Below are 55728 nucleotides of genomic sequence, written 5' to 3' on the forward strand. Positions count from 1 at the left end.
GCTGCCTCAAGCGCTACATCGTCCGCGAGATCCACACCGCCCTCCTCGCCGACTTCACCACCCTCAACACCGCTTGACTTCTATAGGAGCATCCCTGGTGACGACCAATGACCCGTCGAGTTCCTCGATCACAAAATCAGGTGGGTGGTAGACACACCGAACGTAGTAAGTGATCAGCACTCCAACGGGCAGAAGCATCGCCAGGGTTGCGGGAGTCCACAGCGGTAGACGCAACGCCACCATCCACGCACTCCCGAGGCCGAACATCGTCACGAGGCCCGTACCGGCCAACACGACAAGCTGGAGCAGGTCGGAACTCTGGCGGGCCAGGCGAGCGGGTGTGCTGTCCAGCAGTCTTCTCAGAATCATCGGTCCTCCGGGTCCCACCTCATCGGTGGGAAAGCCACCAACGGTTCTCTGCAATCCACACAAGCGCAGGAACGATGGGTGAGCCAGCGGTCACGGACGTCACTCAGCACTCACTCCGCATACGGGGACAGCCCGCGCACGTCCCACCGGCGGAGTTACGAGGGCTAGGGTGCGGCGATGGACGAGCTGAGGCACCTGTTCCGGCGCGCCGCCGACCACGCGGCCGACTACCGGCTGTCGCTGCCGGAGCGGCCGGTCGGCGTACCCGTGGACCAGGCCGCGCTGAACGAGGCGTTCGCCGGCCCGCTGCCGGACGCGCCCACCCCGCCCGAGCGGGTCCTAGCGGAGCTGGTGACCGCCGCCGAACCGGGACTCGTGGCCACCGCCGGGCCGCGCTACTTCGGCTTCGTCGTCGGCGGCGCCTCCCCGGCCGCCACCGCCGCCGACATGCTGGCCGCCGGATGGGACCAGATCGCGTTCAACGCGATCACCTCCCCCGCCGCGGTGGCCGCCGAGACGGCCGCCGGCACCTGGCTCAAGGAGCTGCTCGGCATCCCGGCGACCGCGTCGGCCGGTTTCGTCACCGGCGGCCAGGCCGCCAACACCGCAGGGCTCGCCGCCGCCCGCCACCAGGTGCTCGCCGACGCCGGCTGGGACGTGGAACGACGCGGCCTGCCCGGCGCGCCGGCGGTCCGCGTGTTCGCCGGCGCCGAACGGCACGCCACCATCGACAGGTCGCTGCGCCTGCTCGGCCTCGGCACCGACGCGCTGCACCCGGTGTCCACCGGCCCTCAGGGCGCGATCGACCCGGACGCGCTGGCCGCGGCGCTGCGCGACGCCGGTCCCGGACCGACGATCGTCTGCCTTCAGGCTGGCAACGTGAACACCGGTGCGTGCGACGACCTGCGCCGCGCCTGCGACCTGGTCCACCGGCACGGCGGGTGGGCGCACGTGGACGGCGCGTTCGGGCTGTGGGCGGCCGCCAGCCCCGCCACCCGGCACCTGGTGGACGGGCTGGAGACGGCCGACTCGTGGGCCTGCGACGGCCACAAGTGGCTGAACCTGCCGTACGACACGGCGTTCGCGTTCTGCGCCCGGCCCGACGTGCACGCGGCGGCCATGTCGTACGCGGCCGCGTACCTCGTGGGTTCCGGCGGTGCGCCCGCGGGCGCGGACCTGACCGCGGAGTCCTCGCGCCGCGCCCGTGGGTTCGCGGTCTGGGCGGGCCTGCGGGAGCTGGGCCGCGACGGCGTCGCCGCGCTGGTCGAGCGGTGTTGTGCGCTGGCCCGGCGGTTCGCCGACGGCCTGAGCGCGGCCGGGTTCGAGGTGGTGAACGACGTGGTGCTCAACCAGGTGCTGGTCGGGTTCGGCGACGACGCGCGCACCGACCGGGTGGTGGCCGCGGTGCAGACCGACGGGACGTGCTGGGCAGGCGGGACGACGTGGCGGGGACGCCGGCTGATGCGGATCTCGGTGTCGAACGCGACCACCACGGAGGCGGACGTCGACCGGTCGGTGGCGGCGATCGCCCGGCTGGCTCACGGGATCGGCGGCGAGCTGGTTCACTGAGCACCGTGACGTGGCGGCGGGCGGCTTCGATGGTGGCGGTGCTGGTCCTGGCCGTGGCGGCCGTCGGCGGGTGGCGTTGGTGGCACCAGCACCCGCCGTACGGGCCGGAAGCGCTGCACCTCCGCTCGTCCCTGGAGTTCGTCGGCTACGAGGAGGCGCAGGCCGCTCTCGGGCCGGCGTACCAGGCGCCGGTGACGTCCGACGGTGACCAGCTGGTGCTGGGCCGCGTGTCGTGGCAGAAGCCGCCGGCACCGCTTGAGGGCGGGTACTTCGCGCTGTTCCTCATCGACAAGCGCACCGACCTCAAGCCGTCGGTGTTCGCGGTGAACGCGCCGCAGGAGAGCGTCGGCATGGGCAGCGCCGGTGTGGAGAACAGGATCCCCGACCGCTACCCGTGGTTGCGCGGCGCGGGCGACATCCGGATCAGCGAGCACGAGTGGCTCAGCGTCGGCAGCCGCCTGGGAATCGTCGACGCCGCCGCCTCACCCCTGACGTTCGTCGTCCGGTTTCCCCACCTGGAGAGACACGAGCGGGTACACCCGATCGCCACCGCACCCGTGACGTTGCCGGACCTGCTGCTGGCGCTCGTCTACATGGGACCGGACGGGCAGGTGTACTGGGCGCAGCGGTTGCAGGGCTGACGATCGAGCGTGTCAGCGCCGACGACGTCGAGGATCCTGACCGGACCGGAGGGCTTCACATGCGCGTCGTGGCCCGCCGGATCGGGCAACAGCCGACAGCAGGCGGCCCGCGCTAGCCCTCGTCACGCACGCCGCACTGCATCCAGACCCGCACGTTCTCGATCACCTCGGTCCTCCCGCCGAGGGCGTCGCGCACGTCGGCGGCGAACGTCGCCCGCTGCCGCGAGGACGGCAACCGTTCGGCCGACATGGCGGAGAAGACGCCGCCCACCATGTCGTCGACAGTGAGCGGCGCGTCGTACCGCACCGACGTCTCCTCGTACCGGTAACCGGCACCCACGAGCGCCTCCCGGTTGCGCCGACGCCCGGCCTCGTCGGTCTGGCATCGTCCGGTCACCGGGTGGCCGAGCATCCGTTCCAGGCAGCCGCGCAGTGCGGCCGACCATTCGGTGTCCTGCATCCACAGCGGTTCGCCGTTGGTGACGACGGCGATGCCACCTCCGGGGCGCAACAACGGCCGGGCCGCCGCGAACAGGGCGTCGCGGTCCATGAAGTGAATGGCGACGGCGACGGTCAGCGCACCGACCGTCCGCCCGCCCAGAAGCCGGGCCAACGCGGGCACGTCACCATCGCCGCCAAGCAGCCACGTGGCGTTTGCGGTCCCCCGGTCCAGGGCGGTTCGCCGGGCGATCGCCAGCATGTCCGGCTCGGGATCCATGCCGATGACCGTGCCCACCCGGTCGGCGAGCGGAATGCTCAACTGACCGGGGCCGCAGCCGAGATCGACCACCGTGTCGTCGGCACCGAGCTGGAAGGCTGCCGCCAGGGCGTCGAGCACCTCGGGCGGATAGCCGCGCCGATGCCGTGCGTAGTAGGTCGCCACCTCACCGCCGAAGCCCGTCGCCATGCCGGCAGCCTGCCCGCCGCGGTCGTCTCCGAGCCAGCATTTCTGCTGAGGGCAGGCCCTCGAAGCGCTTGTCCCCCGTGCGAGCTACCCGCAAGTGTCCACCGCACGGTGACGATTCCCGGCCTGCGAATCCATAGCGTTCCAGGTGAACCGCGGCGCTCCGGCCCCGGACCTCTCGAAGGAATCGTCATGCGTGTGGTGAAGCAGTTCCTGGCCGTCGTCGCGGTCAGTCTCGTCGGCAGCCGGGCGGTCGTCGCGGCACAGGACAACGCCTGGCTCAGCCTGATCCTCGGCGTCGCGACCGCCGCGGCCGCGATCATGGTGTACGGGTGGGTGGTGCGCCGCACCGAACGCCGCCAGGTCACCGAGCTGGCCCGGGACGGCGCGGCCGCAAGGCTCAGCCGCGGGGTGCTGATCGGGTTCGCCATGTTCGCGGCGGTCATCGTCAACATCGCCCTCATGGGCGGCTACCACGTACACGGCCTCGGCTCGGTGTCCGGCGCGGTGGGCATCTTCGGGTTCATGGCCGCCGCGGCGGTGACCGAGGAGCTGATGTTCCGCGGTCTGCTGTTCCGCCTGGTCGAGGAGCAGCTCGGTACGTGGCTCTCGCTGCTGCTGACCGGCGTACTGTTCGGCCTGATGCACCTGCTGAACCCGGACGCCAGCCTGTGGGGCGCGACCGCCATCGCCATCGAGGCGGGGTTCATGCTGGCGGCCTGCTACGCCGCGACCCGCAACCTGTGGGTGCCGATCGGCCTGCACTTCGGCTGGAACTTCGCCGCCGGCGGCGTCTTCAGCGTCGTCGTCTCCGGCAACGGCGACTCGGCGGGTCTGCTGGACGCCGGCACGTCGGGTTCGACGCTGCTCAGCGGCGGCGACTTCGGGCCGGAGGGCAGCCTCTACACGGTGGCGGCCGGGGCGGCGCTGACTGTGGTCTTCCTCTGGCTGGCCCACCGTCGCGGCCACATCGTGACGCGGCGCCGCCGCGCGGCCGAGGCCCCGGCGGAGAACGTTACGGTCTCCTGATGATCACCCGACGGATGCTCCCGGACTCGTGGCGGCACTGGCCCGTCACGGTCCGGGATCTCCCGCTCGCACTGGTGATCGCGCTCGCATCAGTGACCCCACCGCTGCGCGGCATCGGTACGCAGCTCGGCGATCTGCCCGCCCGGCCGTTCGACGCGCTCACAGTGGTGGTGATCGCGCTGGAGTGCCTTCCGCTGGCGCTGCGCCGCAGCCGTCCGGCGCTGTCCCTCGCCCTGGTGTCGCTCGGCTTCGCCATCGACCAGGTACGCGCGTATCACACCTTCGCGGGCACCGCGCTCGCCATCGCGCTGCTGAGCGCGGGCGCCCACCTGGACCGAGGCCGCCGTACCACGGTGCTCGCCGGCTCCCTCGCGTACGTCGGACTGGCCGTCATTCTGGCCCGGCAGGGGTCGACCGAAGGGGTGGTCGGCTTCACCACGTTCTACCTGCTGCTGGCGCTCGCCTGGGGCACCGGGTCGTGGCTGCGGCAGAACCGCGCTGCCGAGGCCGAGCGCCGCCGGCACGTCGCCGAGACCGCCCGCGCCGCCGAACGCTCGCGCATCGCCGGGGAGCTGCACGACGTGGTGACCCACCACGTGACGGCGATGGTGGTGCAGGCCGAGGCGGCCCGCTACCTGACCGCCGCACCCGACCGGCTCGACACCACACTGACCGCCGTCACCGACACCGGCCGCCGCGCCATCGGCGACCTGCGGGTGCTGCTCGACGTGCTCAACCCCGACCACGGTACGGAGCCGCGTACACCCTCGGCCGGCGAACTGCACGCCCTGGTGGAGCAGACCCGGCAGGCCGGGCAGCCGGTGGAGTTCACGCAGGAGGGCAGCCCGGCGGAGGTGACCGGCGGCGCGGAGGTGGCCGCGTACCGGGTGGTGCAGGAGGCGCTGACGAACGCCCTCAAACACGCACACGGCCGCCCCACCGCCGTGCACGTACACCATGGCGACAGGGAGATCACGGTGGAGATCAGCACGGAGGGCCCCGGCACGCGCGCCGCGGGTCCGGGCGGAAGCGGACGCGGTCTCGCCGGGCTGCGCGAGCGCGTCACGCTGCTCGGCGGCGAGTTCGACGCCGGGCGGCGGGCGGACGAGGGCTTCGTCGTCCGGGCGCGCATCCCCACCGGGAGCGCGTCGTGACCGCGCCGATCCGGGTGCTCGTCTGCGACGACCAGGCCCTGATCCGTACCGGATTCGCCACCATCATCGGCGCGCAGCCGGACATGGAGGCGGTGGGTGAGTGCGGCGACGGCCGCGCCGCTGTCGACCTCGCCGGCCGCCTGCGGCCCGACGTGGTGGTGATGGACGTACGCATGCCCGTGCTCGACGGCATCGAGGCGACCCGCCTGCTGGCCGGCGCGGGCGTCGCCCACCCGGTCAAGGTGCTGGTGGTGACGACGTTCAACCTCGACGAGTACGTCTACGAGGCGCTACGCGCCGGCGCGAGCGGGTTCCTGCTCAAGGACGCCCCACCGGCGCAGCTGCTGCACGGCATCCGCACCGTCGCCTCCGGCGCCGCGCTGCTCGCGCCCGAGGTGACGCGGCAGCTGGTCGGCCGGTACGCCGCGCGGATCCGCCCGGCCGGGGGCACGCCCGCTGATGTCGGGTTGACGCCGCGTGAGCTGGAGGTGCTGCGGCTGATCGCCGACGGGCTGTCGAACAGCGAGATCGCGGCGCGGCTGGTGATCAGCCAGGAGACGGTGAAGACGTACGTGTCGCGGATCCTGACGAAGCTGGACCTGCGGGACCGGGTGCAGGCGGTGGTGTACGCGTACCGCACCGGCCTGGTCACCTGATTCGCGGGCCGCGGACGCGGTCGGCCCAGCTCAGTAGCGATCGCGGCCGTGCCGCACAGTGCCGCTGGTCTAGCCGCCAGGAACCGACACACCGTCGTCGTCGAGAGGTGAGCCGTCCAGTGCGCGATCGGTCTCCGCTGCGGTCAGACGCACGATCACGTCGCCGTCGGACGTCGGAAAGCGGGTGAAACGCAACAGGACGAACCCCGAACGTTTGCTGCCCCGCACGCCGTTGCCGAGGGGCATCGTCTGCACACCCTCGACGAGCCACTGATAGAGCGGCTGTGCGTCCGCGTCACGCCAGCCCTTCAAGCCGGCGTGGTGAACCGCCAGGGTCAGCTTCTCGGCCAGGTACTCGGGGTCACAGACGCTGGTGATCGTCAGATCGAGTTCCGCGAACCGGTGTGCCGCCCCGAAGTGCCACAGTGCCCGCACCTCGCGACCACCTCCCCTGCTGAGCGCGTCAGCGATGGACGCGGCGGGAGCAGGGGCCGTCATGGTCGGCGCGGAGCAGGCACCGTCGGCCGCCGGGCATGAGCAGGTCGCAGAAGACCCGATGGCGTACGTTATGGTCGTCCTCGGCCGACACGGTGGTCTCCCCCGGGTCGGCCTGCGGCAGCACCCCGGTCCACCGTGCCACGACGCGGGCCAGGCGCTGCGCGGCGGGCAGGTCGGCAGCGGACACCGGCAGGTGGATGACCCAGCGCCCGGTCACCGGCGCTCGCCGTTCGCCAGCCGCGCCTGCTCGGACTGCCAGCGCCGCAGCGCCACCTTGATCCGCAGGGTCTCCTGGCGGTGCCTGGTGATCTCGGCGTGGAGCGAGGCCATGTCGCCGGCAACCCGGCCGAGGTAGGCGTACACCGCATCGGGGTCGAGGCCGCGGCGCCCGAACCGGGCGGGCGGGAAGCGGCGCTCGCGCACCTGCCACGGCAGCAGCGAGGGGTACGCGGTCGTCCCGCTGCCCCGCCCCGGTCGATCGTTACGGACGCTCATCAGCCTGTCCTCCTTGTCGTGGAAGGGGTGGGCCCGCCTGCCCGTCCCGCGCCGACGGGCCCACCCCGCCCTGACACCGCAGCTTCGTTCGGCGGTACGGCACCAGGGCTGCTCAACGGATCACCGATCGCACAGGCACAGCGGCCGGGCCGTAGAGATCGCCAGGCCGTCGTGCCGGTAGTCATCCTGTGACAGTGCGCAGTGAGCGCGCAACGTTCCAACCACGACTTTCCGGGTTGTGCATTGACTTATTTCGTGGAAACGAGTAGACGTTGCAGAGCTACGTCACTCGTTGTTGCCGGGTGGAACCAGGGAGTGCCCGAATGGCGGAAGACATCGGCTCGACCGTGCCGCGCCGACAGCTCGGCCGGTTGCTGCGCCAGTTCCGCAACGAGGCCGGCGTGACCCTCGACGCCGCCGCCGAGGCGCTGGAGTACAGCCGGCAGAAGATCTGGCGCATCGAGTGCGGCCTCGGATCGGTGCGGGTGCTCGACGTCAAGGCGATGTGCGAGCTGTACGGCGTGTCCGCGGAGATGACCGAGGCGATGCGAGGGCTCGCGGCCGAGACGAAGTCGAAGGGGTGGTGGCACGCGTACGGGGACGCGGTGCCGAGCTGGTTCGAGCTGTACGTCGGCCTGGAATCCGCGGCCGCCCGCCTGCGCGGCTATGACGAGTCCCTCATCCCCGGAATCCTCCAGACCAAGGAGTACGCGCAGGGGCTGTACCGCCTCGGAGGCACGCTGAGCGACGAGGAGCGCGAGCGCGCAGTTCAGGTGCGGCTACAGCGACAGGCACTGCTCATGCGACGGCTTCCGGCGGCACCTCGGCTGGAGTCCGTACTTTGCGAGAGCGTGCTCCGCCGCGTCGTCGGAGGCCCCCGGGTGATGACCGTTCAGCTCGATCACCTGCTGAAGCTCTCCGAGTTGCCGAACGTAGCCGTTCGAGTGCTGCCGCTCCAAGCAGGACCTCAGCCCGGCGCCGTCGCCGGCACGTTCATGATTCTCGACTTCCCGCCCACCAAGGGTGGACGCGCCGCCCCGGAGCCGTCCATCGTCTACAGCGAGTTGTTGACCGGCGCGCTCTACCTGGACAAGCCCGAGGAGCTGGCCGCCTACGAGCGAGTCTGGAGAGGGCTGGATGGACTTGCGCTCGACGAGGAAGAATCGAAGGACATGATCAAGCGGCTTGCTGGGGAGATGCGGCATGACTGATCTGACCGGCGCGGTGTGGCGCAAGAGCACCCGCAGCGGCGACAACGGCGGGGCGTGCGTCGAGGTCGCCACCAACCACCCTGGCATCGTCGCCGTACGCGACTCGAAGGATGCCAGCGGACCAGTTCTCACGTACGCGGCCAACGACTGGGCAACGTTTGTCGGAGCCATCAGATGTGGCCACCTCGACGGCAGGACTGATTGACTGTCGACGCTAGGCGTTTTCGCCCCCGCCGGTCACCGGGAGCGATGAGTAGATGTCATCGCTCATGGAGATCAACTCGAACCGAGAGGCGACACGGCTGCCCCACACCCGGCCATCCGGATGGTCTCGAAGCGCAGCCGGGCCAAGGGCTGGGCCCGACTCGCGGCCCGGCCCCTGGCTCTGACCGGGCTCAGGCAAGATAGCGGTTCAGGATGGTGTCGTCGTAGACGATCTCATGACCCATCTCCCGCAGCGCCGTCTCGATCGCGTCCCGGTCGTCGAGCGGCAACCAGGTAGCCCGCTCGTAGTCCATGCCGTATGCGCGGTCCTTCCGGCCGAATTCGGCGAGCAGGCCGGCCGGTGCCAGGTGCGCCGTACGCAGCCGGGGATCCGGCCGCCAGAAGAGGCCGAGATCGTCATACCAGTCGAACGGGACGTCGTCGCCCAGGTCGTCGAACGGGGTCTCGCCGTCCACGGCCGCCCGATCGTTGTACACGGCCTTGACCAGCGGAACCGCAAGCGGAGACCGACGCACCTCGCCCAAGGTCTTCGGCTCGACCACCGCCTTGATGAGCTCGACGTCGCGCAAAGCAACCTCATAGGGAAAGACCGCGAGCCAGTCCTGTGGATCTTCCTCAAAGTGTCGCTTCAACTCGGGGTGCTCTTCGAGCCACGAGTGGTCGGTCCGCCCGTAGGTGCCCACGAAGTACTGCACAGTCTCAGCCCTGCCGATCGATCTCGGTGATCTTGGCGCGCGGTCTTGGTCTTACTGCTCTTGCCGACCAGCGAGACCTCGTTCGATAGCTGGGACAGGAAAGCGCACATGAACCCCTCGGGCCATCAAGCCGTTGATAAGGCGGGTTATCATTATCATCCCCCGTCTGCCGTGGGACGCATGACTAAAGTGGAGCCCTTCGACCACGAGGAGGTGAAGAGCATGATGTCGGAGCTCATGTCGTCGGGCGAAATCGCCCGGTTGGCTCAGGTCGAGCGTCCGGTGGTGACGACTTGGCGGCGCCGGTACCCCGACTTCCCCGCCCCGGCGCCCAGCGCCGGCGGTCAGTTGCTCTTCCCCGCCGACGCGGTCCTCACCTGGCTGCTGGACCGCAAGCTGGGCAACGCTGCCCCGGATACCTTGCGCGCCGAGCGCGCTCTGCATACCCTCACCGCGTACGCCCGTGAGCACGGCGGTCGCCGCCTGGTGCTCTCCCTGGGCGCCGCCCTCTGCCTGCGCGAAATGTCCGGCCACGTCCTGACGGCTGATCCGATGAAGGCGGCCCGCCGGTTCGACCCAGAGGACGAATTCCTCCTCTCCGACCTGCAGGAAGCGCCCGACCTGGCCGATCTCCCGGGAATGGTCGAGCAGCTGATCGAGGGTGCCTACGAGGCAACCCGGGCGTACCAGTTCCTGCTCAGCAACTGCGCTCGCTTCGGCTGGCCCGAGCTGGGCGCCGATGCACTCATCCCCCACCTGGTCACCCTGATCCGCCTCGCCGCCGACCTGCCGAGCCGGCTACGCGGCCGCCGCCGGATCACGGTCGGTGACCCGTACGCGGGCTCGGGCGACCTTCTCGCCGCCCTGTTGGCCGACCAGGAGCCGGAGGCGCTCAGTTTCAACGCCGCTCAGCCGGATCCGGTCCTGGCCCGCCTGATCCGTCGCCGGCTGTTCCTGGCCGGCGTCCCTGAGTTCAACATCGAGGTGGTTCCGGACGAGCTGAACGACGAGTTCGCCGACGTCGACGTAGTCGTGACCCGGCTGCCCTACCAGCCGACCGAGCAGCGCGACCCGGCCGAGGACCTCGATAGGATCAGCGACATCGCCGACCGGCTCGGCTCCGGCTGCACCGCCGTCGTGGTCGGCCCCGCCGCAAGCCTGGTCGACGCCCTGCGCGACCCTGATGCGATCACCAAACGTGCCGACCTGCTCACCAATGGCCTCATCGAGGCGGTGGTACGACTGCCCGGCGGCGCGTTCCCGGCTCGCCCCGGCCACTCCACTGCGCTGTGGCTACTCACCCGCGACCCGGTTCCCGCCACCCAGGGCCGCCTGCTACTCGCCGACGTCAGCGGAGCCGCACTCGATCAGCGCGTCGCGGAGACCACAGCCGAGGACGTCCTGCTGTGGCGGGCCGAAGGCTACCGACGCGACGGCCACGACCCGCGGACCGGCTGGGTGATCCCGCTCGACGCCCTCGACCTGCGCCGCGGTGCGGCGCTGCGACCGCCGGGCCCGGCCTCGGTCACCATGCGCGCCCGACTGGCTACCGACCGCCCCGCGCTGATCGGGGAAATCGAGGGTCGCCTCACCGACGCGGAACACGAGGCCATCCGGTACGCGAAGGAACACGGAGCCCTCAGAACCGGGGCGGCGCAACGCGATGGAAGTCGCGCGAAGGAGATCTCCCTCGGCGCGCTACGCACCGCGCGGCGGGTCCGCACCCTTCCGGGGCACCGTCTGTCACCAGAGCATGTCGGGCCGCAGGGTCACCACCGAGTCATTGGCGCCGCGGAGGTCGTCGCGCAGTCGTCCAAGCGCTGGATGGACCGACTCACGCTAGCCGCTGAATACCCGCACGTCGGACTCACCGAACCCCGTGATCTCGTCGTCACCACGGTCCCCCATTTCGGTGTCTTTCTCGACGAGGACGGCTTTTCGGTGATCGAGTTCCCGGCCCGCGGCCTGCGCGTCTCCCCGGGCGACGCCCTCACCCCGCGAGTCCTGAAGGCACTGCTCGTCACCGCCCGAAACACCACACGTAGCCCCGGTGCGGTGCACGCGCCGAGGCTGCGCGACGTGACCATCCCCGACCTGCACCCGGACGAGGCGACCCGCCTGAACGAGGTGCTACGCCGCCTCGACGAACGCGAGCGCTTGTTGCAGCGGCAGGCCGGCTTGCTGGCCGAGCTGCGCGAACTCGCCGTGACCGGCTTCGCCGACGGCACCCTCACGACTCTGTACGGTACGAACTCCTGAACGAGAGAACGGAACACACAGTGCCCCCACGCAAACGTGCCAACGGACAGGCCGAGCTGCCCGGCATGTCCAGCACCAAGCAGATCCAGGACATCCTGTGGAAGGCCGCCGACAAGCTGCGCGGCTCCATGGACGCCGCGCAGTACAAGGAGTTCGTCCTCGGTCTGGTCTTCCTGAAGTACGTCTCCGACGCGTTCGCCGAGCGCCGCGACCAGATCGCGGACAGTCTCTCCGACATCCCGGAGAACCGCCGCGCCGAGTTCCTCGACGAACGCGACGAATACACCAGCGCCAACGTCTTCTGGGTGCCGGAGAACGCCCGCTGGGACTACCTGGTAGAAAACGCGCCCAGCGGCGTCGGCAAGCTGCTCGACGACGCCATGGACGCGATCATGCAGGAGAACCGGGCACTGACCGGCGTCCTCCCGAAGATCTTCAACCGGGACAACGTCGACCAGAAGCGGCTGAAGGAACTCGTCGACCTCATCAGCGACGCCCGCTTCACCGGCCACGGCGACCGGAAGGCTCAGGACGTCCTCGGCGAGACGTACGAGTACTTCCTGGAGCGCTTCGCCCGCGCCGAGGGCAAGCGGGCCGGCGAGTTCTACACCCCGTCGAGCGTGGTGCGGGTTCTGGTCGAGGTGCTGGAGCCCTACGAGGGCCGCGTCTACGACCCGTGCTGCGGATCCGGCGGCATGTTCGTGCAGTCCAAGAAGTTCGTCGAGGCTCGCGCCGGCCACGACCACACGCACGACATCGCCGTCTACGGCCAGGAAGCCAACGAGCGCACCTGGCGGCTGGCGAAGATGAACCTCGCCATCCACGGCATGGACCCGGTCGGCATCGGCGACCGGTGGGCCGACACGTTCGCCGACGACAAGCACGCGGACCGGCGGGCCGACTTCGTCATGGCGAACCCGCCGTTCAACATGAGCGACTGGGCCCGCCGTGAGACCGACCCGCGCTGGCGCTACGGTACGCCGCCGCAGAGCAACGCGAACTACGCCTGGCTCCAGCACATCCTCTTCAAGCTGGGCGACCGCGGCAGCGCCGGCGTCGTCCTCGCCAACGGCTCGATGTCCTCCAAGCAGTCCGGCGAGGGCGAAATCCGCCGAGCGATGGTCGAGGCGGACGTGGTGGCCTGCATGGTCGCCCTCCCGCCGAACCTGTTCCGCACCACCGCGATCCCCGCCTGCCTGTGGTTCCTGACCAAGGACAAGACCCCGCAGGGCGCCAAGGCGCTGACCGACCGGCGTGGCGAGATCCTCTTCATCGACGCCCGCGCCCTCGGCACCATGGTCGACCGCACCGAGCGCGTCCTCACCGACGACGACATCGCCAAGATCGCCGACACCTACCACGCATGGCGCGGCACCAAGTCCGCCAAGACCAAGGGCCAGACGTACGAGGACGTTCCCGGCTTCTGCTACTCCGCGAAGCTTGACGAGGTAGCCGCCCACGACCACGTCCTCACCCCCGGCCGGTACGTCGGCGCTGCCGAAGCCGAAGAGGACCCAGACGCCGAACCGCTCGCCGACCGCATTGAGCGCCTAACCAAGGAGCTGTACGCCCACTTCGACGAGTCCGCCCGCCTCGAATCAGTCGTGCGCGACCAGCTTGGGAGGCTAGATGTCTGAGTGGGAGGTCGTTCCGCTACCCGAGGTCCTCGACTTCCAGGAAGGCCCGGGAATCATGGCCAGGGACTTCCGTGACGGTGGAGTTCCGCTCATTAGACTCGCCGGCTTGAAGCAGGGGGCATCGCTTCTTGCCGGCTGCAACTATCTCGATCCGGAAATGGTGGCGAAGCGTTGGAGTCACTTCCGGCTCCAGCAAGGCGACGTTCTTCTGAGCACTTCAGCCTCATTAGGTGAGGTGGCGACGGTCAGCACAGACGGCGTTTCTGCGATCGCCTATACAGGCATAATCCGATTTCGGCCAATCGAAAACCGAATGATTGCCGGCTTTATTCCCATAGCGTTGCGGTCGCCGCAGTTCGCTGCGCAGATCGAAGCCATGGGCGTTGGTAGCGTAATGCGACACTTCGGCCCATCGCATCTCAAGAGAATGACCGTCCCACTGCCTCCGCCGGAGGTGCAGGAAGCAATCGCCGAACTGCTCGGGGCACTGGATGACAAGATTGCGGTCAACGACCGCATCGCCGCTACCGTCGACCAATACTGTGCCGCAGTCTTCGAAGAGGTAGTCGCAAAGGAAAGCAACGGCACCACTGAGCTTGGCAAGGTGGCTATCGTCAACGCGAAATCCGTCAAGCCAACCCCGGGTGGGAGCCTGCGATACGTAGACATCGCTAGTGTCAGTGATGGTAGGTTGACTTGGCCAGAATGCACCTCTTGGGACGATGCGCCCGGCCGGGCGCGACGTGAGATCGCTGCAGGGGACACGCTCTGGTCCACGGTTCGACCGAATCGCCGCTCTCGTTTCCTCGTGCTCGATGAGGACCCCCTACTCGTTGCCTCCACCGGGTTCGCAGTCATCACGCCTCGTGACGTTGGCCCCGCGTTCCTCTACGAAAGCGCCAGGAGAGAAGAGTTCGTCGCATACCTCGGGAGTGTGGCTGAGGGAAGCGCCTACCCGGCGGTGCGTGCTGAAAAATTCCTCACCGCACCGATTCCAAACGCTTCAGACGAACACCGCGACAGGTTTGAGGCACTGGCCTTTCCGGTCAGGCTTCGCGCGCATTCCGCAGCTCAGGAGAGCCGGTTGCTGGCGGAACTCCGCGATGCCCTTCTGCCTGAGCTGATGACGGGGCGGTTGCGAGTCAAGGAGGCCGAGAAGGTCGTCGAAGAAGCTGCTTAGGTAAGTAAAAGTTTCAGGGGGAGGGTTGGGATGGGTGCGGGCGGGTGGATGAACGAGGCGGACTGGGAGGCGCTGGCGCTGGATCATCTCGGTGAGCTCGGGTGGGAGCCGGGTGCCGGGAAGGATTTCGCGCCGGGGACGGGGCAGCGGCAGTCCTGGGCCGATCTGGTGCTCGTCGAGGACCTGCGGGCCGCGATCGAGCGGCTCAACCCCGACCTGCCGCCCTCGGCGCTCGCCGACGCGGTGCGGGCGGCCACCGACGTGGCCTCCCGGGAGGCGTTCGCCGAGAACCGTACGGCGCACGAGCGGCTGGTCCGCGGCATCCGCTCGATCACGTACACCGACGCGTTCGGCGCTGAGCACACCCCCACCGTGCGCCTGGCCGACCTGGACAACCCCGACCGCAACGTCTACCGGGCGATCAACCAGGTGACGATCGTCGACGGCGACTTCCGGCGCCGGTTCGACATCGTGCTGTACCTCAACGGTCTGCCGGTCGCGATCGTGGAGCTGAAGAACGCCGCCGACGAGAACGCCACCCTGACGGGCGCGCACGCCCAACTGCAGGCGTATCTCGCGGAGTTTCCGCTCGCCTTTCGGCACACCGTCCTGTGCCTGATCTCGGACGGGGTCACCGCGAAGTACGGCACCCCGTTCACCCCCTACGAGCACTTCGCGCCGTGGAACATCGACGAGGAGGGTGAACGTGTCGACACCACCTCGCCCGACTACGACGGCCCGGAGGCGCTGACCGTCGCCCTCTACGGGCTGTTCCACCAGCGGCGCTTCCTGGAGCTGACCGCCGGCTTCGTCAACTTCACCTCGAACAGCAAGCGGATCGCGAAGGCGCACCAGTACTTCGCGGTCGTCCGGGCCGTCGAGTGCATCGTGCGGGCGTCGCAGAGCGACGGGAAGGCGGGCGTCGTCTGGCACACCCAGGGCTCCGGCAAGTCCGAGGAGATGGTGTGCACGGCGGCGTCGACCGCCCGTCACCCCGCCCTGAAGAACCCGACCATCGTGGTGCTCACCGACCGCACCGATCTCGACGACCAGCTCTTCGACACGTTCCTCGACAGTCAGACCCTGCTGGGCCAGGAGCCGGAGCAGGCCGACACACGCGCCGAACTGCGGGACAAGCTGTCGAACCGCAACGCCGGCGGCATCATCTTCACCACCTTGCAGAAGTTCGGGCGTACGAAGGAGGAGCGCGACGCCGGGAGGCCGCATCCGCTTCTTTCCGACCGGCGCAACATCCTGGTGATCGTCGACGAGGCGCACCGTAGCCACTACGACAGTCTGGACGGCTACGCCCGGCACCTGCGCGACGCGCTGCCGCACGCCACGTTCATCGCCTTCACCGGCACCCCGATCGCCACCGCCGAGGTGAACACCCGCGCCGTCTTCGGCGACTACATCGACGTGTACGACCTCAAGCGTGCCGTCGACGACGAGGCGACAGTGCGGGTCTACCACGAGCCGCGGATCATTCCGGTGTCGCTGCCGCCGGACATCGACCCGGAGAGCATCGACGAGCAGGTGGAGCAGCTCACCGCAAGCCTGGACGATGCGGAGCGGCGCAGGGCCGAGGCGTATGCGGCCACCATGAACACCGTCTATGGCGCCCCCGACCGGGTCGAGACCCTCGCGAAGGACCTCGTCGAGCACTGGGAGAGTCGCCGCGAGCTGATGCGGCCGCAGCTCGGCGGGCCGGGCAAGGCGATGCTGGTCTGCGCGACGCGAGAGATCTGCGTCCGCGTCTTCGACGCTCTCAAGGAGCTGCGGCCCGAGTGGGCGGACCCGGCCGTCGACAAGGGCAAGATGAAGATTGTCTTCCATGGGGTGCCCAGCGACAAGGAGGTGCTACGCCCACACCACCTGCGTCCGTCGCAGCAGAAGACCGTCCAGGCCCGCGCCAAGGACCCGGACGACGAGCTGGAGCTGCTGATCGTGCACTCGATGCTGCTCACCGGCTACGACGCACCGCCGATCCACACGATCTACATGGACCGGCCGATGAAGGGCGCCAACCTCATGCAGGCGCTCGCCCGTGTCAACCGCAGGTTCCGGGAGAAGCAGGACGGCCTGCTGGTCGGCTACGCCCCGCTGACCGAGAACCTGCGCAAGGCACTCACCGAGTACACGCCCAGCGACCAGGAAGACCAGACCCTCGGCCGCGAGATCGAGCGTGCGATCAGTGAGGTGCACAACGAAATCGCCGTCCTCGAGGCCATGCTGACCCCGGTCGAGTGGCGGGAGGTCCTGGACGACGAGACCGACCCGACCCGCTGGCGCCGCGCGGTGAAGAAGGCCGCCAACTTCCTGCGCAACCCACGCACCCCGGGCAACGACGTCGAGCCCGGTACGAAGCCGCTGCACCGGCGGTTCCGTGACTCGGCCGGGCGGTTGGAACGGTTCTACACGCTCTGCGCGACCAGCCGCGACTTCATCGAGCGCGCCGGCGACATCCACCGGATGCGCCGCGACATCCACTACTTCCGCGACGTGCGGGTCTGGATCGTCAAGGAGGAGGCCGCCGACCGGGAGGCCAAGGGCCTGCCCAACACGGCCGAGGTGGAACGCTACCTGTCCCAGCTCGCCGCCGAGGTGGTCGACGCCGCCGACATCACCGACATCTACGAGGAGGCGGGCCTCGGCAAGCTCGACATCACCGAGCTCAACGGGGTGGCGTTGCAGCGCCTGCAGGACTCGGAGACCCCGCACCTGGCTGCCGCGGCGCTACGTCGGCTGATCGAGCGGAAGATGCGTGAGGTCACCAAGCACAACGTGGTTCGCCAGGAGCGCTTCTCCGCCCAGCTGGAAGACCTGATGAACCGCTACATGCGCCAGCAGTTGACAAGCGCACAGCTCATCGTCGAGCTGGTGGAGCTGGCCAAGCAGGTGGCGGCGGACGCCCGGCGCGGCCACCAGTTCGACCCTCCGCTCAACCACGCCGAACTCGCCTTCTACGACGCCGTCGCCCAGAACGGTGCCGCTACCGAGCTCATGGGCGTCGGCACCCTCGCGGAGATCGCACGGGAGCTGGTGAAGTCGATCCAGTCGTCGATCACGGTGGACTGGTTCTCCCGCGAGCCGGTACGCGCCAAGCTGCGCAGTCACATCCGCCGACTGCTGGCCCGCTACGACTACCCGCCGGACCAGGAGCGCGCCGCCGTCGACCTCGTCATCCGTCAGATGGAGACCTTCGCCAACGAGTGGTCACCCGGAGCGGCGACGAAGTAGCGACACCGGCTCGGACCAACGGAGGCCGTGGGCCGGCGTGGGAATCCTCTCGCCGCCCCACGGCCTCCTGCTTGCGGCAGGTCTGGATCTCCCCGGTCTCAGGATCACCGCTGTCGGTGCCGACCCTGCATCGCCCGTCGGCGGGCGTACCTTTTCTCGATAACCCTGGTTATCAGCTCTTTCAATCTTCTTTGCTGGACTCCAGGCATAGCTCCTGTTGTGATTCATAGGCGTCGACGAAGCGCCGATCCGGCGAGTCGACCAGCAAATCCCCCTTCTCTCACAGGAGCTTCAGCATGCGCAAGATCGCTACCCTCACCCTGCTCGCCACCGGCCTCATCGCGCTCGGCTGCGGTGCCGGCACCACCGAGGACACCACCGGCAAGGCGGAGTCCGGCACCGAGGCGGCCGCCGGTGACACCGACGGCGGCAAGGCGGACGCCGGCAAGAGCGACGACAAGCCGAAGACCGCGAAGATCGGCCAGCCGGCCCGCGACGGCAAGTTCGAGTTCACCGTCAAGTCCGCCAAGTGCGGCGTCAGCAAGGTCGGCTCGTCGGCGTTCGTCGCCAAGGCGCAGGGCCAGTTCTGCCTGGTCACGCTCAACGTGAAGAACATCGGCAAGGAGTCGCAGATGTTCGACGGCAGCAGCCAGAAGGCGTACGCCGCAAACGGCACCGAGTACTCCGCCGACGGTTCGGCCGCCATCTACGCCAACAAGAACGCCGAGACGTTCCTCAACGACATCAACCCCGGCAACCAGGTCACCGGTGTGGTCGTCTTCGACATCCCGAAGGGCGTCAAGCTCGCCCGCCTGGAGCTGCACGACTCGCCGTTCTCCGGCGGCGTGACCGTCTCGCTGAGCTGACCGGACACCGCGGCGGGACGGGGCTAATCCCGTCCCGCACCCCCAACCGAGAGGAACCGCAATGTCCGACCCGACCCAGCCCGCGCCGGCCGAGCAGACCGGCGACGCGACGACGCCGAACCCGCCCGCCGCAGCGAACCGCCCCGCAGGCGCGCGTCCCCTCGTCGCCGGCGGCGTCGTGCTGGCGCTCGCGATCAGCGGCGTCGTCCTGGCCGGCGCGCTCACCGAGGACGACGAGCCGCAGCCGGTCACCGCCGTCACGGCGGCTCAGCGCAGCACCGCCCCCACCTCGGCGTCCCCGTCCGCCGCGCCGACCACGGCGGCCCCGACCACCGCCGCGCCCACCTCTGCCGCGCCGGCCACCACCGAGGCGCCCGCGCCGTCGCCCACCCCGAAGCCGAAGGTCGTCAAGGGACGCGGCGACGACGTGGTGCGCATCCCCGACCTGACCGACCTCGCGGTCGTCAAGTTCACCTGCCGGTGCAGCAGCAACACCGTCCTCACCAGCGACGGCGACGGGTTGCTCGTCAACGAGATCGGCTCCTACACCGGCAAGCGGTGGATCAACCTGGAGGACGGCTCGCTGACCACGCAGTTCGAGATCGAGGCCAGCGGCTCGTGGACGCTGACCATCGGCACCGTCGCGCAGCTGGCCACCACGTCGGAGACCGGAAAGGCGTCCGGCAAGGGTGACGACGTGCTGTTGCTCGGCGGCGACGCCACCGCCGTGCGGATCACCCACCGGCGTGGGTCGTCCAACTTCGTCGTGCACGCGTACTCGCTGGACGACGGCGAGGGCGGCCTGCTCGTCAACGAGATCGGCGCCTACTCCGGCGTCCGCCCGCTCACCACGCCCGCGCTCGTGCAGATCACCGCCGACGGCAACTGGACCGTCGCACCGGCCTGACCATCCGCCCTCCCCCGCCCGTCAGGAGGCACCATGCGACCCGACGAGTTCCGCCACGCCCTGAGCCTGCTCCCCGCACCCCTGTACGACCGCGCGCTGCCGCTGCGCCGCTACGTCTTCCGTACCACCTGCCCGCAGTGCCAGCGCATCGGCGACGCGGTCACCCTCGCCCTGACCGCGGCGCACTACGACCAGCTCGCCTCGGCCGGGCAGCTCCTGGACAACGCCACCCGGCTCGCCGAGGAGCACGGCACCGACTGCCGGCCACAACCCGAGCCGGAACGGGGACGTGGGCAGGTCCAGCGGTGGGCGACGGCGTCCGCACCGGTCGTCGCCGCGACCGACGCGAGCTGGAAGGGCCGTGCCGGCGGCATCGGGTACGTGGTGAGCGACGGCCGGTACGGCCTGCGCAGCCGGGGCACGGGCCGCCTGGACCCGACCGGCGCGTCCCGTGTCCTGATCAACGAGTTGCGGGCGGTGGACTTCCTGCTCACCGCGTACGACGACCCGCCACCGGCGATGACGGTGCTGGTGGACAGCCTCTCCGCGCTGCGGTGGTTGCACCGCTGGCAGTCCGGCACGGTGGCGGACATGCCGGCCGGTTACAGCCTGCGCCGGCGCCGCTGGGCCGATCGGCCGACCCTGGTACGCCTCGCCGACCAGGTGAGCCGTCGACCGGACCTGTCCTTCCAGCACGTCAAGGCGCACAGTGGGCACGCGCTCAACGAGGCCGCCGACGGCCTGTCGCACATGGCCCGGCGCCGCGTCGGGGAGAGCTTCGACGTACGCCCTCGGGCGCGGGCGCTGGCCGAGGCGTTCCTGCGGGACTGGCACGCGAGCCTCGTCCGCTGATCTGTCGCCCCGGCCAGGTCACCAGTCGCGGGCCCACTCCGGCGGCGGCACGACGGCGAGCTGCGGCTCCCCACTGATCGCTTCGAGCGCGTGCACGATCCGCAGGTCCCCGTCGGCGGCGGCGTCGGAGTCGGTCAGCACCCGGCCGCTGCTGCCGTCGGCGCTCACCAGCACCCACCGGTCGGGGTGGATGCCGCCGTCGTCGACGAGCGCCCGTACGCCGAACGCGCGGGCGAGGGTGACCGCGAGATTGCGCTCGCCGTGGCCGGTGGCGGCGGCCAGCTCGGTGTCACCGGTGAGAATCCAGCCGAAGCCCTCGTCCCCGTCGGGCGGGGTGAGCATCGCCACCGGCCGTGGGCCATCGACGGCCCGGTCCTCGACCCGCCCGACGTACATGGTCTCCGGCGCGACGCCGTACTCCGTCAGCAGGAACGCGCGCAGGGCATCCGCCGGTAGCTCGGCGTCGAAGTGGATCCGATACCGCACCCCTACCCCTCTCCGAAGCCGAGCCCGATCCGCCACAGTCTCTTGCCTCAGCAGCCCGCCGGGGAGTTGGCTGTGGCGTATGGCCCGCATCGCGTACCACGACGCGGACGCCGACTCGTTCGCCGCGACCCGGCACCTCACCGACGACGGTCTCACGGCCTGGCGTGCCGCCGTCACCCGGCACCTCGTACCGCGTCCGGGCATGCGACTGCTCGACCTGGGCGCCGGGACCGGCAGCTGGGCGCGCGCGTTCACCGGCTGGTTCCCCGGCGTCGAGGTGGTCGCCGTCGAGCCGTCGGCGGCGATGCGCGCCCGCTGTGGGTTCGCGCCACTGGTCGCAGGCAACGCCGGACACATCCCGCTGGCCGACGGGAGCGTCGGCGGCGCGTGGCTGTCCACGGTCATCCACCACGTATCCGACCTGGCCGCGGCGGCGCGCGAGCTGCGCCGGGTACTGCGGCCGGGCGCCCCGGTGCTGATCCGGTCCGCATTCGCGGGACGGCACGAGGCGATCACGCTGTTCGACTACTTCCCCGAGGCGATCCGCGTGCTGGACACGTACCCGGGCATCGCCGACGTCGAGGCCGCCTTCGCCGCCGCCGGGTTCGCCGCCGCGGCGGTCGAGCAGGTTCCGCAGGTCACCGCGCCGTCGCTGCGGGAGGCGGCGGCCGGCCTGCGCCGGGAGGCGCACACGCCGCTTCAGCTCATCACCGATGCGGAGTACGCCGCCGGCGTCCAGCGGTTGCACGAAGCAGCACAGGCGGACAGCGGCCCGGTGATCGACGCACTGGACCTGCTGGTGCTGCGCTGATCCCGGCATCAGGCCCAAGCAAGGTTAGGGTGGGGCGATGGACCCTCGTCAGTGGACGGTTGTCGGAGCGCCGTCGAGCGCCGGTGCCCACACCCCGGGCATCGAGCGCGCACCCGCCGCCCTGCGCGCCGCGGGTCTGCTCGATCTGCTGGGCGCCGACGTCGAGGACGCCGGTGACGTGCCGGGCTTCCGGTGGCGGCCGGATCCGGCGTACCCCAGGGGTCAGAACGCGGGCGCGGTGGCCGCCGTCGCCTCGGCGGTGGCCGACCGGGTCGCGGCGGCGGTGCGCCGGGGGCGTGCGCCGCTGGTGCTCGGCGGCGACTGCACGGTGACTGTCGGCCTGGTCGCCGGTTGCGCGCGGGCCGGGCTGTCGCCCGCGCTGGTGTACGTGGACGGCGGGCCGGATCTCTACACGCCGGAGACCCGCGCCAACGGCAACCTGGACGCGATGGGGCTGGCGCACATGCTCGGCCTGCCGGGAACGCTGCCCGAGGTGGCGGGCGTCGGGCCGGAGGGGCCGCTGCTGCCGCCGGAGCGGGTGGTGGTGTACGGGGACTCGCTGCCCCGCGGTGACCACGAACGCGAGCTGGTGGCCGAGCTGGGGCTTGCGTACGTGCCGGCCGACGAGGTGCATGCCGACGCTCGGGCGGCGGCGCGCCGGGCCCGGTCGGTGGCCGAGGGTGCGGCCGAACGGTTCGTGGTGCACTTCGACGTGGACGTGCTGAGTTTCGTGGACGCGCCGCTGGCGGACGTGCCGGAGCCGTTCGGGCTCAGCCTCGGCGAGGCGGCGGCGACGCTGGCGGAGCTGGTGGCGAGCCCGCGGTTCGCCGGGTTGTCGGTCACCGAGATCAACCCGGATCATCTGCCCGACGACGAGCTGCTCCCCCGGTTCGCCGGGGTGCTGGCCGGGAGGCTGACCGGGCGCTAGGCGGTCTCCGCGAGGTGCAGCGGCAGCACCTTCGCGGCGCTCACCGCCAGGTCGCGGTCGAGCACCTCGTCGCGGGGCACGAAGACCATCGCCTGTCCCTCGCCGAGCACCACGTCCTCCTGCCGGGCGTCGGTGGCGCCGCGGAAGACGTAGACGGTGACGGTGTGCGGAAAGCCGTCCTCGTGCGGGCGGGGGCCGCTCCACAGCAGGTGCAGCTCACCGGCGGTCAGCCCGGTCTCCTCGCGTAGCTCGCGCCGAGCGGCCTGCTCCGGTGTCTCGCCGGGCTCGATGCTGCCGCCGGGCAGGCTCCACTGGTACGGAGACACCGGCGCGTTGCCGTCGCGGTGCTGCATGAGGATGGCGCCGGTCGGGTCGACGAGCAGGACGAGAGCGACGTCGTATGCGGCCACGCCCCGAGCCTGCCACGCGGCACCGGCGACGCACAGTCCCCGACTTTCCGCCACACCGATCGAAAGTCAGACTCGAAGCACCGAAAGCCATAGACATATCGACATGGCTTTTGTAGCGCCGGCGCACAGGCGATAAGGAGTACGACCATGTGCTACGGATTCGACGGACAGACGGCGCTACGGCAGTCGCTGGACCGGCGCGACCTGCTGCGCGGCTCCCTGGCGGCGCTCGCCGGGATCGGGCTCGCCACCGGGCTCGGCGCGACCGCGGCCCAGGCCGGCGGGCACCATCACGGCCGGCGCCCGGTGCCGAAGGAACTGATCAGCCTCCAGCTCTGGACGGTCCGCGACGCGCTCAACGGCTCGCCCGGCTACGACGCGACGCTGGCGCACCTGGCCCGCATCGGCTACCCGCGGGTCGAGCTGGCGCTCGGCTACTTCGGCCGTACCGCCCGGGAGCTGCGCCGCTTCCTGGACGGCATCGGCATCAAGGCCAGCTCCAGCCACGACGGCATCGCCGCCGACGCCGCCGCGCTGGAACAGAAGATTGCGAACGCCCGGACGCTGGGCCAGCGGTTCATGGTGGTGCCGTACCTGGACTCCGACCGCGAGGACGACTGGAAGCGCTGGGCGGAGCAGATGAACGTCGAGGCCGCCGCCGCGCGCAAGGCGGGCCTGCGGTACGGCTACCACAACCACGCGCACGAGTTCACCATCGACTTCGGCAACGGCAGGCGGCCGTGGGACGTGCTGACCGAGGAACTCGACCCGCGCCTGGTGCACCTGGAGATCGACATCTACTGGGCGGTCACCGGCGGCATCAACTCCGGCGAGGGCGTCGACGACCCGGAGGGCTTCACGCTCGACGTGATCCGCTCGGCGCCGCAGCGGGTGTTGCAGTACCACGTCAAGGACCGCGACCCGGCCACCGGCGACATGGCCGACCTCGGCACCGGAATGATCGACTTCGCGCGGATCTTCCGGGGGCACCAGGTGATGGAGTACATCGTGGAGAACGACACCCCCGACGTGACGCCGCAGCAGACCGCTGCCGTGGGCTACCGCTACCTGCGCCGCCTGCGGTTCTGACCCGCGACGGGGCACTGATCGCCGCCGGACGTGACACGCTCGGGGGTGGCCGCGCCGACCGAGGGGGTACGCGATGACCGACGAGCCGGACGACGTCCACTACGACCGCCTCTATCGCGACGCCGAGCGCCCGCCCTGGGAGATCGGCGGCCCGCAGCCGGCGCTCGCCGCGGTCCTCGACACCGGGGTACGCGGCCCGCGCGTGCTCGACGTCGGCTGCGGCACCGGTGAGCTGGCGCTCGCGCTGGCCCGCCGCGGCCACGACGTGACAGGAGTCGACATCTCACCGGTGGCGATCGACCAGGCCCGGGCCAAGGCCGCCGCGGCGGGCCTGCCGGTGCGCTTCGAGGTGTGCGACGCGACGGCGATCCCGGTGCCGCCGGTGCCGTACGACTCGGTGTTCGACTCCGGCCTGCTGCACTCGCTGGACCGGCGGGGCGCCGCCGTACGCGACTACCTGGCGCTGCTGCCGCGCCTGACCGCGCCCGGTGGTGCGGTGTTCGTCCTGGCGGTGTCGCCGGAGGCGGGCGAGGGCTGGGGCCTGGACGCGGACACGCTGCGCGCGGCCTTCCCCGACCCGCTCTGGACGCAGGTGACGGCCGAGCGGATCGACGTGCTCGCGAGGGTCGGCGGCGCGGACCTGCGCCTGGCTGGCAACCTGCTGCACGCCACCCGCTCCCCCGCCGGCCCGTAGCGCGCCTGGGTGGAACGCCGTCAGCGACGCCACTGCTGGCGTGGGGCGTAGCCCTCGCGGCGCAGCCAGTGCTCGGTGTAGACGATCCGGTCGGCCTCGATCACGACGAGCGGGTCCTCGGGCGGCTCGGACAGCGACCGGCCCCGCTCCGCGTGCTCGTTCTCCCAGCGGAACGCGGCCCAGTGGCGGGCCCGGTCGGGGTGGTCGGGGCCGAGCACCCGGGCGGTGCCGAACACCTGCGCGCCACGGCTGCTGGCCAGGCCGACCAGCGGCGCGAAGACGCCGACCGACACCCGCGGATCGGCGGCGATGTTGCGCATCTTCGGCGAGCGTGGCGCGGCGGTGAACATCAGCGTGAAGTCGAGTGGGTAGTAGCGCACCGGCGTAGCAAGCGGCCCGTCCGGCCCGACGGTGGCGAGCACGCACATGTTCTGCGACGACAGCAGGTTGAGGATGCGCTCCTCCAGGCGGTCCCGGTCCAGCTTCCTCGTCGGCGTCGCACCGGTCAGCCAGGGGTTCGTCAGCGGCACGGTGCGTCCTCGATCATGACGGCACCCTACCGGCCGGGATCAGGCGACCGGCGCGGTGCTGGCCCGCATCACGACCTCGCCGGGCAGGCGCACGATCCGGCGGCGGCGACCGGCGTTCTCGGTCAGGGCCAGCTTCATCGCCTCCTCGCCGAGCCGGTGCAGCGGCAGCGCCACTGTGGTCAGCGGCGGGGTGAGGTCACGCACGACAGGGATGTCGTCGAAACCGGCGACCGAGACGTCGCCGGGCACCGACAGCCCGCGGTCGCGCAACGCCGCGTACGCGCCGACGGCCATCACGTCGGTGCACGCGAAGACGCAGGTGGCGTCGAGCCCGCGGTCGAGCAGCTCGGTCATCGCCCGGTAGCCGCCGTCGCGGGTGAACGCCGCCTCGGCCACCGCGCCCGGGTCGAGCGTGACACCGGCGGCGGCCAGCTCGTCGCGGAACCCGCCGAGCCGGTCGGCGACTGTGGTCAGCTCGGGCGGGCCGGAGAGCACCGCGAAGCGGCGGTGCCCCAGGCCGAGCAGCGCGCGGGCGAGCTCGGCGGCGCCGGCCCGGTTCTCCGGCAGGACACTGTCGACCTTCAGGGTGCGGTGCCGGCTGACCACCGCGACCCGGCCGCCGCCGTCGAGGTAGGGCGCCAGCTCGGCGGCCATGGCCCGCTCCCAGCGGGGGTCCTCGAAGCCGGAGCCGATGAGCAGGATCGCCGGGGCGCGTTCGGCGCGCAGCATCGACACGTACGCGATCTCCCGTTCCGGGTCGCGGAACGTGCTGGCCAGCATGACCAGCAGGTCGTTGTCGGCGGCGACGCGCATGACGCCGCCGGCGACGGCGGCGAAGTAGGGGTCGGTGACGTCGTGGCAGACCACGCCGACGCTGCGCCGGGACGCGCCGGCGAGCGCGCGGGCGTGGGCGTTCGGGGTGTACGCGAGCCGTGCGGCGGCGGCCAGGACGCGGTCGTGCAGGTGCGGGGTGACGCGCCTGCCGTTGAGGGCCCGGGAGGCGGTGGCCAGTGAGACGTCGGCCGCCCTGGCCACGTCTTCCAGCGTCACGTGCGACATCGATGCGTCTCCCTGCGGAACGTCTTGACCCGGTGTTCCGGCGTGGCTACGGTAGCACCCTGAAAGCGCTTACTGAAAGCGCATTCACCGCCGGGAGGCACAGTGGAACGCACGTCCGTCGGCATCATCCTCAACGGCGTCACCGGCCGGATGGGCTACCGGCAGCACCTCGTCCGGTCCCTGCTCGCCATCCGCGAACAGGGCGGCGTGCCGGCCCGCGACGGCAGCCGGATCTGGCCCGAGCTGACACTCGTGGGCCGCGACGAGAACCGGCTCGCCGAGATCGCCGGGCGGCACGGGCTGTCGGCGTACACGACCGACCTGGACGCGGCCCTCGCCGACGACGCCCACCAGATCTACTTCGACGCGCAGGTGACCACCCAGCGGGAGAAGGCGATCCGGGCGGCGATCGAGGCCGGCAAGCACGTCTACACCGAGAAGCCGCTCGCCGAGGGGTTCCTCGCCTCGCTGGAGCTGGCCCGGCTCGCCGCCGCCAAGGGCGTCCGCAACGGCGTCGTGCAGGACAAGCTGTTCCTGCCCGGCCTGCGCAAACTCAAGCGACTCGTGGACGGCGGCTTCTTCGGCCGGATCCTGTCCGTGCGCGGCGAGTTCGGCTACTGGGTCTTCGAGGGCGACTGGCAGGCCGCGCAGCGTCCGAGCTGGAACTACCGCGCCGAGGACGGCGGCGGCATCACGCTGGACATGTTCCCGCACTGGCACTACGTGCTGGAGCAGATCATCGCCCCGGTCACCGCCGTCACCGCTGTCACCGCCACGCACATCCCCGAGCGCGTCGACGAGACCGGCACCCGCTACCGGGCCACCGCCGACGACGCCGCGTACGGCATCTTCGAGCTGGCCGGTGGCATCGTCGCGCAGGTCAACTCCTCCTGGGCGGTCCGCGTGCACCGGGACGAACTGGTCGAGTTCCAGGTCGACGGCACGCACGGCAGCGCCGTGGCCGGGCTGCGCGACTGCCGCATCCAGCACCGGGGCGCCACCCCGATGCCGGTGTGGAACCCCGACCTGCCGGTCACCGAGGCGTTCCGCGCGCAGTGGCAGACAGTGCCGGACAACGGCGAGCACGACAACGCGTTCAAGGTGCAGTGGGAGGCCTTCCTGCGCCACGTCGTCGACGGCGAGCCGTTCCCCTGGGACTTCCTCGCCGGCGCCCGGGGCGTGCAACTGGCCGAGGCCGGGCTGCGCTCGGCCCGCGAGGGGCGGCGGGTGACGATCGAGGAGATCCCCCGGTGAGCACGCACATCACGCTTCCCGCACCGGACGGCGGCACCGAGCGGCTGACGTTGCGGGAACCCCCCGCGTGGCGACGGCCGTCCGGGCCACCGGCAACCCGGATCGCGTACGCGGCCGCGCACGTCGTCGCCGACCCGTACGCCGACAACTCCCCCGCCCGCCCGGCGGGGCTGGACTGGGACGCGACGCTCGCGGTGCGGCGTGACCTGTGGTCGTGGGGCCTCGGTGTGGCCGAGGCGATGGACACCGCGCAGCGCGGGATGGGGCTGGACTGGGCGGCCACCCGCGAGCTGATCCGGCGCAGCGCCGCCGAGGCCGCCGCGTGCGGCGGGCGGATCGTCGCCGGGGCGGGCACCGACCAGCTCACCGGCGTGCCCGGCACGCTCGACGAGGTGGTCGCCGCGTACGCCGAGCAGGTCGCCGTCGTCCAGGAGTACGGCGCCACGCCGGTGCTGATGGCCAGCCGGCACCTCGCCGCGCTCGCCACCGGCCCGGAGGACTACCTGCGCGTCTACGAACGGGTGCTGCGGGAGGCCGGCACGCCGGTGGTGCTGCACTGGCTCGGCGACATGTTCGACCCGGCACTGTCCGGCTACTGGGGCTCGACCGACCTGGACGAGGCCACCGCCACGTTCGCCGCGCTGGTGCACGCCCACGCCGACCTGGTCGACGGGGTGAAGGTGTCGCTGCTGGACGCCGGCCGGGAGGTACGGCTGCGGGAGCTGCTACCGCCCGCGGTGAAGGTCTACACCGGCGACGACTACCACTACCCGGAGCTGATCGAGGGCGACGGTAAGCGGTTCAGCCACGCGCTGCTCGGAGCGTTCGCGGCCATCGCCCCGGCCGCGTCGGCCGCGCTGGGACGGCTCGACGCGGACGATCCGGCCGGGTTCCGGGCGATTCTCGACCCGACGGTGCCGCTGTCCCGGCACCTGTTCGCCCCGCCCACGCCGTACTACAAGACGGGCATCGCGTTCCTGTCCTGGCTGAACGGACGGCAACCGGGCTTCACCATGGTCGGCGGCCTGCACGGCGGGCGCGGCGTCCCGCACCTGGTCGAGGCGTTCCGGCTGGCCGACGCCGCCGGGCTGCTGCGCGACCCGGACCTGGCGGCGCGGCGGATGCGCGCGTACCTGGACGTCGCGGGCGTGCCCGGATGACCGCCGATGCCCGGCTGGCGCGGCTGTCGCTCAACCAGCGCACCACGCAGCGCTGGTCGGTGGCCGAGGCGGTCGACGGCTGCGTACGCGCCGGCATCCCGGCGATCGGGCTGTGGCGCGAGCCGGTGGCCGAGATCGGCGTACCGGCCGCCGCGCGGCTCGTCGCGAATGCCGGGCTCCGGGTGTCGTCGCTGTGCCGGGGCGGGTTCCTCACCGCCGCCGACGACGCCGGCCGGGTCGAGGCGCTCGCCGACAACCGGCGCGCGATCGACGAGGCCGCCGCGCTGGACGCCGCCTGCCTGGTGCTGGTCGTCGGCGGCCTGCCACCCGGCTCCCGCGACCTGGCGGGTGCCCGGCAGCGGGTCGCCGACGCGCTGGCCGAGCTTGCGCCGTACGCCCGCGAGCGGGGGGTACGCCTCGCGCTGGAGCCACTGCACCCGATGTACTGCGCCGACCGGGCGGTGCTGTCCACGCTCGGGCAGGCGCTCGACCTGGCCGAGGCGTTCCCGGCCGAGCAGGTCGGCGTCGTGGTGGACACGTTCCACGTCTGGTGGGATCCGGACGTGTGGCGGCAGATCGCCCGCGCCGGGGCACGGATCGCGAGCTTCCAGGTCTGCGACTTCCTCACCCCGCTGCCGGCCGACGTGCTGCTGGGCCGCGGCATGATGGGCGACGGGCACATCGACTTCCCGCCGCTGCGCCACGCGGTGGAGGCCGCCGGGTACACCGGTGACGTCGAGGTGGAGATCTTCAACGCCGAGGTGTGGGCCACCGACCCGGACCGGGTCCTCGCCACCATGATCGCCCGCTACGTGGAGCGGGTGCTCACCGACTGACCCAGCGTGACGAGTCCGGTCTGTCGGACTAATCAGGTGGCCACCCCCCGGGATCCGGGGGCAGGATCGGGATCATGCCATCCCCGCACATCACCACCCCGATCACCACCGACCTGCTGCGCGGCGCGCTCGACCTGGAACAGACAGCGGACGGGGTGCTGCCGCACCGGCTGCCCGCGTGGGCCCGGGCACAGAACACCGACCCGCAGCTGACGATGGCCGAAGCGATGCCGTCGGGCGTACGGCTGGTGTTCCGTACCCGCGCCACAGTCGTGGAGCTGGACGTGCTGCCCACGAAGATGGTCTACCGGGGCACCGGGCCGCGTCCCGACGGCCGCTACGACCTGGTCGTCGACGGCCGTCTCGCCGGTCAGGCCACCGCCGACGGCGGCAAGGTGCTCACGATCGACCTGGCCGCCGGCACGTCCGGCGTCGAGCCGGGTCCGGTCGGCACGGTGCGCTTCACCGACCTGCCCGCCACCGACAAGGAGGTGGTGATCTGGCTGCCGCACCGGGAGATCACCGAGCTGGTGGCGCTGCGCACGGACGCGCCGGTCGAGCCGGCCGACACGGGTGGCCGCCGGGTGTGGCTGCACCACGGCAGCTCGATCAGCCACGGCTCGGACGCGGAGAGCCCCACCGGCACCTGGCCGGCCGTGGCCGCCACGCTCGCCGGCGTGGAGCTGGTCAACCTGGGGTTCAGCGGCAGCGCGCTGCTCGACCCGTTCACCGCCCGCGCGATGCGCGACACCCCGGCCGACGTGATCAGCGTCAAGATCGGCATCAACGTGGTGAACAGCGACCTGATGCGGCTGCGCGCGTTCGGCCCCGCCGTGCACGGCTTCCTGGACACCATCCGGGAGGGACATCCGCACACGCCGCTGCTGGTCGTGTCGTCGGTCCTGTGCCCGATCCAGGAGGACACGCCCGGCCCGGGCGCGGTCGAGTTCGTCGACGGGAAGGTCCGGTTCCGGGCCACCGGCGACCCGGCCGAGGTGGCCACCGGCCGGCTCACGCTGCGCGTCATCCGCGCCGAGCTGGCCCGGATCGTGGCATCCCGGTCCGGCGCGGACCCGAACCTGCACTACCTCGACGGGCTGGAGCTGTACGGCGAGGCCGACTACGCCGAACTGCCGCTGCCCGACGAGCTGCACCCCGACCCGGCCGCCGACCGCCGCATCGGCGAGCGGTTCGCCGCGCTGGCGTTCGGCCCGAAGGGACCGTTCGCCGCAGCGGAATGACTGACGACCCCTCACGGCGCGGTGTGACCCAGGTCACGCCGCGCCGTGATCCGTCGGAGGTGCCGTGAACGACCAACTGAGCGTGGGAGGAAGTCGACAGGACGAGGAGCGGCTGCTGCGGCGGGTCGCACGCGCCGACCTGGACGCGTTCGACGAGCTGTACCGGCGTACGTCGCCGTGGCTCGCGATCCGGCTGCGGCGGCGGTGCGCGGACGACGGCATCGTCGCCGAGGTCCTCCAGGACACGTACATGACTGTGTGGCGGGCCGCCGGCTCGTTCAGCGGGCTCCGCCCCTCCCCGGACGCTCCGGGCGGTTCGGCGGCCGGCTGGATCTGGACGATCGCGGCCCGGCGCCTGGTCGACGCGCTGCGCCGCCGCGCCCGGGTGCAGGAGGTGCCGACCGACGTGCTTCCGGTCCGCAGCGCGCCGGCCGCCGAGGACGAGGCGCTCGCCGGGTCGTTCGGCTCGGAGGTGGGCGCCGCGCTGGACGCGCTGGCCCCGGAACTGCGGGCGGTGCTCGCCGCCATGGTCCTGGACGGGCTGACCGTCCGGGAGACCTCCGTCCTGCTGGGGGTGCCCGAGGGCACCGTGAAGAGCCGGGCGCGGCGTGCCCGCAACGCCCTACGGGAGGCACTGGCATGACCGCTCACGTTCCCCCGCCGGCACTGGCCGCGTACGCGGCGGGCAGCCCCGACGACGCCGCCACCTGGACGATCGAGGTGCACCTGGAGGGTTGCGCCGAGTGCCGCGACCGGCTCGGCGAGCTGGCCGCCCCGCCACTGCGCGCCCTGCTCGGCGACGCCCGGGAGGCGATCCTGGAACAGGCCCGCACCGGGCCACGACCGGTGCGCCGGCGCCCGCTGCGACAGTGGTGGCTGCGCTGGACCGACTGGTCGCTGCTGGCGTGGGCGGCCATGACGTGCACGGCGATCCTCGCCGCGGTGCTGCTGGACCGCAACTACCCGGAGCAGCCCTCGGCGGTGCTGCTGCTGGCACCTGTGGCGCCGCTCGCAGGGCTCGCGGTGGCCTGGTCCCGCCGCGCCAACCCGAACTGGGAGGTGGTCGCCGGCACCGCCCGCGCGGGGCTGGAACTGCTGCTTCGCCGTACCCTCGCGGTTCTGCTCCTGGTCGCGCCGGTGCTCGCGGTGGCCGGGCTGGCGGTCGGCCGCAACCCCGCGCTGTGGCTGCTGCCCTGCCTGACGTTCACCGCCGCGACGCTGCTGCTCGGCAGCCGCGTCGGCGTGCCGCTGGCCGCCGCCGTCCTCGGCGGTGGCTGGCTCACCGTGGTCGCGGCCGTGTCGTTCACCGGCGACGCCGACGCGGCCCGCGCCGCCGCCGCGACCGAGGCCCTGCTCCGGCCCGCCACCATGCCCGCCTGGGCGGCGGCCGCCGCCGTGCTCACCCTCCTGACCACGCTGCGCGCCGAACACCTGCGGCGGCCCGCCGCCTGGCGCTGACCCCGAAAACCGCACCACCACGACACGGCGCCCGTCCGGTGCCGCGACCGACCCTGCCCGAAGAAGGAGACGACATTGGTACGCGCAGTGAGCGCCGACGAGGTGGCGCCGACCCGGCACGCCTGGCGGATCGAGGCGGTGGGACTGTCGGTGAAGGCCGGGCGGCACCTCGCAGTCGACAACCTGGGCCTGACGCTCGGTGCCGGCGTGCACGGGCTGCTCGGCCCGAACGGCGCCGGCAAGAGCACCCTGATGCGTGCGCTCGCCACAGTGGTCAAGCCGCACGACGGCGTGCTGCGGCTGCTCGGCGCGGACGCCACCGCGTCCCGTGAGCTGCGGCCGGTGCGCCGCCGGCTCGGCTACCTGCCGCAGCAGTTCGGCTACTACCCCCGGTTCACCGTCCGGGAGTACGTCGAGTACGTGGCCTGGCTGCGGGAGATGCCCGCCTCGGCGGTGCCGGGCGCGGCCCAGCGGGCCATCGACCGGGTACGCCTCACCGACCGGGCCGACGCCAAGCTCAAGTCGCTGTCCGGCGGCATGCTGCGACGCGCCGGCATCGCCCAGGCGATCGTGAACGAACCGGACCTGCTGCTGCTCGACGAACCGACAGTCGGCCTGGACCCGGAACAGCGGGTCGAGTTCCGTGAGCTGATCCGGGAACTCGGCGCGGACGCCTGCGTGCTGGTCTCCACCCACCTGGTGGAGGACGTGGTGGCGGCCTGCTCCGACGTCATCCTGATGGACCACGGCACCCGCGTGTTCCAGGGCCTGCCCGCCGACCTGATCCGCCACGGCGAGACCGGCGGCGTCGGCGACAGCGCCGCCGAGCGCGGCTACTCGCACCTCCTCAAGCAGCACCGGAGCGCCTGATGATCCGACAGGTACGCATCGAACTGCGCCGCTCCAACGCGCCGGCCGTGGCGGTGCTGCTGCTGGCCGTCGGCGCCCTCGGCACCGCCAGCATGTACAGCTTCTGGCAGGGACAGTGGCTGCGGCTGGGCTACGTGCACGCCTCCGACGTGTTCTTCCTGATGCCGCTCGCGCTCGCCGGTGGCGCGGTGCTGGGCCGCCGGGACCGGCGTACCCGCGCCGAGGAACTGATGAACAGCACCGGCCGGCCCCGCTGGCAGCGCGCGCTACCAGCGATGGCAGCGCTCGGCGTCGCCGTCGCGGCCGCGCACCTGCTCGTGCTCGCCGCCAGCGCGGCGGTGGTCGCCTCCGGCGGCGCCCACCTCGGCGTACGCGGACTCGCCGGGCCCCTGATCGACGTGCTGGTGCTGGTGGGCGCGGCCTGGATCGGCATGGCGGTCGGCCGGCTGTGGTCCTCACCGCTGCTGCCGCCGCTGCTGGCCGCCGCCGGTCTGGTCGCGCAGGAGGGCACCGCCATGCTCGGCGGTACGGGCAGCCGGCTGACGAACGCGTCCCTCATGATCTCCTGGCCGCCGGACACCCCGTGGGAGACGCTGTCCGACCGGCTGCTGCTGAGCCGCCTCGTGCTGGGCGCCGGGCTGGTCCTGGCCGGCCTGCTGCTGGCGGCAGGAAGATCCTGGCTGACCAGGGCCGGCGCGGCGGCGAGCCTCGCCGGTGGTGTGGCGGGTCTCCTGCTGATCGGCGTACCGGGCCCCGCCGGCATCTGGCAGCTCGATGCGGAAGCACGCCGCTACGTCTGCGCCGACGGCACGCCGCAGGTGTGCGTCACCGCCGTCAACGCGCACCTGCTGCCCGAGGTCACCACCGAGGCCCGCCGAGGGCTGCACGCGCTGGCGAAGCTGCCGAACGCGCCGACCCGCGCGGTGGAACTGCGGCTGGACACCATCGGCAGCAACGACAGCGAGCAGTGGCACCGGCCCAAGCCCACACCCGGCACCGTGCAGTTCCACCTGGAGGTCGACCCGGACACCGGCCGGGCCGCGGACGTGGCCGAGCGCATCGCCATGGGCGGCGGCACCCGGTGGTCCGGCTGCGGGCGCAGCGGCGACGACATCGCCCCGGCGATCGTCGCGGCCTGGCTGCTGGACACCGACACCGTGCGGCTGTGGGACTCCTGGACCGGATACCGGTACGCCGACGAGCAGCAGGAGGAGATCCGGGCCGGGGTGCGGCAACTGCGCGCGCTGCCCGAGCCGGAGCAGTTGCGGCGGGTCACCGCGCTGCGGGACGCGGCCGCGCGGTGCGAGCCGGACCTGATGCCGGCGCTCACCGGCCGGGCCGCGCCGTGACCCGCTGGCTGCCGCTGTACGTGCGGTCCCGCCGGCTACCCGCCGCCCTGGCCGGATCGGCAGTCGCCGTCGCGGTGATGACCGCCTCCTGGTCCGCCTTCAGCGACCGTCCCGAGGTGCCCGCCGGCCTCGCCGTGCTCACCACCGCGATGGCGGTGGCACCGCTCGGGCCGACGCTCGCCGGCACCGACCCGGCGCTGGAGAAGACCGCCGCGTGGCAGTGGGCGCCGCGCCGGGCCGGGCACCTGCTCGCGTACGGGGCGGCGGTGGTCGGGCTGCTGGCCGCCGCCCGCATGCTCGGCGCCGACTTCGGGCCGCTGTCCGTGCTGGCCCGCAACACGGCCGGGCTGACCGGGCTGGTCGGACTCGGGGCCGCGCTCGCCGGCGCGCGGGCCGCCTGGCAGGTGCCGACCGCCTGGGCTGCGCTGGGGGCTTTCCTGGCCGCACCGGGCGGACCGGAGTGGCGGCAGGTCGCGCTGTGGATGGCGCAGGAGCCGGGCAACCGGATCGCCGCGGTCACCGCCACGACGTTCCTCCTCGGCGGCGTCGTCGCGTACGCGCTGCGGGTGGGACCGCAGGTCGCGGCCGCCGAGGCGGCGCTGGAACAGTGACGTGCCGGACCTCGTCGCGCGCCCACAGCGCGCGGCGAGGTCCGGTCAGTCGCCGTCCGCGGCGGCCCACGCCGACACGACGCGCCGCGTCGGGTCACCGCCCTCCGGTCCACGCAGCCGGTCGGTGAGCAGGAATCCGGGCAACCGGAACCGGGCCGCGTGCTCCCGCTCGACGAGCCGGTACGTGCCGCCGCGCCGATCGGGCTGCCATCCGTGCCGCAGGGCGTACTCGATGACGGCGCGTACGTCGGCCGAGGTCGGGTAGGCGTCGTCGACGGCACAGGGCGACCAGCGCGTCCCCCAGGTGGTCGACAGCAGATCTGCCTGGAGCGCCTGGCCCGTCTTCCCGCCGCCCCAGATCCGGAGCCGGATGCAGCGGTGGCAGTCCGTGTCGCCCCGTACCTCGCGGATCTCCGCCCGCCAGGTGAAGGCGCGCCCGTCGATCCACAGTCGCCGCAGCCGGATGCGCACGGCCCGATCATCCGGGACGGCGCCCGCCGTCGCGACGGGTTTTCCCCGGGTCGACGTCAGGCCGGCGGTTCCGTCCGCCGGCGGCGGGTTTCCTCCTCCGTCGTTGTCAGGTCAGCGGCACCCAGTCCAGGGTGGTCATGCCGGACAGGGTGGTCGCCTTGAGACCGGCGTCGGAGACCGTCCAGAGCACACCGTCGATCATCAGCGAGCGGCGGATCGGTGCCCACTCGCCGCCGTCGGCCAGGACGCCCGGGTGGTCGACGGCACCGGCCACTGTGAAGCCCTTGTCGCCGATGCGCAGCGCCAGCACACCGCCGGACGGCGGGCGCCTGGTGCCGTCGGCGCGGTCGGTGACCACGCCCGGCTGCCGCACCGGGAGCACCACCAGGCGCTCGGGCTCCCAGTACAGGAACGCGTGCGGGTCGTGCTCCGCCTCGGACCAGCCGCCCGGGACGTGGTGCTGGGCGATGCGCGCCGGACGGGCCGGGTCGGCCACGTCGAACAGCGACACCTGGGTGCCCGTCACCCGTCCCCGGTCCGTCGCGTCCTGCCCGACCCCGATCAGGCGGCCGTCGCCGGCCGGGTGCAGGTACGCCGAGTACCCGTTGATCTTCAACTCGCCGGTGACCCGGGGCGCGGCCGGGTCGCGCAGGTCCACGCCGTACAGCGGGTCGGTCTGCCGGAACGTGACCACGTAGCCGGTGCCGCCGACGAACCGCACCGCGAAGATCCGCTCGCCCTTGCCCAGGCCGGTCACCGCGCCGACCCGCTTCAGCGTGGCACCGTCGGCGCGCAGCACGTAGACGCCGGACTGCGATGACGTGCCGCGCCCCCAGGTGTCACCCGTCGTGGTCGCCACCCGGAGGTGACCGTCCCACTCGGACAGCGCGTACTGGTTGATCAGCCAGCCGGGCACGGACCCGGCGGCGACGAAGCGTGGCGTGCCCGCCGCGGTGTCGAACTGGTAGATCTCGGTGCTGGTGTCACGTGCCCCGGACGGTCCGCCACGCCACATCCGCCAGCGGTGGTCGTTGGCGACGTAGAGGCGTGCGCCGTTGCTGTAGACGGTGTCGCCGTCGGCGACCACGGTGACCGGGTCACCGGCACCGAGCGCAGCCGCGCCCAGGTCGAAGCTGAGCACCGTCACCATCGACGCGCCGGAGAATCCGGCCGGACGGTTGACCCGGTCGCAGCCGACCCGCCCCGTGCCGACGGTCCGGACGCTGTCGCGGATCTCGTAGCGGGGCAGCCAGTCGTCGAGCGTGGCCTTGTCGATGACCGCCCGGTTGGCGGCGATCCGCTGGGCGTCGGTCCGGCGACCGGACGGGTACGGGAAGTCGAGCCGGGGCGCGGACCGGATCACCACACGGGCGGTCCCGCCGGACTGCCGGGCGTCGACCAGGAGACCGTCCATCCGGTACTCCCCCACCACCCGGGGCGGTCCGGCGAGGTCCACCAGGACGAGCCGGGCCTGCGGGGTCGCGCCCGGGCGCGTCTGCCCGTCCGGTACGGGGCCCTTGACGGTCCGTCCGGCGTGCAGCAGCACGAGCGCCCGGTCACCGTGTAGCAGCAGGCTCCCCTCGTCGCCGGAGAACCGCTCGGCATCGCGGTCGAGCGCCAGCCGGCCGGTCACGCGGCGGCTCGCCGGATCGACCACCGACAGCACGCCCCGGCTGACCGTGACGATCCGCCGCCCGTCGGTCTTGACCAGGTCCGGTTCGTCCACGCCGGCCTCGTGCACGTTGGTGCCGGAGAAGTCGGGCGTGGACGCCGACGCCGCGTCCTTGGCGGCGCCGCCGACCGCCGCCCGTTCCGCGCTGAACTGCATGCGTACGTCCGGGCCGAGACCCCACGGGCCGACCGCCGCCTTCGCGGCCGTGCGGAGCTGCCGCAGCGCCTCGTCGCAGCCGTCGAAAGCCACCAGCCGCAGCCCGCCGGCCGGTACGACCCGCCCGGTGGGCGGCGGGTCGGCGGCCGGCGGTGACGCGGTGCAGCCGGCGAGAGCCAGCGCGGCGGCCATCGTCCATCCAAACGTCCGGGATCCGTGACGGGTCATGCCGGTCAGACGTGGCGGTGACGAGCACGGTTCCCGGCCGTGCCGTTCAACCACCGGCCGTGCCGCTCAACCGCCCGCCATCGCGCCGAGCACGATGAACGGCTCCTTGCCGGCGACCACCTCCTCCGGCAACGGCTCGTCCGGGGACTCGTTGGAGAGGTCCAGCTCGCAGGCGTAGAAGCGGACGAACGGCCGGCGCTTCCCGCTGTGCCGGTCGCGGATCGTGCCGAGCAGCATCGGGTACGCGGTCTCCAGCGCGTCGAGCACCTCCCGCTGGGTGGGCGGCCCGGCCACCTCGACGCGGACCTCGCCGGTGACGTGCGCCAGGTTCTTCAGGTGCGCCGGCAGCACCACCCGGATCACGGCAGCACCTGGACCTCGACCGAGAGCACGCCCGGCAGGTCCCGCACGATCGGCGCCCACGTGTCGCCGCCGTCGGCCGAGTGGTAGACCTGACCGCCCGTGGTGCCGAAGTAGACGCCGCACGGGTCGAGCGTGTCGACGGCCATCGCGTCGCGCAGCACGTTGACGTAGCAGTGCGACTGCGGCAGCCCTTCGGTCAGCGGTTCCCAGTGCTCACCGCCGGTACGGCTGCGGTAGACGCGCAGCTTGCCCTCCGGCGGGTAGTGCAGCGAGTCGCTGGTGATCGGCACCACGTAGACCGTCTCCGGCTCGTGCGCGTGCACCGCGATCGGGAAGCCGAAGTCCGTCGGCAGGTCGCCGCTGACCTCCCGCCAGTTCGCGCCGGCGTCGTCGGTGCGCATGACGTCCCAGTGCTTCTGCATGAACAGCGTGTCCGGCCGGGACGGATGCTGGGCGAGCCGGTGCACGCAGTGCCCCACCTCGGAGTCGGTGTCCGGGATCTCGCCCGAGCGCAGCCCCTTGTTGATCGGCAGCCAGCTCGCGCCGGCGTCGTCGCTGCGGAACGCGCCCGCCGCCGAGATCGCGACGTAGATCCGGTCCCGGTCGGCCGGGTCGAGCAGGATCGTGTGCAGGCACATCCCGCCCGCGCCGGGCTGCCAGGACGGGCCGGTCGGGTGCTGTCGCAGGGCGGTCAGCTCGGACCACTTCTGGCCGCCGTCGGTGGACAGGTAGAGGGCGGCGTCCTCGCCGCCCGCGTACACGGTGTCGGGGTCGTGGCGGGAGGGCTCCAGGTGCCAGATCCGCTTGAACTCCCACGGCCGCGGAGTGCCGTCGTACCAGAGGTGCTGCCCCACCTCGCCGCTGTAGGCGAAGTCGTTGCCGACCGTCGTCCAGGTCCGGCCGCCGTCGTCCGAGCGCTGGATCAGCTGCCCGAACCAGCCGCCGGACTGGGACGCGTACAGCCGGTCCGGTTCGACAGGCGAACCTGTCAGGTGGTAGATCTCCCAGCCGCCGAAGTGCGGCCCGTCGACGGTCCAGTCGTCGCGCTTGCCGTCCGAGGTCAGGATGAACGCGCCCTTGCGCGTGCCGACCAGTACTCGTACGCCGCTCATGTCTCGTCCTCTCGTCCGAGGGGTTCTCCCCGCAATGACCGTGCGGCTCACCGAAACTCATCGCTGTCGTACTCCCCGGCTACGACATTTCCCGGTCGGGCGGGCAGCGTCGGCGCCGCCACGCCGGTGCGGCCGGAATGTCGGGGGGTGCGGCTAGCCTGCGCGCATGACCGGCCCCGGAGACGTCCCGCCCGAGCACCTCGACCGCCTGCGGCCGGTCTGCCTCGGCCTGCCGGAGACCTACGAGGAGGCGGCCTGGGTGGGCGTCCGGTGGCGCGTCCGCGGCCGCACGTTCGCCCACGTGCTCACCGTCGACCCGGGCCACCAGGCGGCGTACGCACGGGCCGCGGCGACCGACGAGCCGGTCTGCGTGATGACGTTCCGCTCCCCCGGCGACGAGATCGCCGGGCTGCTCGCGGCCGGGCCGCACTTCTTCAAGCCGGACTGGGCCGCCGACGTGGTCGGGCTGCGGCTCGACGCGGACACGGACTGGACCGAGGTCGCCGAACTGCTCACCGAGAGCTACTGCGTGCTGGCCCCGAAGAAACTGGTCGCGCTCGTCGACCGGCCGGGCTGAGTCAGCCGAGCTTCTTGCGCAGCGTCTCGAACGCCAGGTCCGCCCGCAGCGGCACGCCGAACCGCTCGTCGCCGTACGGGAACGGGCTCAGCTCGCCGGTGCGGACGTAACCGCGCCGCTCGTACCAGCCGATCAGGTCGTCGCGCTGGACGATCACGGTCATCCGCATCTCACCGGCGTGCCACTGCTCGGCCGCGTAGCGCTCGGCCTCGGCCAGCAGATCCCGGCCCACGCCGCCGCCCTGCCGGCCGGGCGCGACAGCGAACATCCCGAAGTAGACGTGGTCGTCGCGGCGCTCCAGCTGGCAGCAGGCCACCAGGTCGCCGTCCTGCTCGGCGACCAGCACCACGCCGTCCGGGCCGGTGACCGCGGCGGTCACCATCGCCGGGTCGGTGCGCTGCCCGGCCAGCAGGTCCGCCTCGTGGGTCCAGCCCTGCCGGCTGCGCTCACCCCGGTACGCCGACTCGATCAGGTCGACGAGGGCTGCCACGTCTTCGGGACGGGCGACCCGGACGGTACGGGGTGCGGGGCTGGTCATGGCGGTTCTCCACGGTCGCGGCGGCGTACCTGGTCAGCGTACGCACGCTGGTGTCCCGGACGGCGGCCGGGACCACCGGGCGGGACGGTTCGTGGTTCACTGCCCGGCATGGAGACGACAGTCGGCACGGCGGGCCTGCCAGCGGTCCTCGACCTGCCGGCCGGGCCGGTACGCGGCGGCCTGGTGGTGCTGCACGGCTCGCACGCCGAGCAGCACTCCTACTTCCTCTACGCGCACCTGGCCCGGCTGCTGCCTCCGGCCGGGATCGCGGTGCTGCGCTACGACCGCCGCCCCCGGGTCGACGGGCACGACGTGCCGCTGGCCGACCAGGCCGAGGACGCGTCGGCGGCCGTGGCGGAGCTGCGCCGGCACGTCGGGTCGGCGCCGGTCGGGCTGTGGGGTTTCAGCCAGGGCGCGTGGGCGGCGGCCCTGACCGCCGCCCGGCACCCGGTCGACTTCCTGGTGCTGGTCGGGTGCAGCGCGGTGAGCCCCGCGGTCCAGATGCGCCACGGCACCGCCGAGCAGCTCCGCCGCAACGGCTACGGCCCGGCCGACCTCGCCGAGCTGGCCGAGCTGCGCCGCGTCGCCGAGGGATTCCAGCGCGGCGACGTGCCGCGCGCGGAGGCACAGGCGGCGATCGATGCGGCGGCCCGCCGCCGGTGGTTCCCGCTGGCGTTCCTGCCGAACGAACTGCCCGCGACGCCCGGCACCTGGACCGACATGGACTACGACCCGGCGCCGGTGCTGGCGCGGCTGACCTGCCCGGTGCTGCTCTGCTACGGCGAGACCGACGCGTGGATCCCGATCGAGGACAGCCTCGCGGTGTGGCGGCGGGCGGCGCGCGACGCCGAACTGACGGTGGCCCGGCTGGCCGGCTGCGACCACGCCCCTACGCTCGGCGAGGGCGAGGATCTGGACAGCGTCAGCCCGCAGTACGAGCGGGTGCTGCTGGACTGGCTCGACCGGCGGCTGCCGCCCGCGGGCTGAGCAGGCGGTCAGTCCCGGTACCGCAGCCCGGCGAGCAGCAGGCCGACCAGCCGGCGCGCGTCGTAGCGGGGATCGCTGTCCGCGCCGATGCAGAGGTTCCCGACGCCGCGAAGCAGCTGGTAGGCGTCGACGTCCCGGCGGATCTCGCCGGCCTCGGCCGCGGCGTCCAGCAGAGCGGCGCAGACCGGTACCAGCCGGTCGACGAAGTAGCCGTGCAGCGCGTCGAACTGTCCGCTGTCCGCGCGCAGCGCGGCGGCGAGCCCGTGCTTGGTGACCAGCAGGTCGACGAACTGGTCGATCCACCGGGTCAGCGCGGCGTACGGGGTGGGCGCCTGCGCCAGGCAGACCGGGCCGGCTTCGGCGCACGCCTCGACCTGGTGCCGGTAGACCGCGACCACGAGGTCGGCGCGGGTCGGGAAGTGCCGGTAGACCGTACCCACGCCGACGCCTGCGGCGGCGGCGATGTCGCGTACCGGGGCCTCGACGCCGGAGGCGACGAACACCGCGGCGGCGGCGTCGAGCAGCGAGCGCTGGTTGCGCCGCGCGTCGGCCCGGCGTCGGCCCGGCCCGGTGGTGTCGGTCACGTTCGGCGTCCTCTCCTGGACTGCGGTTGTCAAACGGAACAGCGTTCCGTATCGTTACCGGAGCAATGTTCCGCATGGCCATCATGCCAGGCGGGACGAGAGATCACCGAGTCAGGCCGCGCCCGTCGCGGCCACCGGAGGGACACCCCATGCAGTACCGCACCCTGGGCCGCACCGGCGTACAGGTCAGCACGCTCGCGCTGGGCGCCATGAACCTCGGCCCGATCGGGCGCACCACCCAGGACGAGGCCACCGCGCTCGTCGGGGCCGCACTCGACGCCGGGATCAACCTGATCGACACCGCCGACGCCTACGGCAACGGGATCTCCGAGGAGATGGTCGGCCGGGCGATCGCCGGCCGCCGCGACGACGTGGTGCTGGCGACGAAGGCCGCCCTGCCCATGGGCGAGGAGCGCAACCGCCGGGGCGGCTCCCGGCGCTGGCTGGTCACCGCCCTGGAGGACAGCCTGCGCCGGCTCGGCGTCGACCACGTGGACCTCTACCAGATCCACCGCTGGGATCCGGCCACCAGCGACGAGGAGACGCTGTCGGCGCTGACCGACCTGCGGCAGGCCGGCAAGATCCGGTACTTCGGCACCTCCACCTACCCGGCCCACCGGCTGGTCGAGGCGCAGTGGGCGGCCCGCGAGCACCACCTCGGCCGGTACGTCACCGAGCAGCCCAGCTACTCGATCCTGCAACGCGGCATCGAGGCACACGTCCTGCCGGTAACACAGCACTACGGGCTCGGCGTCCTGGTCTGGAGCCCGCTCGCCTCGGGCTGGCTCTCCGGGGCGATCCGGGCCGGCCGCGAGATCACCACCCACCGGTCCACGTTCATGCCGCAGCGCTTCGACCCCACGGTCCCGGCCAACCAGGCCCGGCTCGACGCGGTGGAACGGCTGGCCGGTGTCGCCGACGAAGCAGGACTCACGCTGATCCAGCTCGCACTCGGCTTCGTCACCGCGCACCCCGCCGTGACCAGCGCGATCATCGGTCCGCGCACGCCGGAACACCTGCACAGCCAGCTCGCCGCCGCCGACACCGTGCTCACCGCCGACGTCCTCGACGCGATCGACGCGATCGTCGCCCCCGGCGTCGACCTGGCCCCGGAGGAGAAGCACGACACCCCGCCCGCGCTGCTCGACCCCGCGCTGCGCCGCCGCTGACCGCTACGCTGCCGCGCATGGACGCCGAGCTGCCCACCTTCGAGTTCGCCTTCCCCGGCCCGCTGCGCGACCAGCTCGTCGCCGCGGTGCTCGACGGGAGCAAGACCACCACCACCGGCCTGCTCCAGGACTACGAGATCGACGGTGAGCCGCTACCGGCCGTCGGCACCCGCTCGGCGGTGATCGACTCCGACGGCCGGCCGGTGGCGGTGATCGAGCTGGTCGAGGTCCGCGTCGCCCGCCTCGGCGACGTCGACCTCGACCACGCCCGGGACGAGGGCGAGGGGTTCGAGACGGTCGCCGCCTGGCGCGCCGGCCACGAACGGTTCTGGCACGGCGACGACTACCGCGGCTGGCTCGGCGACCCCGGCTTCACAGTGGACGACGACACCCCGGCCGTGCTGGAACGCTTCCGGCTGGTCGAGACGCTCTGACGGCGGCCGGGCTGGTCACTCCGCGGCGAGCCAGGCGCGCAGCTCGGCGCCGTGCTCGTCCAGCTCCGGCGGCGGCAGGTCGTAGCGAGGTGGCGCCCCGGACAGGCCGATCGGATTCCGGATCCCCGGCACCCCGCCGGTCGTCACCACCGGATCCAGGCCGAGCCCTTGAGCCAGCGCCACCCCCTCGGCCACCGAGTTGATCGGGCTGCACGGCACGCCCGCGGCACGCAGCTCGGCGAACCAGTCCGCGCTGCCGCGCCGGGACAGCGCCACCACCAGCAGCGGCCGCAGCTCGTCGCGGTGCGCGACCCGGTCGGCGTTGCCGCGGAACCGCGCGTCGCCGGCCAGCTCCGGCACGCCGAGCACCCCGCAGAGGGTACGGAACTGGCCGTCGTTCCCGGCGATCACCACCAGCTCGCCGTCGGCGGTGGGCAGCGGCTCGTACGGCACGATGCTCGGGTGCGCGTTGCCCATCCGGTGCGGCGCCGCCGCACCCGCGACGTACGCGCTGGTGTGGTTGACCAGCCCGGACAGTGCCGAGGAGAGCAGGTCCACGGTGACGTGCTGCCCACGACCGGTCTCCTCCCGGTGCCGCAGCGCGGCCAGGATCCCGACCGCCGCGTGCAGTCCGGCGATCACGTCGAACACCGCCACCCCGGCCTTGTAGGGCGGGCCGTCCGCGTCCCCGGTGAGGCTCATCAGCCCGGCGGCGGCCTGCACCATGAGGTCGTACCCCGGCAGATCGGCGCCCCCGGCGTCGCCGAAGCCGCTGATCGAGGCGTACACCAGGCGGGCGTTGCGGGCGGTGACCGTGCCGTGGTCGAGGCCGAAGCGGCGCAGCGCGCCCGGGCGGAAGTTCTGGATCAGCACGTCGGCCCGGTCGGCCAACCGGTGGGCCAGCGTCAGGTCGCCGGGATCGGTCAGGTCGAGCACCAGCGACCGCTTGTTGCGGTTGACCGCCAGGTAGTAGGTGGAGACGTCGTCGCGCACCGGGGGCCGCCAGCCGCGGGTGTCGTCCCCGCCGGGCGCCTCCACCTTGACCACGTCGGCGCCGAGGTCGGCCAGGAGCATGGTCGCGTACGGCCCGGCGAGGATCCGGGAGAAGTCGGCGACCAGCACCCCGCGCAACGGACCCGACATGCCACCCTCCCTCGCCGCCGACCACGATGACACATACCCGACGGCACGCCCGGCAGGGGTGGCCGAGGACGCCCTCCTGGCCCACCCGGGTGGCCGCGGTGGTCGGCACGCCCCACCCCGACCTGGCCAGCAGGTGACCGCGTACGTGGTGGGCGACGGAGTGGCCGAGACGGAGCTGATCGACTTCGTGGCGCGGCACCTGTCCGCGCACAAACGCCCCCGGCAGGTACGGCTGGTCGGCGCGCTGCCCCGCAACGCGATGGGCAAGGTGCAGAAGTCCCGGCTGACCGAGGTGTGACCGGCCGCCTCAGCGGGCCGCGGCCGCCCGGCGGACGAGCCGGCGGGCTTCGTCCGGCGGCACGCCCGTGGCGCGCAGCAGGTCGTTGGCGACGGTCCGCAACTGCGAGACCACGATGGTGCCGGAGAAGCCGATGTCCTGCCGGCACGCCTCGCCCGCGTCGCGCACCGCGCGCAGCACCCGCTCCCGGGCGGCGACCGGCTCCTCGGCGGCCAGGAACTCCCGGTGCAGCAGCCGGATCGCCTCGCTGAAGTGCTCGAGCGCGGCTGGTAGCTGCGGCGGCACCGGCTCCCGGTCCCGCAACGTGGTGCCGATCCGGCGGACCATGCCGCGGCTGTTGCGGAACGCCCGGTCCAGGTGCTCGGCGCCGTGCCGGTACGCGGCCAGGGCCCGCCGTCGCCGCCAGCGCACCGGGGAGAACCGCACCACCTCGTCGGCGGCGGTGACCATCTCGTCGATCTGGTCCAGCTCCGCCTCGGCGGCGCGCATCCGGGCCAGCACCTCGTCGGCCGCGCGCACGTCGGCCCGCGCCAGCGCCTCCGCCGACGCGGTCATCTGGCACGCGAACCTGTCGAGCGCCGGGTCGGCGACGCGGCGGACCGCGCGCAGCGGGTTCAACGGCGCGATCACCAGCACCACGAGCAGGCCGACCACACCGCCGACGAGCGCGTTGACGGTCCGGGGCAGCTCCAGGTCGGGCGACACCGGGGTCAGCGTGGCGACCAGGACCGCCGTGCCGCCGGCCTGGGTGACGAGCGCGCCGGTGCCGCGGACGAGCACCGCCGCGGTGACCGCCAGGAACACGATCACGCCGGTCTGCCACGGCCCGGTGCCCAGGAGACCCACCAGCAGGTCACCGAGGACGATGCCGAGCACGACACCGGCCACCAGCTCCACGGTCCGCCGGGTGCGGTTGCCGAGCGAGGCGGCGATGACGCTCACCGCCGCGGCCGGCGCGAACGTCGGGTCCGGGTTACCGAGCACCTCCCGGGCGACCGTCCAGGCCAGCGCGGCGGCCAGGCCGGCCTGGACCGCCACGAGGAAGTACGTCCGCAGCCTCCGGTGACCGGTCCGGCCCGCATCACGCACCCGGTCGACGACAGCCCGCATGTACCGGGGTACCCGCGGCCGACCGCTCGAATCTCATCCGGGGTACGCCATCGTGCCGGTCAGCGCCACCACACCGGGCAGCCGGGTGTCCTGGCGCAGGAACTGCACCACCACGGGAACCGGGGAGCGCAGCACGCAGCCGTACGGGCGGTCCAGCCGCACGGCCTCCGGATCGATCAGGTCGTTGACCCGTACGTGCCGGATGCGGCGGGCGCCGACCAGCAGCCGGTACGGCCCCACCGGCTCGGTGTCCTGGTAGTAGAAGTCCAGTTCCACAGCGGCGTCCCGGTCACCTGCGTTGAGCACGCAGAGCTGGTCGAAGGCGGTGAACGCCGGTTCCGGGCCGTGCGCGGGGAACGGCACGTGCCCGCCGGGCACCACCCAGACCCGGGCGCCGACGGGCGCGCTCACTGCTCCTCCAGCAGCCGGGCCAGGTCCGGCGTGAGGAACACCCCGTCCGGGTCGAGCCGGCGGCGCACCGCCTGGAAGTCGTCCCAGCGGGGAAAGAGGGGACGCAGTTCCCCCGCGCCGAGCCAGTGCTTCTTGCCCCAGTGCGGGCGCCCGCCGTAGTGCCGGAACACCGCCTCCACGTCCCGGAAGTACTCCTCGTACGGCAGTGAGGTGTTCTGCAGGCAGGCGATCGTGGTGGTGGGCCGGCCGTAGGCGTTGCTGAGCCAGATGTCGTCCGCGGCGATGGTGCGCACCAGCACCCGCCAGGCGGCCACCCGGCGGTGCCGGTCGCGCACCCGGCGGCGTACCTCGGCGAAGCACGCCGGGAACGCCTCCGACGGCAGCATGTACTCGATCTCCTCGAAGCGCAGCTCCCGGTCCCGGGGAATGGTGCGGTGGGTCGGCCCGACCTGGCTCTGCCGGGGCTCGCCGTCCGGCAACCGGACGTCCGCCCGGTCCGGCGCGGCGTCCGTGTCGATGCGGTTGATCACCCGGATCTGCGTCCGGTCGCTGCGCGGGTACCAGTAGAAGTCCATGTTGCGGTTGGTGTGCTGGAGCTCGGCGAGGTGGTCCAGGGTCCAGTCGAGGTGCGTGCACCAGGAACGGCGGTGCAGCTGATAGGTCGGCTGCACGTCGAGCGTGATCCGGGTGATCACGCCCAGCGCGCCGAGGGAGAGACGGACGGCGGGCAGCAGGTCCGGGTTGCGGCGCGCGTCCACGTCCAGCACGTCGCCGGTGCCGGTGACCAGGCGTACGCCGGTGACCTGGGTGCTCAGGTTCCCGAAGCCGATGCCGGTGCCGTGGGTGCCGGTGGCGGTCGCCCCGGCGATCGACTGGTAGTCGACGTCACCCAGGTTGTCCATGGCCAGCCCGGCGTCGTAGAGCCCCTCGCCGAGCGCCCGGAGCTTGGTGCCGGCCCACGCGGTCGCGAGCCGCCCGTCGTCGGAGATCACGCCGGACAGCCGGTCCAGGCCGAGCAGGATCCCGTCGGTACGCACCAGCGGGCTGGACGAGTGCCCCGAACCGACCGGACGGATGGTGGCGCCGGTGGCCCGGGCACGGCGCACCAGGTCGCACACCTCGGCCTCGTCGGCCGGCTCGGCCCGGTCCCCCGGCGTGAAGCGGAGACTGCCGGACCAGTTCACGAATTCGCGTGTCACAGCGGCCCCTCCCCGGCCGGCTTACCCGTGCCCGCCCGGGGTAGTCGCCGCCGCGCCGTGACCGCCGCCGCCGGGCGGCCCGGCGTGACCCGCACCCCGCCGGGAACCAGCGCGGCGCTCCCGACGACTATCCCTACATGGTGTGTGAGCAGTGGCGGGAGATCCTGTCGGCACAGCTGGACGGTGAGGCGTCCGAGTCGGAGATCGAGGCGGCCGAGGCGCACCTGACCGGCTGCGCCGGCTGCCGCGGCTGGTTCGACTCGGCCGCGTCGGTGACCCGGCGGGCCCGTACGCAGCTCGCCCCGCGGGTGCCCGACCTGGTCGACGCGGTCCTGGCCGCCGCTCCCCCGCCCCGGCCCAGCCGCCGCCACCGGATCACGCTCGGGCTGCGCGGGGCGCTCGGGCTGCTCGGCGCGGTGCAGCTCGTACTCGGCCTGGCCCAGATCGGCCGGGAGGCGGTCGTCACCCACGCGCACACCTCCGGCCAGCACCTGTGGCACGAGTCGGCGGCGTGGAACGTCGCGGTCGGCGCCGGGTTCCTCTACGTGGCCGCGCGCCGGTCCGCCCCGTCCGGCCTGCTGCCGATGCTCAGCGCGTTCGTCGCCACGCTCGTGCTGCTGTCGGTGAACGACCTGATCACCGGGCAGGTGGCGATGACCCGGCTGGTCAGCCACGGTTTCCTGCTGGTCGGCTGGGCCGTGATGCTGGTGCTGTCCCGCCTCGGCCGGCGCCCCGGCGACACCCCGCCCGGTCAGCGCCGGCCGGACGGATCCCGGTGGGCGCTGCCGACCGAGGAACCGGCCGCGCCGGCGCTGCGGCTGGTGCCGCCCGGCCCGTACCCCGCACAGGCCCGCGACCGGCGCGCCGCCTGACGGCCCGCGGCGCGAATCTCCGGCTCGCGGCGTCCCTGCGGCCCTCGGTCGCGGTCGGGCCCCGGCCGGTCGCGGTCCCCGCAGGCCTCGGCGGTCGTGTCTCAGCGCTCTCGGCGGTCGTGGTGTCAGCGCGCCCGGCGGTCGCGGGCGTCGCCGGACCAGGCGGCGACCAGGTCCTCCCGGGCGCGGGCCACGCGGGAGCGGATGGTGCCCACCGGGCATCCGCACACCTCGGCCGCCTCCGCGTAGGACAGGCCGAGCACCTGGGTGGCCACGAACGCCTCCCGCCGGTCCGGCGCCAGCGTGGCGATGAGACCGCGCAGCACCACCCCGTCCTCCCCGCCGCCGGTCACCGCGCCGGCCGCCTCAGCGGCGGCCTGCCAGTCCGGCAGCGCCGCGACCCGGGGCCGGGCGGTCGCCGCCCGCACGTGGTCCACCGCGACCCGGCGGGCGATCGTGAAGATCCAGGTACGCGCCGACGACCGGCCCGCGAAGCCGGGCAGGCTGCGCAGCGCGCGCAGGAAGGTCTCCTGGGCCAGGTCGTCGGCCTCGGCGGGCCCGGCCAGGTGGGCGAGGAAACGCCACACCGGCGCCTGGAGGGCCCTGACGAACGCGGCAGCGGCCAGCTGGTCACCCCGGGCGGCGCGTCGTGCCCACCCGGTCACCTGCTCGTCGTCGTCCGGGCTCATCCGCGGCCGGCCCGCCGGTCCGGCATGCTCATGCCGGACGGTACGGATGCGCGCCCCGCTCGGTTCATCAGTGGCGTCCCTCCTGCCGGCGCCGGAGTCCGGTCACCCCCGGTTGGTCGGCCGGCGGGTCAGGAAAGTTCCCTCGCTGTCAGTCGTCAACGGAGACGGTGACCGGCCCGACCCGCAGGACGCCGTCGGTGAGCGGCGAGCACCGGACGCCGCCGCGGCGGCGCATCGCCTTCCACGTGCCGGGGGCGACCACCACGTCGAGCCAGGCGCAGGGCGGGGCGGCCCGGTGCACCCGCAGCCGGACCGGGCCGTCGCCGGAGTCGAGCGTGAGCACGCGCCCGACCAGATCGTCCACCGGGATGCCCTCGGTGAGCACGTTGCGCCGCAGCTGGGTGAGGTCCGCGTCGGGCGGCAGCGACTCCCGCGCGATCAGCGTGACGCTCGCCTGACGGTGCGCGGGACGGCCGAAGTAGCGGTCACCGACGATGCCGAGCCCGGCGCGTAGCTCCACCCGGTCCACCAGCTCGCCCGGTGGCGCGGGGGCGGGTCCGTCCGCCGGGCGGCCCACGTACCGGTGCACGGGTGAGGCCAGCAACTGGACGATCCGCGGCATGCGCGAAGTCTAATCGGGGGCATACCACCGCCAAAACGGACGATAGCCGCGCTCACGTATCCGCGCCCTCCGCAGGGCGTTGTACCAGGTGTGACGGCGAGGCGACCCGACGCGATCGGGGCTCATCCGCAGCGGCGACTGGCCTGGGCACGGCGCGAGAACGAGCGCCGGCGCCAGGCGTACGAGACGGCGGCCCGGACCTGGCGCCGCCGCGCCGACCACCTCGACCGGCTGTCGATGGAGGCGGCGGGCTTCCACGGCTGCCCACTACCCGGCACCGCGCTGCCGGTACCGCTGGACGACGGCGAGGTCGTCTACCGCATCCTGCCCACAGTCGACCTGGTCGAGGCGACGGCCCGGCACCTGCCCGGGCTGCCGGTGCCGGGCCGCACGCTCGCCGGTTGTCTCGACCCGTCCCACGGCCCGCTGCCGGCGGGGCTGCGCGTGGTGGACAGCGGCACCGCCGTGGTGACCGACCGGCGGGTGGCCTTCGCCGGGCAGAACGCCCGGCGGGACTGGCCGCTGCGGGACGTGCGCGGCCTCGGGCACCACCCGGACCGTCCGGTCACCCTGCTGCACGACGCCGACGGCGGCGCCCCGGCGGGCCTGCGCGTACCGGCCCCGGGCGCGGCGAACGCCAGGTTCTACCTCACCCTCGCCCACGCCGGTGCCACCGGCACACGGCAGGCGGTCGTCGAGGACGTCGAGGCGCTGCGGTCCGCCCACCGGGCTGCCCGGCCCCGGCCTCCCCGGCCGCTCGGCCCGTGGGACGCCCCGGCCGACCGGGCACTCCCCCAGCGGCTGGCTGCGGCGGGCGTCGCGGCGGCGGCCGTGCTGCTGGGCGTCACCTCCGCCGGCACCTGGACGGCGACAGCCGGGCAGACCGATCCGGCGCACGGACAGGCGACCGCGCCCGCCGCCACGGCCGCACCGCCCGCGCCCGGGGTGCCGCCCGGGGTGCCGCCCGTGGCGACTCCGGTCGACCCGTCGTCGCCGGTGGTCCGGCCGACCCGGCCCGCGCCGCCACCGAAGCGCCTCCCGAACGCGACCGCAGCGTCCGGGGCGCGGGTCCTCACCACCGCACCGCCCGTCGCCGGGTCGCCGCCGGCACGGGTCGGCGACCGCCCGTCGCCGCCCGTCGAGCCGCCCAGCCCTCCCGCCGACCAGGTGACTCCGGTGCCGACCGCGAGCCCGACGAGCGACCCGGATCCGACCGGAGAGCCCGGTCCCACCGGCGACCCGAGCCCGACCGCCTCATCCGAGGCGGCCCTGCTGGACCTGGTGGGCCAGGTGGGCCGACGGCTCGGCCTGGCCGTAAGGCTCGGCCTGGCCGTAAGGCTCGGCCTGGCCGTAAGGCTCGGCCTGGCCGTAAGGCTCGGCCTGGCCGTAAGGCTCGGCGCGACAGCCCAGGTGGACGCGGCCCTCTCCTGACCCCGCGGAGCCGAGTGCCAGCCGGGGATGAAGGTGCCGCCGCCCTCGGCGTACCGGTCGAGGACGGCGAACGAGGTGGCCGCGCCCGGGCTGCTGGTCGGCTGTGCCCGGGCGGTTGCCGCGGCGACTGCTTGATCGCACCCGTGGCGACCGCTTGATCGACACCATTACGCCGAGGTGGCGGCATCCGGCCGGCTCGGACCCCGCCACCTCGGCGAGCTGGCGTGGATCAAGCTGGGTGTCCCAGGCGGGGAAGATCGGTCAGCGCCGCGTCCCGCCGGCGCAGCCCTTCCCGCAGCCACGCCGCATCCCCTCGCCGCCCGATCCCATCCCCTCGGGATACCCCGAGCCCCTGAGCCACCGTGCCCTTGAGTCCCCGAGTCCCCGAGCCCCGCGATCTTGCACTTGCTGCCCTCGGGATAGGCGATTCATCCCGCTTTCGAAGGTCAGCAAGTGCAAGATCGCGGAGGCAAAGGCGGGGGCGAGGGGCGGGGCGGGGCGGGGCGGAGTGGGTCAGGGGGTCTGGGGAGTGAGGAGGTAGTCGCCGTCGTCCGGGCTCCAGCGCAACTCCACCGCCCCGCCCGTCGCGGCGGCCTTGCAGAACTGGAGGAAGCTGCGGTAGCCGAGCTTCTTCTCGCTGAAGTCGGGCCGGGCGCGCCGGAGCTGGTCCTTCAGCCCGGACAGCGCCACCGCTCCGCCGTCCGCGGCGAGGTCCACCACCACGGAGCGGAGCAGCCCGAACGCGACCTCCCGGTCGCCCTGCTCGGGAAGTGACACCTCCGGGTCGCCCTTGGCGGGCCCGGCGGCCAGCTCCACCACGTTGTGCGCCGCGAGGTGGCGCAGCAGTTCCCCGAAGGTCCGGAAGCCGTAGTCGGACTCGCTGAACGTGGGATCCTTGCGGAGCAGGGCGCGCTTGAGCGCGGAGGCGGTCACGTCGCCGCTGGAGCTGCCCTGCATGCCGGCCACTGTCTGCACGAGCTGCACGGCGAGCGTGTCGACGTCCCGCGCCGACTCCTCCTCGGCCGCGGTCACCACCACGGGCTCGGGCGCCGGCTCAGCCGGTGAGGGCCGGGCCGGGCGCGAGCGGCGGGCGGCCGGTGGCGGTACGTCCACGCCTTCGAGGCGGTCGTAGTAGAGGAACTCGTCGCAGGCCGGCGGCAGCAGCGCGGAGGTGGACTTCTCCACCCCGACGCCGATCACCCGCTTGTTGAGTTCGCGCAGCTTGTGCACGAGCGGGGTGAAGTCGCTGTCCCCGGTGCAGATCACGAACGTGGAGATGTAGCCGCGCTCGAACGCCAGCTCGACCGCGTCCACCGCCATCTTGATGTCGGCGGCGTTCTTGCGCGAGGCGCCCATCCGCTGCGGGATCTCGATCAGCTCGACGTGTGAACGGGTGAGCATGCGCCGGTCCTCGTCGAAGTACGACCAGTCCGCGTACGCCCGGCGTACCACCACGCGTCCCCGCTCGGCGAGCGCGTCGGCGATCGGCCGGAAGTCGAACGGGCGGCCGCCGTGATGGTCCCGTACGCCCAAGGCGAGGTTCTCGTAGTCGAGGAACAGCGCGATGCGATCTTCGTGATCCACGGTGGCAGCCTAGCCCGGCCGGAACGCCGGACCGGTCAGCGCCGCTCGTCGCGGTAGACGGTCTCGCGGCGGGCCACCCGCTGGATCGCGTAGCTGGTCACCAGCAGCAACAGCGCGAGTACCACCTCGACGCCCGCGACCGTGCCGGTGGCGACGGTGAGGCCGAGCAGCAGCAGGATCAGCCCGACGACGGCGAGCAGGCCCGCCAGCAGCAGCCGGTTACGCCGTCGCGCCGACCGCTGCGCGTCGTCTGCGCTCACGCTGGCCCGCCTTCCTCCGGTTCCGCCTCCGATCCTAGGCGCCGGCCGTCGCCGGGGTGGCGGATCGCGGCGCCGGAAACGGCCCGGGGCCGGACGCTTCTGCGTCCGGCCCCGGGTCACGGCGGCGGTCAGTGGATCGGGACCGGCACCGGACGCTTGTCCTCGCCCGGGTCGCCGTCGAGCAGGTGCGACGGCTCGCGGCGGCGGGGCAGGAACGCGGCCGGAATGAAGGTCAGCAGCACCAGCCCGAAGGCGACCCAGAACGTGGTGGAGAAGGAGTTCGCCGCGTAGTCGAGCCCGCGCTCGATCAGCGACGGCGGCACCGGGAACTGCTGGGTCAGCTCGGGCTGCTGCTGGGAGGCGATGGCGAGCTGGGCCTCGGTCAGCGGGGCGCCGGTGGCCGGGTCGGTGACGCCGGGGATCGGCCGGGAGCCGTTCAGCTCGCTGGTGAGGATGACCGACATGACCGCGGCGCCGACCGAGCCGCCGATCTGCTGGAGGATGTTGACGAGCGTGGAGCCGCGCGCCACCTCCGCCGCGCTGAGCGTCTTCAGCGCCGAGGTCATGATCGGCATCATCGTGCCGCCCATGCCGAGGCCCATCACGAACAGCGAGCCGCAGAGCAGCCAGTACGACGTGTCGGTGCCGAGCTGGGTGAAGGTGAAGAACCCGGCGGCGATGAGCACGAGCGCGAACGGCACCGTCCGGCCGACCGGCACGCGGTCGGCGAGCATGCCGGCGATCGGCATGGTCAGCATCGCGCCGATGCCCTGCGGCGCGATCAGCAGGCCCGCGGTCAGCGTCGTCTCGCCGCGCACCTGGAGGAAGTAGCTGGGGAACAGCAGGCCCGCGCCCATGAACGCGATGATGAACACGAACATGGTGACGGTGGCGATGGTCAGGTTGCGGTTGCGGAACAGCCGCAGGTCGAGCAGCGGGTGCCGGGGCCGGAACGAGTAGAGCACGAAGGCGACCACGAGCGCGCCGCCGGCGAGCATCGGCAGCCAGACCTTCGTGTCGGCGACGGTGCCGGTCTCGGGCAGCGTGGAGATGCCGTAGAGGAACAGCGCGAGACCCGGCGAGAGCATGAGCATGCCGAGGAAGTCGAACGACTCGGACGGCTCGGCGTTGTCCCTGGGCAGGGCGAGCTGGGCGTAGACCAGGGCGACCACGCCGATCGGCAGGTTGATCAGGAAGATCCAGTGCCAGCTCGCGACGTCGATCAGCCAGCCGCCGAGGATCGGGCCGGTGATCGGGCCGAGCAGCATCGGGATGCCGAGCACGGCCATCAGGCGGCCGATGCGGTGCGGGCCGGCGGCCCGGGTCATGATCGTCATGCCGAGCGGCATGAGCATGCCGCCGCCGAGGCCCTGGATCACCCGCCAGGCGATCAGCTCGCCGATCGAGTCGGCCGTGGCGCACAGCCCCGAGCCGATGGTGAACAACGCCAACGCCACCATGTAGAGGCGTTTCGTGCCGAACCGGTCGGCGGCCCAGCCGCTGAGCGGGATCACCGTGGCGAGCGCGAGCGTGTAGCCGGTCATGGTCCACGCGACGCGGGCGTACGTGGCGTCGAACTCGCTCTGGAACGTCGGCAGCGCCACGCTGACGACTGTCACGTCGAGGATCGACATGATCGCACCGAGCACGACGACGCCGGCCACCTTGAGTACGGCGGCGTCGAGCTTCGTCGACGTCGCGACGGGTTGCTGGGTCACTGACGGTCTCCTGGATCCGGTCCGGCACTGGGTGTCGGCGGCGGCGCCGCGCGCCGTCTGCGGAGCGCGGGCGGAACGCGCGGCGGGGCGGCGTCCGGGCGACAGCGTAGCCATGACCTGGGACGAGGCGCGGCCGGTTTTGCCGACGGGAGAACTGCGGCGGGACGCGAACCGGCCGCGCCGCCGGCACCGATCCGCTCCGGCGGCTCGCGGAAAGGGCTGGTGCGCGCCGATTCGCCGCTCTTGTCGAGCCGGTCACCGGCGGCGACGACCGTGACGAAGGTCATGCCCCGTCCGGGCAGCTCCGGCGCTTCGGCACGCCGCCGATCAGCCCAGGCCGGCCATCAGGTCGACCTCGGCCGTACGCGAACGGTCGATCCGGCGGGCGAGGTCGCGTACCCGCTCGCTGGTCCCGGCGGCGACCTGGGCACGGGCCAGGTCGGCCGCGGTGCGCTGGTGCCGGCTGAGCACGTCGAGCAGCACCCGGTCGGCGTCGGCGGGCGCGGCGGCGCGCAGCCGGGCCAGTCCGGCGGCGGCCTCGCTGTGCCCGGAGTGGTCGTGCCGGGCGGCCGCGGCGGCGGCCGACAGGCCGGCCTCGCGCAGCCAGCCGCGCATGGTGGCCAGTTCGTCGGTCTCGGTGGCCCGGACGGCGGCGATCAGCGTGCGGATCCGCGGGTCGGTGCCCCGGTCGAGGCCGAGCCGGACGATCTCCAGCGTCTGCTCGGTGTGCGCCACCATCATGGCCAGGAACAGCGCGTCGATCCCGCTGACAGTGGCGTCCGCGCCGGCCGGGACCGAGGCCGTGGCGGACGGGACCGGCGGGGACGGATCGGCGGCGGGCGGCCCGCCGCACCCGGGCAGGGCCAGCGCCACGCCGAGCAGGGCCGCGGCGGACGCGCGGCGGAGCCGGGGACCGGCCGGCTCCGC

Annotated in this window: 59 protein-coding genes and 1 pseudogene (1 of these 60 only partly in view); 34 read left to right on the forward strand and 26 right to left on the reverse strand. The window is 72.7% G+C overall.

Annotated features, from left to right (window positions below; all coding sequences use genetic code 11):
- Positions 1-63 precede the first annotated feature (63 nt).
- The gene (locus tag FB455_RS27685; protein WP_145755313.1) at positions 64-369 is read right to left on the reverse strand and encodes a hypothetical protein; all 306 of its coding nucleotides are present in this window, start codon (positions 367-369) and stop codon (positions 64-66) included.
- Between the two features lie 177 nt (positions 370-546).
- Between FB455_RS27685 and FB455_RS27690 the strand changes: the two genes are divergently transcribed.
- Both FB455_RS27690 and FB455_RS27695 read left to right on the forward strand, forming a co-directional pair.
- Complete coding sequence (locus FB455_RS27690; protein ID WP_145755314.1) at positions 547-1938, forward strand: pyridoxal-dependent decarboxylase; 1392 nt, start codon at positions 547-549, stop codon at positions 1936-1938.
- 5 nt (positions 1939-1943) lie between these two features.
- A complete protein-coding gene (locus FB455_RS27695; RefSeq protein WP_486481601.1) occupies positions 1944-2579 on the forward strand; it encodes a hypothetical protein in 636 nt (211 codons plus the stop codon).
- Between the two features lie 112 nt (positions 2580-2691).
- Here the strand turns inward: FB455_RS27695 and FB455_RS27700 are convergent, their stop codons facing one another.
- Positions 2692-3486 (reverse strand): class I SAM-dependent methyltransferase, encoded by a 795-nt coding sequence (locus FB455_RS27700; RefSeq protein ID WP_145755315.1) that lies wholly within the window; start codon positions 3484-3486, stop codon positions 2692-2694.
- A 189-nt stretch (positions 3487-3675) separates the two neighbouring features.
- Between FB455_RS27700 and FB455_RS27705 the strand changes: the two genes are divergently transcribed.
- From FB455_RS27705 to FB455_RS27715, 3 genes are read left to right on the forward strand one after another with little or no spacing between them, the layout of a single operon-like run.
- Positions 3676-4512: a CPBP family intramembrane glutamic endopeptidase gene (locus tag FB455_RS27705; RefSeq protein WP_145755316.1), complete on the forward strand. Its 837-nt coding sequence runs from the start codon at positions 3676-3678 to the stop codon at positions 4510-4512.
- Positions 4512-5666: a histidine kinase gene (locus FB455_RS27710; protein WP_145755317.1), complete on the forward strand. Its 1155-nt coding sequence runs from the start codon at positions 4512-4514 to the stop codon at positions 5664-5666. Before FB455_RS27705 ends, FB455_RS27710 begins: the two co-directional genes overlap by 1 nt.
- Positions 5663-6322: a response regulator transcription factor gene (locus FB455_RS27715; RefSeq protein WP_145755318.1), complete on the forward strand. Its 660-nt coding sequence runs from the start codon at positions 5663-5665 to the stop codon at positions 6320-6322. The genes FB455_RS27710 and FB455_RS27715 overlap by 4 nt, the downstream gene beginning before the upstream one ends.
- 69 nt (positions 6323-6391) lie before the next feature.
- Here the strand turns inward: FB455_RS27715 and FB455_RS27720 are convergent, their stop codons facing one another.
- From FB455_RS27720 to FB455_RS27730, 3 genes are read right to left on the reverse strand one after another with little or no spacing between them, the layout of a single operon-like run.
- On the reverse strand, positions 6392-6757 hold the full coding sequence (locus FB455_RS27720) for a hypothetical protein (RefSeq protein WP_145755319.1): 366 nt from the start codon (positions 6755-6757) through the stop codon (positions 6392-6394).
- Positions 6758-6785: 28 nt separating this feature from the next.
- On the reverse strand, positions 6786-7037 hold the full coding sequence (locus FB455_RS27725) for a hypothetical protein (protein ID WP_145755320.1): 252 nt from the start codon (positions 7035-7037) through the stop codon (positions 6786-6788).
- Positions 7034-7315, reverse strand: a complete 282-nt coding sequence (locus FB455_RS27730; protein ID WP_145755321.1) for a DivIVA domain-containing protein — start codon at positions 7313-7315, stop codon at positions 7034-7036. The genes FB455_RS27725 and FB455_RS27730 overlap by 4 nt, the downstream gene beginning before the upstream one ends.
- Positions 7316-7638: 323 nt before the next feature.
- Between FB455_RS27730 and FB455_RS27735 the strand changes: the two genes are divergently transcribed.
- Positions 7639-8526 carry a Scr1 family TA system antitoxin-like transcriptional regulator gene (locus FB455_RS27735; RefSeq protein ID WP_145755322.1) on the forward strand — a complete coding sequence of 296 codons (888 nt, stop codon included), beginning with the start codon at positions 7639-7641 and terminating at the stop codon, positions 8524-8526.
- The gene (locus FB455_RS27740; RefSeq protein ID WP_145755323.1) at positions 8519-8731 is read left to right on the forward strand and encodes a DUF397 domain-containing protein; all 213 of its coding nucleotides are present in this window, start codon (positions 8519-8521) and stop codon (positions 8729-8731) included. Before FB455_RS27735 ends, FB455_RS27740 begins: the two co-directional genes overlap by 8 nt.
- Positions 8732-8921: 190 nt before the next feature.
- Here FB455_RS27740 and FB455_RS27745 read toward each other — a convergent pair whose 3' ends face one another.
- Positions 8922-9446 carry a hypothetical protein gene (locus FB455_RS27745; protein WP_145755324.1) on the reverse strand — a complete coding sequence of 175 codons (525 nt, stop codon included), beginning with the start codon at positions 9444-9446 and terminating at the stop codon, positions 8922-8924.
- Positions 9447-9506: 60 nt separating this feature from the next.
- Here FB455_RS27745 and FB455_RS27750 point away from each other — a divergent pair, with 60 nt between their 5' ends.
- The 7 genes from FB455_RS27750 (at position 9507) to FB455_RS27780 (ending at position 20387) form a co-directional block, all read left to right on the forward strand.
- The gene (locus FB455_RS27750; RefSeq protein ID WP_486481602.1) at positions 9507-11705 is read left to right on the forward strand and encodes a DNA methyltransferase family protein; all 2199 of its coding nucleotides are present in this window, start codon (positions 9507-9509) and stop codon (positions 11703-11705) included.
- Positions 11706-11770: 65 nt separating this feature from the next.
- Complete coding sequence (locus FB455_RS27755; RefSeq protein WP_486481603.1) at positions 11771-13342, forward strand: HsdM family class I SAM-dependent methyltransferase; 1572 nt, start codon at positions 11771-11773, stop codon at positions 13340-13342.
- Positions 13335-14522, forward strand: a complete 1188-nt coding sequence (locus FB455_RS27760; RefSeq protein ID WP_145755326.1) for a restriction endonuclease subunit S — start codon at positions 13335-13337, stop codon at positions 14520-14522. The genes FB455_RS27755 and FB455_RS27760 overlap by 8 nt, the downstream gene beginning before the upstream one ends.
- Positions 14523-14552: 30 nt before the next feature.
- Positions 14553-17762 (forward strand): type I restriction endonuclease subunit R, encoded by a 3210-nt coding sequence (locus tag FB455_RS27765; protein ID WP_145755327.1) that lies wholly within the window; start codon positions 14553-14555, stop codon positions 17760-17762.
- A 296-nt stretch (positions 17763-18058) separates the two neighbouring features.
- Positions 18059-18628, forward strand: a complete 570-nt coding sequence (locus FB455_RS27770) for a DUF4352 domain-containing protein (RefSeq protein WP_145755328.1) — start codon at positions 18059-18061, stop codon at positions 18626-18628.
- Positions 18629-18689: 61 nt separating this feature from the next.
- On the forward strand, positions 18690-19535 hold the full coding sequence (locus FB455_RS27775; RefSeq protein WP_145755329.1) for a hypothetical protein: 846 nt from the start codon (positions 18690-18692) through the stop codon (positions 19533-19535).
- Between the two features lie 33 nt (positions 19536-19568).
- A complete protein-coding gene (locus FB455_RS27780; protein WP_145755330.1) occupies positions 19569-20387 on the forward strand; it encodes an RNase H family protein in 819 nt (272 codons plus the stop codon).
- An 18-nt stretch (positions 20388-20405) separates the two neighbouring features.
- Here FB455_RS27780 and FB455_RS27785 read toward each other — a convergent pair whose 3' ends face one another.
- On the reverse strand, positions 20406-20873 hold the full coding sequence (locus FB455_RS27785) for a hypothetical protein (RefSeq protein ID WP_486481604.1): 468 nt from the start codon (positions 20871-20873) through the stop codon (positions 20406-20408).
- Between the two features lie 79 nt (positions 20874-20952).
- Between FB455_RS27785 and FB455_RS27790 the strand changes: the two genes are divergently transcribed.
- Both FB455_RS27790 and FB455_RS27795 read left to right on the forward strand, forming a co-directional pair.
- Entirely contained in the window at positions 20953-21684 is a 732-nt protein-coding gene (locus FB455_RS27790; protein ID WP_145755331.1) for a methyltransferase domain-containing protein, read from the forward strand.
- Positions 21685-21721: 37 nt separating this feature from the next.
- Positions 21722-22612, forward strand: a complete 891-nt coding sequence (locus FB455_RS27795; protein WP_145755332.1) for an arginase family protein — start codon at positions 21722-21724, stop codon at positions 22610-22612.
- Here FB455_RS27795 and FB455_RS27800 read toward each other — a convergent pair.
- Positions 22609-23022 carry an NUDIX hydrolase gene (locus FB455_RS27800; RefSeq protein WP_013286202.1) on the reverse strand — a complete coding sequence of 138 codons (414 nt, stop codon included), beginning with the start codon at positions 23020-23022 and terminating at the stop codon, positions 22609-22611. The genes FB455_RS27795 and FB455_RS27800 overlap by 4 nt on opposite strands.
- Positions 23023-23169: 147 nt before the next feature.
- Between FB455_RS27800 and FB455_RS27805 the strand changes: the two genes are divergently transcribed.
- Both FB455_RS27805 and FB455_RS27810 read left to right on the forward strand, forming a co-directional pair.
- Positions 23170-24111: a sugar phosphate isomerase/epimerase family protein gene (locus FB455_RS27805; RefSeq protein ID WP_145755333.1), complete on the forward strand. Its 942-nt coding sequence runs from the start codon at positions 23170-23172 to the stop codon at positions 24109-24111.
- A gap of 73 nt (positions 24112-24184) precedes the next feature.
- The gene (locus FB455_RS27810) at positions 24185-24805 is read left to right on the forward strand and encodes a class I SAM-dependent methyltransferase (protein WP_013286200.1); all 621 of its coding nucleotides are present in this window, start codon (positions 24185-24187) and stop codon (positions 24803-24805) included.
- Positions 24806-24825: 20 nt separating this feature from the next.
- Here the strand turns inward: FB455_RS27810 and FB455_RS27815 are convergent, their stop codons facing one another.
- Positions 24826-25335, reverse strand: coding sequence for a pyridoxamine 5'-phosphate oxidase family protein (locus FB455_RS27815; protein WP_145755334.1), 510 nt, complete (start codon positions 25333-25335; stop codon positions 24826-24828).
- A gap of 39 nt (positions 25336-25374) precedes the next feature.
- Positions 25375-26394, reverse strand: a complete 1020-nt coding sequence (locus FB455_RS27820) for a LacI family DNA-binding transcriptional regulator (protein WP_013286198.1) — start codon at positions 26392-26394, stop codon at positions 25375-25377.
- 102 nt (positions 26395-26496) lie between these two features.
- Here FB455_RS27820 and FB455_RS27825 point away from each other — a divergent pair, with 102 nt between their 5' ends.
- From FB455_RS27825 to FB455_RS27865, 9 genes are all read left to right on the forward strand, one after another.
- Positions 26497-27648: a Gfo/Idh/MocA family protein gene (locus FB455_RS27825; RefSeq protein ID WP_013476892.1), complete on the forward strand. Its 1152-nt coding sequence runs from the start codon at positions 26497-26499 to the stop codon at positions 27646-27648.
- Positions 27645-28808 carry a dihydrodipicolinate synthase family protein gene (locus FB455_RS27830; RefSeq protein WP_145755335.1) on the forward strand — a complete coding sequence of 388 codons (1164 nt, stop codon included), beginning with the start codon at positions 27645-27647 and terminating at the stop codon, positions 28806-28808. Before FB455_RS27825 ends, FB455_RS27830 begins: the two co-directional genes overlap by 4 nt.
- Positions 28805-29644: a sugar phosphate isomerase/epimerase family protein gene (locus FB455_RS27835; RefSeq protein ID WP_013286195.1), complete on the forward strand. Its 840-nt coding sequence runs from the start codon at positions 28805-28807 to the stop codon at positions 29642-29644. Before FB455_RS27830 ends, FB455_RS27835 begins: the two co-directional genes overlap by 4 nt.
- Positions 29645-29718: 74 nt before the next feature.
- Positions 29719-30885 carry an SGNH/GDSL hydrolase family protein gene (locus FB455_RS27840; RefSeq protein ID WP_145755336.1) on the forward strand — a complete coding sequence of 389 codons (1167 nt, stop codon included), beginning with the start codon at positions 29719-29721 and terminating at the stop codon, positions 30883-30885.
- Between the two features lie 64 nt (positions 30886-30949).
- Positions 30950-31528, forward strand: a complete 579-nt coding sequence (locus FB455_RS27845; RefSeq protein ID WP_145755337.1) for an RNA polymerase sigma factor — start codon at positions 30950-30952, stop codon at positions 31526-31528.
- The gene (locus tag FB455_RS27850) at positions 31525-32343 is read left to right on the forward strand and encodes a hypothetical protein (RefSeq protein WP_091328029.1); all 819 of its coding nucleotides are present in this window, start codon (positions 31525-31527) and stop codon (positions 32341-32343) included. The genes FB455_RS27845 and FB455_RS27850 overlap by 4 nt, the downstream gene beginning before the upstream one ends.
- Positions 32344-32418: 75 nt before the next feature.
- Entirely contained in the window at positions 32419-33213 is a 795-nt protein-coding gene (locus FB455_RS27855) for an ATP-binding cassette domain-containing protein (protein ID WP_145755338.1), read from the forward strand.
- On the forward strand, positions 33213-34562 hold the full coding sequence (locus FB455_RS27860) for a hypothetical protein (RefSeq protein WP_145755339.1): 1350 nt from the start codon (positions 33213-33215) through the stop codon (positions 34560-34562). Before FB455_RS27855 ends, FB455_RS27860 begins: the two co-directional genes overlap by 1 nt.
- Positions 34559-35173 carry a hypothetical protein gene (locus FB455_RS27865; protein ID WP_030272439.1) on the forward strand — a complete coding sequence of 205 codons (615 nt, stop codon included), beginning with the start codon at positions 34559-34561 and terminating at the stop codon, positions 35171-35173. The genes FB455_RS27860 and FB455_RS27865 overlap by 4 nt, the downstream gene beginning before the upstream one ends.
- 45 nt (positions 35174-35218) lie before the next feature.
- Here FB455_RS27865 and FB455_RS27870 read toward each other — a convergent pair whose 3' ends face one another.
- The 4 genes from FB455_RS27870 to FB455_RS27885 form a co-directional block, all read right to left on the reverse strand.
- Positions 35219-35644 carry a hypothetical protein gene (locus tag FB455_RS27870; protein ID WP_030272441.1) on the reverse strand — a complete coding sequence of 142 codons (426 nt, stop codon included), beginning with the start codon at positions 35642-35644 and terminating at the stop codon, positions 35219-35221.
- A 106-nt stretch (positions 35645-35750) separates the two neighbouring features.
- Positions 35751-37664 carry a beta-propeller domain-containing protein gene (locus tag FB455_RS27875; RefSeq protein WP_145755340.1) on the reverse strand — a complete coding sequence of 638 codons (1914 nt, stop codon included), beginning with the start codon at positions 37662-37664 and terminating at the stop codon, positions 35751-35753.
- A 102-nt stretch (positions 37665-37766) separates the two neighbouring features.
- Complete coding sequence (locus FB455_RS27880) at positions 37767-38063, reverse strand: MoaD/ThiS family protein (RefSeq protein ID WP_013476902.1); 297 nt, start codon at positions 38061-38063, stop codon at positions 37767-37769.
- Entirely contained in the window at positions 38060-39175 is a 1116-nt protein-coding gene (locus FB455_RS27885; RefSeq protein ID WP_013286185.1) for a WD40/YVTN/BNR-like repeat-containing protein, read from the reverse strand. The genes FB455_RS27880 and FB455_RS27885 overlap by 4 nt, the downstream gene beginning before the upstream one ends.
- Positions 39176-39341: 166 nt before the next feature.
- On the opposite strand from FB455_RS27885, the gene FB455_RS27890 reads away from it, so the two are divergent.
- Complete coding sequence (locus tag FB455_RS27890) at positions 39342-39752, forward strand: MmcQ/YjbR family DNA-binding protein (protein ID WP_030272444.1); 411 nt, start codon at positions 39342-39344, stop codon at positions 39750-39752.
- Position 39753: 1 nt separating this feature from the next.
- Here FB455_RS27890 and FB455_RS27895 read toward each other — a convergent pair whose 3' ends face one another.
- Positions 39754-40290, reverse strand: a complete 537-nt coding sequence (locus FB455_RS27895) for a GNAT family N-acetyltransferase (protein WP_013286183.1) — start codon at positions 40288-40290, stop codon at positions 39754-39756.
- A 108-nt stretch (positions 40291-40398) separates the two neighbouring features.
- Here FB455_RS27895 and FB455_RS27900 point away from each other — a divergent pair, with 108 nt between their 5' ends.
- Positions 40399-41277, forward strand: coding sequence for an alpha/beta hydrolase family protein (locus FB455_RS27900; RefSeq protein ID WP_145755341.1), 879 nt, complete (start codon positions 40399-40401; stop codon positions 41275-41277).
- Between the two features lie 8 nt (positions 41278-41285).
- Here FB455_RS27900 and FB455_RS27905 read toward each other — a convergent pair whose 3' ends face one another.
- Positions 41286-41861, reverse strand: a complete 576-nt coding sequence (locus FB455_RS27905; protein ID WP_013286181.1) for a TetR/AcrR family transcriptional regulator — start codon at positions 41859-41861, stop codon at positions 41286-41288.
- A gap of 149 nt (positions 41862-42010) precedes the next feature.
- On the opposite strand from FB455_RS27905, the gene FB455_RS27910 reads away from it, so the two are divergent.
- Both FB455_RS27910 and FB455_RS27915 read left to right on the forward strand, forming a co-directional pair.
- Positions 42011-43030, forward strand: coding sequence for an aldo/keto reductase (locus tag FB455_RS27910; protein ID WP_145755342.1), 1020 nt, complete (start codon positions 42011-42013; stop codon positions 43028-43030).
- Positions 43031-43047: 17 nt separating this feature from the next.
- Positions 43048-43464, forward strand: coding sequence for an ASCH domain-containing protein (locus tag FB455_RS27915; protein WP_013286179.1), 417 nt, complete (start codon positions 43048-43050; stop codon positions 43462-43464).
- A 15-nt stretch (positions 43465-43479) separates the two neighbouring features.
- Here FB455_RS27915 and FB455_RS27920 read toward each other — a convergent pair whose 3' ends face one another.
- Positions 43480-44607, reverse strand: a complete 1128-nt coding sequence (locus tag FB455_RS27920) for a CoA transferase (protein ID WP_145755343.1) — start codon at positions 44605-44607, stop codon at positions 43480-43482.
- Between the two features lie 52 nt (positions 44608-44659).
- On the opposite strand from FB455_RS27920, the pseudogene FB455_RS27925 reads away from it, so the two are divergent.
- Positions 44660-44905 (forward strand): annotated as a pseudogene (locus FB455_RS27925) (AMP-binding enzyme); the annotation flags it as partial.
- Between the two features lie 9 nt (positions 44906-44914).
- Here the strand turns inward: FB455_RS27925 and FB455_RS27930 are convergent.
- Genes FB455_RS27930 through FB455_RS27940 form a run of 3 tightly spaced genes read right to left on the reverse strand, consistent with a single transcriptional unit; the run spans position 44915 to position 47625 of the window.
- Complete coding sequence (locus FB455_RS27930; protein ID WP_030272454.1) at positions 44915-46015, reverse strand: FUSC family protein; 1101 nt, start codon at positions 46013-46015, stop codon at positions 44915-44917.
- 33 nt (positions 46016-46048) lie between these two features.
- On the reverse strand, positions 46049-46426 hold the full coding sequence (locus FB455_RS27935) for a sensory rhodopsin transducer (RefSeq protein WP_013286176.1): 378 nt from the start codon (positions 46424-46426) through the stop codon (positions 46049-46051).
- Positions 46423-47625: a D-arabinono-1,4-lactone oxidase gene (locus FB455_RS27940; protein ID WP_030272456.1), complete on the reverse strand. Its 1203-nt coding sequence runs from the start codon at positions 47623-47625 to the stop codon at positions 46423-46425. Before FB455_RS27940 ends, FB455_RS27935 begins: the two co-directional genes overlap by 4 nt.
- Positions 47626-47762: 137 nt before the next feature.
- On the opposite strand from FB455_RS27940, the gene FB455_RS27945 reads away from it, so the two are divergent.
- Positions 47763-48497 carry a zf-HC2 domain-containing protein gene (locus FB455_RS27945; protein ID WP_013286174.1) on the forward strand — a complete coding sequence of 245 codons (735 nt, stop codon included), beginning with the start codon at positions 47763-47765 and terminating at the stop codon, positions 48495-48497.
- Between the two features lie 125 nt (positions 48498-48622).
- Here the strand turns inward: FB455_RS27945 and FB455_RS27950 are convergent, their stop codons facing one another.
- The gene (locus FB455_RS27950) at positions 48623-49186 is read right to left on the reverse strand and encodes a sigma-70 family RNA polymerase sigma factor (protein WP_013286173.1); all 564 of its coding nucleotides are present in this window, start codon (positions 49184-49186) and stop codon (positions 48623-48625) included.
- A 148-nt stretch (positions 49187-49334) separates the two neighbouring features.
- On the reverse strand, positions 49335-49808 hold the full coding sequence (locus tag FB455_RS27955) for a molybdenum cofactor biosysynthesis protein (RefSeq protein WP_145755345.1): 474 nt from the start codon (positions 49806-49808) through the stop codon (positions 49335-49337).
- 90 nt (positions 49809-49898) lie between these two features.
- On the opposite strand from FB455_RS27955, the gene FB455_RS27960 reads away from it, so the two are divergent.
- Positions 49899-51239 (forward strand): hypothetical protein, encoded by a 1341-nt coding sequence (locus tag FB455_RS27960; RefSeq protein ID WP_186466450.1) that lies wholly within the window; start codon positions 49899-49901, stop codon positions 51237-51239.
- Positions 51240-51752: 513 nt separating this feature from the next.
- Here the strand turns inward: FB455_RS27960 and FB455_RS27965 are convergent.
- The 4 genes from FB455_RS27965 to FB455_RS27980 all read right to left on the reverse strand — a co-directional run.
- Complete coding sequence (locus FB455_RS27965; protein WP_013286170.1) at positions 51753-52823, reverse strand: PIN domain-containing protein; 1071 nt, start codon at positions 52821-52823, stop codon at positions 51753-51755.
- 35 nt (positions 52824-52858) lie between these two features.
- The gene (locus FB455_RS27970; protein WP_013286169.1) at positions 52859-53083 is read right to left on the reverse strand and encodes a hypothetical protein; all 225 of its coding nucleotides are present in this window, start codon (positions 53081-53083) and stop codon (positions 52859-52861) included.
- A gap of 128 nt (positions 53084-53211) precedes the next feature.
- A complete protein-coding gene (locus FB455_RS27975) occupies positions 53212-54801 on the reverse strand; it encodes a DHA2 family efflux MFS transporter permease subunit (RefSeq protein WP_145755346.1) in 1590 nt (529 codons plus the stop codon).
- Between the two features lie 327 nt (positions 54802-55128).
- Positions 55129-55728: the 3' portion of a DUF305 domain-containing protein gene (locus FB455_RS27980; protein WP_145755347.1), read on the reverse strand. It continues 33 nt past the right edge of the window; only the last 600 of its 633 coding nucleotides appear in the window; its start codon lies beyond the right edge, outside the window; the stop codon is at positions 55129-55131.

It is taken from the genome of Micromonospora sp. CNZ296, from assembly GCF_007827635.1.

Excerpts from the sequence above, each read along its gene's own strand:
- FB455_RS27955 (WP_145755345.1), bottom strand. The coding sequence starts at position 49,808 with ATGCCGCGGATCGTCCAGTTGCTGGCCTCACCCGTGCACCGGTACGTG.
- FB455_RS27915 (WP_013286179.1), top strand. The coding sequence starts at position 43,048 with ATGGACGCCGAGCTGCCCACCTTCGAGTTCGCCTTCCCCGGCCCGCTG.
- FB455_RS27795 (WP_145755332.1), top strand. The coding sequence starts at position 21,722 with ATGGACCCTCGTCAGTGGACGGTTGTCGGAGCGCCGTCGAGCGCCGGT.
- FB455_RS27710 (WP_145755317.1), top strand. The coding sequence starts at position 4,512 with ATGATCACCCGACGGATGCTCCCGGACTCGTGGCGGCACTGGCCCGTC.
- FB455_RS27950 (WP_013286173.1), bottom strand. The coding sequence starts at position 49,186 with ATGAGCCCGGACGACGACGAGCAGGTGACCGGGTGGGCACGACGCGCC.
- FB455_RS27850 (WP_091328029.1), top strand. The coding sequence starts at position 31,525 with ATGACCGCTCACGTTCCCCCGCCGGCACTGGCCGCGTACGCGGCGGGC.
- FB455_RS27875 (WP_145755340.1), bottom strand. The coding sequence starts at position 37,664 with ATGGCCGCCGCGCTGGCTCTCGCCGGCTGCACCGCGTCACCGCCGGCC.
- FB455_RS27895 (WP_013286183.1), bottom strand. The coding sequence starts at position 40,290 with ATGACCAGCCCCGCACCCCGTACCGTCCGGGTCGCCCGTCCCGAAGAC.
- FB455_RS27900 (WP_145755341.1), top strand. The coding sequence starts at position 40,399 with ATGGAGACGACAGTCGGCACGGCGGGCCTGCCAGCGGTCCTCGACCTG.
- FB455_RS27860 (WP_145755339.1), top strand. The coding sequence starts at position 33,213 with ATGATCCGACAGGTACGCATCGAACTGCGCCGCTCCAACGCGCCGGCC.
- FB455_RS27735 (WP_145755322.1), top strand. The coding sequence starts at position 7,639 with ATGGCGGAAGACATCGGCTCGACCGTGCCGCGCCGACAGCTCGGCCGG.
- FB455_RS27810 (WP_013286200.1), top strand. The coding sequence starts at position 24,185 with ATGACCGACGAGCCGGACGACGTCCACTACGACCGCCTCTATCGCGAC.
- FB455_RS27755 (WP_486481603.1), top strand. The coding sequence starts at position 11,771 with ATGTCCAGCACCAAGCAGATCCAGGACATCCTGTGGAAGGCCGCCGAC.
- FB455_RS27730 (WP_145755321.1), bottom strand. The coding sequence starts at position 7,315 with ATGAGCGTCCGTAACGATCGACCGGGGCGGGGCAGCGGGACGACCGCG.
- FB455_RS27840 (WP_145755336.1), top strand. The coding sequence starts at position 29,719 with ATGCCATCCCCGCACATCACCACCCCGATCACCACCGACCTGCTGCGC.
- FB455_RS27920 (WP_145755343.1), bottom strand. The coding sequence starts at position 44,607 with ATGTCGGGTCCGTTGCGCGGGGTGCTGGTCGCCGACTTCTCCCGGATC.
- FB455_RS27700 (WP_145755315.1), bottom strand. The coding sequence starts at position 3,486 with ATGGCGACGGGCTTCGGCGGTGAGGTGGCGACCTACTACGCACGGCAT.
- FB455_RS27760 (WP_145755326.1), top strand. The coding sequence starts at position 13,335 with ATGTCTGAGTGGGAGGTCGTTCCGCTACCCGAGGTCCTCGACTTCCAG.
- FB455_RS27805 (WP_145755333.1), top strand. The coding sequence starts at position 23,170 with ATGTGCTACGGATTCGACGGACAGACGGCGCTACGGCAGTCGCTGGAC.
- FB455_RS27790 (WP_145755331.1), top strand. The coding sequence starts at position 20,953 with ATGGCCCGCATCGCGTACCACGACGCGGACGCCGACTCGTTCGCCGCG.
- FB455_RS27945 (WP_013286174.1), top strand. The coding sequence starts at position 47,763 with ATGGTGTGTGAGCAGTGGCGGGAGATCCTGTCGGCACAGCTGGACGGT.
- FB455_RS27780 (WP_145755330.1), top strand. The coding sequence starts at position 19,569 with ATGCGACCCGACGAGTTCCGCCACGCCCTGAGCCTGCTCCCCGCACCC.
- FB455_RS27820 (WP_013286198.1), bottom strand. The coding sequence starts at position 26,394 with ATGTCGCACGTGACGCTGGAAGACGTGGCCAGGGCGGCCGACGTCTCA.
- FB455_RS27705 (WP_145755316.1), top strand. The coding sequence starts at position 3,676 with ATGCGTGTGGTGAAGCAGTTCCTGGCCGTCGTCGCGGTCAGTCTCGTC.
- FB455_RS27835 (WP_013286195.1), top strand. The coding sequence starts at position 28,805 with ATGACCGCCGATGCCCGGCTGGCGCGGCTGTCGCTCAACCAGCGCACC.
- FB455_RS27685 (WP_145755313.1), bottom strand. The coding sequence starts at position 369 with ATGATTCTGAGAAGACTGCTGGACAGCACACCCGCTCGCCTGGCCCGC.
- FB455_RS27775 (WP_145755329.1), top strand. The coding sequence starts at position 18,690 with ATGTCCGACCCGACCCAGCCCGCGCCGGCCGAGCAGACCGGCGACGCG.
- FB455_RS27885 (WP_013286185.1), bottom strand. The coding sequence starts at position 39,175 with ATGAGCGGCGTACGAGTACTGGTCGGCACGCGCAAGGGCGCGTTCATC.
- FB455_RS27690 (WP_145755314.1), top strand. The coding sequence starts at position 547 with ATGGACGAGCTGAGGCACCTGTTCCGGCGCGCCGCCGACCACGCGGCC.
- FB455_RS27890 (WP_030272444.1), top strand. The coding sequence starts at position 39,342 with ATGACCGGCCCCGGAGACGTCCCGCCCGAGCACCTCGACCGCCTGCGG.
- FB455_RS27770 (WP_145755328.1), top strand. The coding sequence starts at position 18,059 with ATGCGCAAGATCGCTACCCTCACCCTGCTCGCCACCGGCCTCATCGCG.
- FB455_RS27910 (WP_145755342.1), top strand. The coding sequence starts at position 42,011 with ATGCAGTACCGCACCCTGGGCCGCACCGGCGTACAGGTCAGCACGCTC.
- FB455_RS27740 (WP_145755323.1), top strand. The coding sequence starts at position 8,519 with ATGACTGATCTGACCGGCGCGGTGTGGCGCAAGAGCACCCGCAGCGGC.
- FB455_RS27930 (WP_030272454.1), bottom strand. The coding sequence starts at position 46,015 with ATGCGGGCTGTCGTCGACCGGGTGCGTGATGCGGGCCGGACCGGTCAC.
- FB455_RS27765 (WP_145755327.1), top strand. The coding sequence starts at position 14,553 with ATGGGTGCGGGCGGGTGGATGAACGAGGCGGACTGGGAGGCGCTGGCG.